Annotated in this window: 17 protein-coding genes; 12 read left to right on the top strand and 5 right to left on the bottom strand. The window is 68.3% G+C overall.

The window, feature by feature from the left end; translation table 11 throughout:
- Positions 1-127 precede the first annotated feature (127 nt).
- The 9 genes from NP3_RS31605 to NP3_RS31565 are packed head-to-tail and all read left to right on the top strand — an operon-like array spanning position 128 to position 28,679.
- The gene (locus NP3_RS31605) at positions 128-406 is read left to right on the top strand and encodes an acyl carrier protein (RefSeq protein WP_157124687.1); all 279 of its coding nucleotides are present in this window, start codon (positions 128-130) and stop codon (positions 404-406) included.
- Positions 403-1,500, top strand: a complete 1,098-nt coding sequence (locus NP3_RS31600) for an acyl-CoA dehydrogenase family protein (protein ID WP_063045328.1) — start codon at positions 403-405, stop codon at positions 1,498-1,500. The genes NP3_RS31605 and NP3_RS31600 overlap by 4 nt, the downstream gene beginning before the upstream one ends.
- Complete coding sequence (locus tag NP3_RS49695) at positions 1,494-2,477, top strand: beta-ketoacyl-[acyl-carrier-protein] synthase family protein (protein WP_063045326.1); 984 nt, start codon at positions 1,494-1,496, stop codon at positions 2,475-2,477. The genes NP3_RS31600 and NP3_RS49695 overlap by 7 nt, the downstream gene beginning before the upstream one ends.
- 3 nt (positions 2,478-2,480) lie before the next feature.
- Positions 2,481-3,506, top strand: a complete 1,026-nt coding sequence (locus tag NP3_RS49690; protein WP_063045325.1) for an HAD-IIIC family phosphatase — start codon at positions 2,481-2,483, stop codon at positions 3,504-3,506.
- A complete protein-coding gene (locus tag NP3_RS31585; protein ID WP_063045323.1) occupies positions 3,503-5,359 on the top strand; it encodes a non-ribosomal peptide synthetase in 1,857 nt (618 codons plus the stop codon). Before NP3_RS49690 ends, NP3_RS31585 begins: the two co-directional genes overlap by 4 nt.
- Positions 5,360-5,373: 14 nt before the next feature.
- On the top strand, positions 5,374-9,678 hold the full coding sequence (locus tag NP3_RS31580; protein WP_063045332.1) for a condensation domain-containing protein: 4,305 nt from the start codon (positions 5,374-5,376) through the stop codon (positions 9,676-9,678).
- Positions 9,675-10,520, top strand: coding sequence for a 3-hydroxyacyl-CoA dehydrogenase family protein (locus NP3_RS31575; protein ID WP_063045321.1), 846 nt, complete (start codon positions 9,675-9,677; stop codon positions 10,518-10,520). Before NP3_RS31580 ends, NP3_RS31575 begins: the two co-directional genes overlap by 4 nt.
- Positions 10,507-20,889, top strand: coding sequence for a non-ribosomal peptide synthetase (locus NP3_RS31570; RefSeq protein WP_084509247.1), 10,383 nt, complete (start codon positions 10,507-10,509; stop codon positions 20,887-20,889). Before NP3_RS31575 ends, NP3_RS31570 begins: the two co-directional genes overlap by 14 nt.
- Complete coding sequence (locus NP3_RS31565) at positions 20,886-28,679, top strand: non-ribosomal peptide synthetase (protein ID WP_063045318.1); 7,794 nt, start codon at positions 20,886-20,888, stop codon at positions 28,677-28,679. The genes NP3_RS31570 and NP3_RS31565 overlap by 4 nt, the downstream gene beginning before the upstream one ends.
- Here the strand turns inward: NP3_RS31565 and NP3_RS31560 are convergent.
- Both NP3_RS31560 and NP3_RS31555 read right to left on the bottom strand, forming a co-directional pair.
- Positions 28,645-29,673, bottom strand: a complete 1,029-nt coding sequence (locus NP3_RS31560; RefSeq protein WP_063045317.1) for an alpha/beta fold hydrolase — start codon at positions 29,671-29,673, stop codon at positions 28,645-28,647. The genes NP3_RS31565 and NP3_RS31560 overlap by 35 nt on opposite strands.
- A 26-nt stretch (positions 29,674-29,699) precedes the next feature.
- Positions 29,700-30,200 carry a DinB family protein gene (locus NP3_RS31555; RefSeq protein ID WP_063045316.1) on the bottom strand — a complete coding sequence of 167 codons (501 nt, stop codon included), beginning with the start codon at positions 30,198-30,200 and terminating at the stop codon, positions 29,700-29,702.
- An 87-nt stretch (positions 30,201-30,287) separates the two neighbouring features.
- Between NP3_RS31555 and NP3_RS31550 the strand changes: the two genes are divergently transcribed.
- Positions 30,288-30,893: a helix-turn-helix domain-containing protein gene (locus NP3_RS31550; RefSeq protein WP_063045315.1), complete on the top strand. Its 606-nt coding sequence runs from the start codon at positions 30,288-30,290 to the stop codon at positions 30,891-30,893.
- A gap of 17 nt (positions 30,894-30,910) precedes the next feature.
- Here the strand turns inward: NP3_RS31550 and NP3_RS31545 are convergent, their stop codons facing one another.
- On the bottom strand, positions 30,911-31,576 hold the full coding sequence (locus tag NP3_RS31545) for an SRPBCC family protein (protein WP_084509245.1): 666 nt from the start codon (positions 31,574-31,576) through the stop codon (positions 30,911-30,913).
- A 149-nt stretch (positions 31,577-31,725) separates the two neighbouring features.
- Here NP3_RS31545 and NP3_RS31540 point away from each other — a divergent pair, with 149 nt between their 5' ends.
- On the top strand, positions 31,726-32,373 hold the full coding sequence (locus NP3_RS31540) for a TetR/AcrR family transcriptional regulator (protein WP_063045314.1): 648 nt from the start codon (positions 31,726-31,728) through the stop codon (positions 32,371-32,373).
- Between the two features lie 18 nt (positions 32,374-32,391).
- On the opposite strand, the gene NP3_RS31535 is transcribed toward NP3_RS31540, so the two are convergent.
- On the bottom strand, positions 32,392-48,813 hold the full coding sequence (locus NP3_RS31535; RefSeq protein WP_063045312.1) for a non-ribosomal peptide synthetase: 16,422 nt from the start codon (positions 48,811-48,813) through the stop codon (positions 32,392-32,394).
- Positions 48,814-49,090: 277 nt separating this feature from the next.
- Positions 49,091-49,501: a hypothetical protein gene (locus NP3_RS31530; protein WP_063045310.1), complete on the bottom strand. Its 411-nt coding sequence runs from the start codon at positions 49,499-49,501 to the stop codon at positions 49,091-49,093.
- Positions 49,502-49,725: 224 nt separating this feature from the next.
- Here NP3_RS31530 and NP3_RS31525 point away from each other — a divergent pair.
- Positions 49,726-50,930 (top strand): acyltransferase family protein (locus NP3_RS31525; RefSeq protein WP_157124686.1); only part of this gene is annotated, 1,205 nt, incomplete at its 3' end.

Below are 50,930 nucleotides of genomic sequence, written 5' to 3'. Positions count from 1 at the left end.
CCGCCGCCCCCCTTGATGTGGCCGGTGGAAACCGGGGCTTGTCGGGTGATCACGGCCCATGTTGTCGTGGTCTGCGAGGGCGCACGGCCGTTCGCCAGCGGGATGACGTCGAGAGGTGAGGGTGCGCGTGGAACAGGTGGAGCCGGTCGTGGCACGCCACGCGGAGTTGGCGGAGGAGTTGCGGGCGTATTTCGGCTCGATCGCCGCCGCCGAATTGGGCAGTGACGACGACATTTTCGCGCTGGGACTGGTCAACTCCCTGCGGGCACTCGAGATCGTCGTGCACGTGGAGCAGACCTACGGGATCTCGGTCGAGGTCGAGGACCTCGATCTGGACAACTTCCGCACCGCGGCCCGCGCGGCCGCGTACGTCGAGCGCAAGCGGTCTGGAAAGGGGCCGTCGTGATCGATGTCGAGAAGGTGGTGACGGCCGCGGAATCCGATGCGGCACAGTGGGATCGCGCGGGCTTGCCCGACGAGATGATCACGCTCGCGGCCCGCACCGGGCTGCTGGGTGCCGATCGGCCGGTGCCATTCGGTGGTGCCGGTCTGGATGCGCGTGAACTCGGCCGAATCGCCGCGACGCTCGGGGAATACTGCACGAGTCTGCGATCGCTGGTCACGGTGCACGGCATGGTCACCGCCGCACTGGATCGGTGGGGCACCGCCGAACAGCGCCGGGACTGGCTGCCCGGCCTCACCGCGGGCGAGGTCGTTGCCGCGCTGGCGGCGACCGAGGCCGGGGCGGGGACCGATTTGGCCGGTGTCACAACGACTTTCGAGGCAGACGGTGCGGACCGCATCGTGTCCGGGCACAAGCTGTGGGTGACGTTCGGTCAGGTCGCCGACGTCTTCCTGGTACTCGGCACGGCGGCCGGTGGGCTGTGCGCGGCACTCGTCGAGCGCGACCGTCCCGGCGTTTCCGTGCAGCCGGTCGAGGATCAGCTCGGCATGCGTGGCGCCAGGGTGGCGCACATTCGGTTCGACCGCGTGCGCATACCCGCCGCGCAACTGATCGCACCGCCGGGATTCGGCCTGTCCCATGTCGTCGGCACGGCCCTGGACCACGGGCGGTTCACCGTCGCGTGGGGGTGTGTCGGGATCGCGCGAGCCTGTCTCGCCGAGGCCGCCGCGCACGCCGCCTCCCGCGTCCAGGGCGGTACCGCGCTGGCCGAGCACCAGGTGATCCGTGCGGCACTCGGCCGCTGCTGGGTGGATGTCGAAGGCGCACAAGCGATCTGCGAACGGGCGAGCGACAACCGGATCGCCGGATCTCCGCACGCCCTCGTCGCGACGATCGCCGCGAAGTACGCGGCGTCTCACGCCGCGGCCGCGGTGAGTGAACAGGCGGTGCAGGTACTCGGCGCGGCCGGGTGCGCTCCGGACAGCCGCGTCGGCAGGTTCTACCGCGACGCGAAGGTCATGCAGATCATCGAGGGAGCACAGGAGGTCGCCGAGGTGACCATCGGTGAGCACGTACTGCGAGGTGCGCGATGGTGAACGGGCCGGTGCGGCTCGGGCCGGTGGCGACGTGGTTCCCCGCCACCTCCGCGCGGGTGGTCACCCTGGGTGAACTGGATGAACTTCCGGCGCACCGACGAGAACACGCGCTGGCACTCGGCATCGAATCGGTTTGCACCGCAGGCGAGCTGACCGAGGTGGACCTGGCCGCCTCGGCGGCGACGGCGGCACTGGCCGAGGCGGGGCTCGAAGCCACCGACATCGACGCGCTGCTGCTCGTCACCGGACGCGCGCCGCAGTACCTGCTCGCATCGGAAACGACACGGCTGCAACACCGGATCGGCGCCACGCGCGCCTTCACGGCGGGCGTGGGCGACCTCGGCTGCGTATCGGTCTCCGCCGCGCTGACCCTCGCCGCGGCGCTGCTTCGCGCCGAGGCCGGGTACCGCACGGCGCTCGTCGTCGCCGCGGCCAAGACCCCGACCCGCAACCGCTACCGCCCGCCCATGACACTGCTCGGCGACGGCGCGGCCGCGCTGCTCGTCACCGCCTCCGGCGACGGGCGCTGGGAGTTCGTCGACCAGATCCTGCGCAGCGACGGCAAGTACGCGGACCTGTTTCGAATCGACTATCGCGACATCCCGTCGGCGGCATGGACCGAGGAATGCGCCGACGAATCCACCTACTCGTTCCGGCTCGCGGTCGAGAGCAAGAAGCGGTTCGACGTCATCATTCCGGAGTTGCTGCAACGCAATGGCATCCGGCTCGGCTCGGTCGGGCCGATCCTCATGCAGAACCTGTCGGGCGGTGCCTTCGCCTTCTGGGAGGAGGCCCTCGACACCACGATCGACGAGGCGTGCCGGGGCAATCTGGCGGCATACGGCCATCTGGGGCCGGTGGACATGCTGGTCAACCTGGAGTCCGCGGCGGCCACCCGCACCTGCGGTGAGTATGCGCTGTTGTTGAACAGCAGCCCGGTGGCCGCGTGGAGCGCGGCCCTGATGCGGAGGGTGTGAGCGATGGCGGCAACGGTGAAGTGCCTGGTCTGGGATCTCGACGACACTGTCTGGCCCGGCGTCGTGCTCGAATCCGACGGCGGGACTCCGAAACCCGAAGTGCTGCGGGCGATCCGGACCCTCGACGAACGTGGAATCCTGCACGCCGTCGCGAGCCGTGGCGAATTATCCGCCGCCACAGCACATTTGCGTCGGCATGGTATCGAGGACATGTTCTCGGCGGTCGAGATCGGCTGGGGCCCGAAGTCGGCGGCGATCCGCCGGATCGCCGAATCGCTGAATATCGGGCGCGAGACCGTGGCATTCGTCGACAACGATCCGGTCGAACTGGCCGAGGTGGCGAACTCGTGCCCGGAGGTCCGGTGCTATCCGGCCGATCGCATACCCGACCTGCCGAACCTTCCTGAATTCACGCCCGAGATGGTGACATCCGAAGCGCGGCACCGCCGGTCGTACTACCGCGCGGAGCGGGCCCGCCGCGTCGGCGAGGCCGAATTCGCCGGATCGGATGCGGACTTCCTTACCTCGCTGGGCCTGGTCATGACCGTGCGCGCGGCATCGGATGCGGATCTCGCCCGGGCCAACGAGCTGACCATCCGCACACACCAGCTCAATACCACCGGGGTCACCTTCGACATCGACGAACTGCGGGAACTGTGCGCGTCACCGCACCACGAGGTGCTCGTGGCATCCCTGCGCGACCGATTCGGCGGCTACGGCACCATCGGGCTCGCGGTCTCGGAGATCCGCGGCTCCGACTCGGTGCTACTCCTGCTGCTCATGTCCTGCCGGGTCATGTCACGCGGAGTCGGCACGGCGCTGATCCGGGAAATCGTCCGGCGTGCACGCGCGGCCGGGCGGCGGCCGACCGCGGAATTCGTTGCGACCCCGGTCAATCGGGTGATGCTCGTGACCCTGCGGTTCGCCGGATTCGAGGTGCTCGAATCTGACGGCGACCGTGTCCTGCTCGGCTGCACGGTGTCACCGGAGGACATCAGCGGAACCGGCCATGTCGAGGTGATCGGATGACGACGCCGTCGCACAGCGATTCGGACCTGCTGCGGGGAATCGTCCAGCAGGCCCGGCGGGCACCCGACCGCACCGCGCTCGTGGTGGGGGACCGGTCGCTCACCTACCGCGAACTCGACACCGCCACCGCCCATCTCGCACGCAGGCTGGTCGCCGCAGGCGTTCGGCCCGGACAGACGGTCATGGTGTACCAACGGCAGAGCCTGGACACCGTGATCGGCATGATCGCGGCTCTGCGCGCGGCCGCGGCGTGGTGCGTGGTCGAACCGGGCCGTGCCGTGTCGGCGGTGCGTTCGGTGGTGGCGGTCGCGACCTGCACCGCGCTGATCGTCGATGGGCGCGATGAGGCCACTCCGCGCGACGAGGTGGCCGCTCTGGCGACGAGCTCGGCGGCAGCGGTGCTCGATATCAGCGAGGACACCGAGCCACCCGCGGTGGCACTGCCGGACCAGCCGCCCCTGCGTGCGCCCGCGTACGTCATCACCACCTCCGGCTCGACGGGTGAGCCGAAGGCGGTCGTCGTGTCCCGGGCCAACCTCGCCACCCTGATCGGCTCACGGACCTATCCGTACACCGACGGCGAACTCGTGACATTCTCGGCGATGCGCCTGATCTGGGACGGTTGTCTCTCGGCACTGGCCTGGGCGCTCACCGTCGGCGGTACCAGCGTGCTCCCGGACGCCCGGATGCTGCCCGACGTCGACGCGGTCGCCGAACTCGCTGTCCGCCACGGCGTATCGCATTTCGTCGCGACGCCCTCGTTCTACCGGCTGCTGCTGCCGCGACTGGGTGAGCTGAAGCCGACGCTGCGGATCGTCACCCTCTGCGGCGAGCCGGTACCGGTTCGCCTCGTCGAGCAGCACCGCGAGGCCTTGCCCGCGACCAGCCTGCACAACGAATACGGCCCGACCGAGGCGACCGTCACCTGCATCTGCCACGTCGTACCGGAGGCGCCGCAACCCGTCGTGCCGATCGGTACACCGACCGACGGCACGACGGCGCACATCCTCGACCGCTCGCTGCGGCCGGTCCGCTGGGGTACACGAGGCGACCTGTACCTCGGAGGTGGACAGGTCGCTGACGGTTACGCGGCACGGCCTGGACTGACGGCGGCCCGATTCGTGGCCGACCCGTTTTCGACCGCGCCGGGCGGGCGCATGTACCGCACCGGAGACCTCGCGCGGCTCGACGGAAGCGGCCACATCGAATTCCACGGGCGGGCCGACAGCCAGGTGAAGGTCCGGGGGGTGCGGGTCGAACGCGCCGCGGTCGAGGCGGTGCTGCAGGGACATCCCGCCGTGCACGAGGCGGTCGTGCTCGATGCGACGCACTCCGACGATGCCGTGTACCTGGCCGCCTTCTGGGTGCCCGCGCCCGGCGTCGCGCCGACGCCCACCGCTCCTGCGCTGACCCGATACTGCGCGGAACGTCTTGCACCCGAATCGGTTCCGGAACGGTTCGTGGCGGTCGACACGCTGCCGATCGCACCGGGAAGCAGCAAGCTCGACGAAGCCGCGCTGCGCGCGCTGCTGCGCTCCCGTCCCGAACGGCGCACGGCCCCGTCACGACATGGCTGGACCGAGCACGAACGGGCTATCGGCGAGATCTGGTCCCAGGTGCTCCTGCACGACGAATTCGACCGTGCGGACCGGTTTTTCGACGTAGGCGGCAACTCCCATCGGGTGGTCGCACTCCATCTGCGCCTCGAGGCCGGATGGCCGGGTGCGATATCGGTGGGGATGCTGTTCGACCTCGACACCGTGGCCACACAGGCGGCCGCGCTGTCGCCGGATCCGGCGACCCGAATCGAGTCCGAACCGGCGGACAGCACGCCATTGGCTTTCGAGGTGTGAAGGACACCGTAACCGTGAATACAGCAAGCAACGACGACATCGCGATCGTCGGCATCGGAGTGCGCTTCCCCGACGCCTCGAACCTCGGTGAATTCCGCGCGAATCTCGCCGACGGCCGGGACTCGATCGGGCCGATGCCGGACGCGCGCATGGCGGCGACCGCATTGGACCGCACCGTCGGCTACCTTCCCATGGGTCATCTGACCGACATCCACACCTTCGACTACGCCTTCTTCGAGCTGTCCAAACGCGAAGCGTCGCTGATGGATCCGCAACAGCGCATCGCGCTCGAACTGGCACACCGGGCGATCGAGGACGCCGGATACGCGCCCGCCACCCTGCGCGAGGCCACCACCGCGGTGGTGTTCAGCGCACCGATGCCCACCTACCACGCCATGGCGGTCGATCCAGGCCCGCTCAGCATGCTCGGCAACCTGCCCTTCGGCGTCACGGCCCGCATCGCGCACCTGCTCGGACTGACCGGTCCGTGCTACGCGATCGACAGCGGCTGCAATGCCTCGCTCATCGCCGTCCACCACGCCTGCCGCGAGTTGCGTTGTGGCGACGCGGATTACGCGCTTGCGGGCGGGGTCAGCGTGCGCGCGGGCGGATCTCCGGAGTGGACCGCGCAGACGATGACGGAGATCGCCTCGCCCAGCGGACAGTGCCGGGCCTTCGATGCCGACGCCGACGGCACGGTGCCCGGCGAGGGCGGCGCCGCCCTGTTGCTGACCACGCTCGGCCGTGCCCGCGCCGATCGCGCGCCCATCTACGCCGTCATCCGAGGCAGTGCGGTGCTGCACAACGGGCACGCCTCCGCGACGATCAGTACTCCCAGCGCCGCCGCCCAGGCGCGAGTGATCGCGAAAGCATGGGCGAATGCCGGTGCCGATCCGCGCGATGCCGGATACCTCGAGGCACATGGGTCCGCCACCCGGCTGGGCGACGTGGTCGAGCTCGAGGGCCTGCGTACCGTCTTCGCCGGACGGTCGCGGCCCCTGCCGATCGGATCGGTCAAGACCAATATCGGGCATCTCGATCACGCCGCAGGAGTCGCCGGGCTGGTCAAGGCCGCGCTGACGGTCGCTGAAGGCCGCCTGTATCCGTCGCTGCATTTCCGCCGTCCCACCGGCGATTTCGATCTGGCCGCGGCCGGGGTCGAGGTGCTCACCCGGGCGCGGCCTTGGTCCGCCGAGAACGGGCCGCGTCTGGCCGGAGTCAGCTCGTACAGCCTCGGCGGTGCGAACGCGCACTGTGTCGTGCAACAGGCGCCCGACGATCGGGTGGTCGAACGACCGCGAGAGCCGGGGCACCGGCTGGTCGGGATCTCGGCGCGGACCCCGGCGGCGCTCGCCGAGCTGTGCGGCGAGCTGGCGACCGAGTTGCGCGGCGGCGCAGTCGATCTCGCCGACGTCGCGTTCACGCTCGGTCGCGGCCGCTCGCATTACGGCTATCGCGTGGCGGTATACGCCACGGGCACCGGCGATTTCATCGATGAGCTCGTGCGGCGCGGTGCCGAAATCGATCCGGACGGCGGGCAGCCGGTTCCGCCGCGGGTGGCGCTGCTTCTCTCGCCCGGTGCGGCGGCCGTCGGGGTCGAGCCCGCCCGGTTGCCCGATCAGCTGCCCGCGACGGGAGTCGTCGCCGATGTGCTCGCGGGCCAGATCGCGATACATGATCGGTTGCGCGCCTGCGGGATCGGTTTCGCCGCGATTCTGAGCGGGGGCGCGTCGAAGTTCGCGGCCCGGTACCTGCTCGGATCGTCGGCGCCCATCGATCCCGACGAACTGGCCACCGCCGCGGCGGCGCCCGTCGTGGACCGGTCTCGACTGCTCGCCGCGGCGGACACGCTGTTGCGGGATGGGCCGGTCGTATTCGTGGATCCCTGCCCGGACGGCATGCTGGGCCGGTTGCTCGCCGAAGACCTGACGGGCCGTCCCGAAGCGGAGATCCTCTTCGGCACAGCCGATTCGGGCGGTCCGGTCGGTATCCTCGGCCGCCTCTACGAACGCGGGGTGAACCTCGACTGGTCGCGGGTAAATGCCGATGACGGCCGCAGGGTGCGGCTACCGGGACATCCGCTGCACGGCTCCCGATGCTGGGTCGAGCTGCCCACGGCGGCGGCGCCCGCTGGCGTCCCCGCTGCTGCGCGGTCCACTGCGGGACGACCGGAGAATGCGACGGAATGGCTGCGTGTGATGCTGCGCGAACTCCTGCACTCGGAGACCGAAATCGGGCCTGACGACGACTATTTCGATCTCGGCGGTAATTCGATCATCGCTGTGCAACTCGTCGAGCGCGTCGCCGAGACCTACGGATTCCGGCCGAAACTGCTCGATGTCTACGAGCGGCCCAAGGTCGCCGACTTCGCCGAGTTGCTGCGTGCGGAGGCCGTCTCGGCGGTGGTGCGGCCGGGCCCGTCGCCGATCACGCGGACCGACGAGCTGGTCATGTCGGCCGGGCAGGAGCGAATGTGGTTCCACCACCAGCTCGTTCCGGATACCACCCTCTACAACTACCCGGTGGTCAATGTGCTGCGGGGTGCGATCGATATCGCGGCCGTCAAGGGGACCTTCGAGGATTTCGCCGAGCGGCACGAACCGCTGCGCTACAACCTCGTCGAGATCGACGGACGGCCCGCGGTCCGGGTACGTCCGTCGCTCGGCGAATTCTTCCGTGTCGCCGATGTTTCCGACGCGGTCGACCCCGTCGCCGCCGCGCGCGAGTTGATTCGCCAGGCCGCCCTGACACCGTTCGACCTGGCCCGGGACCCGCTGGTCCGGGTGCTGCTGGTGACGCTGTCACCGGACGCGCATCTGCTGCAGGTGACCTGCCACCACTGCGTCACCGACGGCGCCACCCCTGGCATCCTCGCCCGCGAGATCCCCGAGCTGTATGCCGCCCGGCAGGAGGGCAGGGCCGCCGCGCTCGAACCGCTGCCGATCCGCTACCGCGACTACGCGCGCTGGCATCGCGACCTGCTCGAATCGGGCGCCATCGAGCACGAGCTCGAGTACTGGGTGCACCTGCTGCGCGATGCGCCGAAACTGCAGTTGCCCACCGATTTTCCACGCCCGCAGCGCAAGACGTTCGTCGGCGATCTGGAACCGTTCACGGTTTCGGCCGAGCTGCTGGAGCGCTCGCGCGCGGTGGCGAAGCGGGCGTCGGTATCGCTGTTCGTGGTCCTGCTGACCGGCCTGTACGTCCTGCTCGCGCGCCGCAGCGGGCAACGCGACATCGCGATCGGCACGCCGACCACCGGCCGCACCCGGCGCGAGCTAGAGGGGCTGATCGGCTTCTTCAACAGCACGGTCGCCCTGCGCGCCAACCTGTCCGGCCCCGCGACGGTGGCCGATCTGCTCGAACGGGTGCGCGCAATCGTGCTGGGAGCGCTCGAGAATCAGGAGATCCCCTTCGAACGGGTCGTCAACGCACTCGACGACCAACGCGATCTGTCCCGCACCCCGATCTTCGACGTCCTCTACGTCCATCAGGAACTTCCCGGTACGGGCAATCCCCTCGGCGACGGCCAGACGGAATTCTTCGACTTGGAGCATTCGATACACAACGCGTTCGGCGGATTGCCCGCGGGCACGGCGAAATTCGACCTCAGTCTGATCACCTACGATCGCAGCGACGGCCAGGACATGCTGGCCTGTTTCGAGTACAGCACCGAGCTGTTCACCCAGCGCACCGCCGCGGGTTTCGCCGCGGCCTATCTCGAAGTCCTCGCGGAGCTGGTGGGATCAGCCCCTGACCGTCCGATCGAGGAGCTCGTGACCACCGCGACGGCGCCGGAACCGGCGGCGGCACTGGAGATCCCGACGGACCGACCGCGCACCGCCGCGATGCGGTACACCACCGCGGCGGTTCGTGAGCGGCTGGACATCGTGCCCGGCGATGTGGAGCTGCTCGGCGCGTGGATTGCGCTGCTGGCGTGGTATTCGGGTTCCGACGAGGTCGAGGTGGGACTCGCGACCGGGGCGGTCCGCATCGACCTCGCCGACGAACCGACCGGGGCCGAACTGCTCGCGCGGGTCGCGGCGGCATTGGCAACACCGACGGCGACTACCGGCGATGGGGCGATCCGTTACCGCGCCGCCCGCCCGGATACGGCGGAGCTCACACTCGACCTGGTGCGGACCGAAGACCGAAACCGCATCGAATTGACCTATGCCACAGAACTATTCGACGAATCCACGGCGCGAGACATGCTCGGAGATCTCGTCCGGCTGCTGCGCGCCCTACCGGAGACGCCGCACGATCCGGTGCCGGATATCACGCTGCGGAGTATCACGGGAACGGAGGTAGCCCGATGAACGGCGTTGTCGCGGTGATCGGGGCGGGCACCATGGGTAGCGGTATCGCGCAGTGCCTCGCGCAGGCGGGATATCAGGTCGAGGTCGTCGAACCCGGTCGGAGCGTCACCGAGCGGGCGCGACGCGGCCTCGACGAAGCGGTGCGTTTGGCGCTGCTGCTGGGGCGCGGTGATCGCCGGACCGCGCCCGGCATCGGCCAGCGCGTGCGGTGGGTGGAGCGGATCGGCGAGCTGAGCGCCGTCGGCTTCGTCATCGAGTGCGCGACCGAGCGGATCACGCTGAAAGAGCGGCTGTTCGGCGAACTGGACCGGCACTGTCCCGCAGACGCCGTGCTCGCGTCGTGTACCTCCGCCGTCCCGATCGCCCGGTTGGCAGCCGCGACGCAACGACCGGATCGGGTGCTGGGCCTGCACTTCATGAACCCGGCGCCGTTGACCACCGCGGTCGAGGTCGTGCGTGGCGCACAGACCGCACCGCGCACTCTGGCGCGGGCCACCGACCTGATCGCCGCGTTGGGCAAGGAGGCGATCGTCGTCGGTGACCGTCCCGGTTTCGTACTGAACCGCGTACTCATGCTGAGCATCGCGGAGGCCGCGGCAACGCTGGATACGGGAACGGATGCCGCGACGGTGGACGCCCTGTTCGAGCAGTGCCTCGGGCATCGGATGGGACCGCTGCGCACCGCCGACCTGATCGGGCTGGACAACGTGGCCGACACCATCGAGGTGCTGCGACGTGAGACCGGCGAGTCCCACTACCGCGTGCCGCCCGCACTCGCGGCACTCCTCGACGCCGGACACTTCGGGCGCAAGACCGGACGGGGGTTCCATGACTATCGCTGAGACGATGCACACGTGGGCACCGAGCGACGCGCAGCGCGCGGTGCTCGCGGCCGGTGATCGCTGTGTCGACCTGTATCTCGAGCTGAGCGGCCCGGTGGACACGCAGGCATTGCGAGTGGCCGTCGATACCGTCGTCGGGGAATGCCACCTGCTGCACAGCGTGTTTCGCGGCGACGATACCGGCGCCGTGCGGGTCGATGAGACCATACCGGTACCGACCGAGGTGATCGATGCCGTCGGCGGGGATCCGGACCGGTTCGTGTCGTCCTGGCTCGCCGAAGAACGGTCGCGCGCACTGGATATCGCCCAGGGACCGCTGTACCGGCAGGTGCTCTTCCGGCTCGCGGACGACCGGCTCGGCTGGTTCCAGCGTTACCACCGCCTGATCAACGACGAACCGGGAATGCTCGCGATCGTCGCCAGGGTGCGCGAGGTTCTGGACGGGGTGCGTTCGGATCCGCCAGCGAGCGCACCATTCGGCCTCGTCGCGGACCGGCTCGAGAACGAGCGCCATTATCGCGAGTCGGGCGCATGGGCCCCCGATCGCGCCTACTGGGAGCGGTCGCTGTCCGCTGCGGACCGGCCCGAACCGATCCCGGCTGGCAGCGTGCAGACTCCGGTGACCGTGGGACTTTGGACCGAGCTGACGGCATCGACCGAGCTCACCAGGATCGCGCGGGCCTGCGGCGGTGGCGCTGCCGCCGTCGTGCTGGCCGCACTGGCCGTTTACGCATCCCGGCTGGCCGTGACAAGCGAGTACGTGGTCGCGGTCGCCCAAGGCGAAAATATTGTGCCGCTGCGGATTTCGGTACCGCGGCACGCGAGCTTCGACACGATCGTCAAACAGGTGGGGCTGGAACTGCGCCGGTCGCGGCGACACCGGTACATCCCCGACATCGATGAGCCCTGGTCCGAATCGCCGGTGCACGGGCAATGGCCGCTCTCGGTGCGCATGCTTACCGGCGCGGCACTGGACCGGCTGGGCGGATCCGCGGTGACCGCGTCCTTCGGGCCGGGGGTCGGGCTCACAGTTTGCGTCGACGACCGTGCCGCGGGAGGCTGGCGCATTGCCGTTGCGGCACAGGAGCATCGGGTGCACCGGGACCGGATCGTCCGGTTGCTGGATCGGCTCGCCCACGCACCGGGCATGCCGATCGGCCGCATCGGCCTCGCCGGGCCCGATGACATCGAATACCTCGCGGGTCCCGCTGCGGAAGTCCCGCCGGTGACACTGGCAGCCCTGCTCGCGGCCCAGGCTGCCCGCTCGCCGGATGCCGTCGCGCTCGTCACCATCGGACGCCGCATGTCCTACACGGAGCTGCACGATGCGTCGAATCGATTGACGCGCAGGCTGATTCGCCTCGGGGTGGGACCGGAGCAGTTGGTGGGAGTGGCGATCGGTCCCTCGACAGAGCAGATCGTGGCGGTACACGCGGTACTGGCGACCGGTGGCGCCTACCTGCCGCTGGACCCCGACCACCCGCGCGATCGGCACACCTACCTACTCGATATCACACAGCCGGTGTGCGTGCTGACGACCCGGCGCGACGGATTCGACGCGCCCCCGGGCACCCGGGTGCTGCACCTCGACGAACTCGACCTGTCCGGCGAATCGCCCGCCACGGTGACCGACGCCGACCGGATCGCCCCGATCCGCCCGGAAAACCTTGCGTACGTGCTGTTCACATCGGGGTCGACCGGACGGCCGAAAGGCGTCGGCGTCACGCACGCCGCCCTCTGCACGCACCTGGGCTGGATGCAGCACACGCACAGACTCGACGACACCGATGTCGTGCTGCGCAAGACCGCGCTGTCGTTCGACGTATCGGCATGGGAGGTGCTGTGGCCCTTCACCGTCGGCGCGCGAGTCGTCGTCGACGACTCCGGCGCGTACCGGGATCCGGTCGAGCTCGTGCGTCTGATCGCCGAGAATGCTGTCAGCACAGTACAATTCACGCCGTCTACGCTCGCGGCACACCGGCGGGCGGTAGTCGAACCGCTAGCGGCGAGTGTGCGCCGCGTACTCGTCGCGGGTGAGGCGATGACGCCCGGCCTCGCCGCGCACCTGCCCGCCGTCGCGCCGGGCGCCCGATACGACAACCTCTACGGTCCGACCGAGGCGACCGTCGCAGTCACTCGGCACGAGGTCGGCGCCCACGACATCGACGCGGTCCCGATCGGCGCGCCGTCCTGGGATACGCGTGCGTATGTACTGGACGCCTGTCTGCGGCCGGTCCCGGAAGGCGCACCCGGCGAGCTCTATCTCGGCGGTGCCGCGCTCGCTCGCGGCTACATCGCACGTGCTGGGCACACCGCAACGCGGTTCGTCGCCGACCCGTTCGGTAGTCCGGGGCGGCGGCTGTACCGCACCGGCGATATCGTGCGCGCCACCGGGTCAGGGGAGCTGGAGTTCCTGGGCCGCCGTGATTTCCAGGTGAAGTTGGGCGGTATCCGGATCGAACTCGGCGAGATCGAGGCGGTCCTCGCCGGGCAGGATTCCGTCGCGCAGGCGGTCGCGGCCGTCCACCACGGGGCGGTGGGCGATCGGCTGGTCGCCTACGTCACGGCCGCGGCCGGTCACCATATCGACCCGGCGGCAGTGCAGCAGCGGCTGAGCGAGGTGCTGCCGCGTCACCTGGTGCCGTCGTCGATCGACGTGCTGACTGAGCTACCCATGAACCGCTCCGGCAAGGTAGATCGAAAAGCGTTGCCTGCGCCCGTATTCGAGCCGACGCCGTTTCGTGCGCCGGGCACCGATGCGGAACGCGAACTCGCCGCGGTGTTCGCCGAGGTGCTGGGGCGCGACAGCATCGGCGTCGACGAGTCCTTCTTCGCGCTCGGGGGTGACAGCATCATGTCGATCCTGCTGGTGTCCCGCGCACGGGCGCGTGGCGTCGCGGTAACGGCGCAGCAGGTGTACGAGCACCGCACCGTCGCACGCCTGGCGGCCATCGCCGAGGCCGCCGACGCGGGCGAAACACCGCGGCTCGACGAGCTGCCGGGCGGTAGCGTCGGGGAGCTGCCTCTCACGCCGGTGATTCGCTTTCTGGTCGAGCGCGGCGGCAACTTCGACCGCTTCTGCCAGTCGATCACGGTTGATCTGCCCGACGGAATCGAGCGCGGCGCATTGGTTTCCACCATTTCCGCCGTCGTCGATCACCACGACATGCTGCGGTCGAGGCTCTACCGCGATGCCACGGGCGAGTGGCATCTGACTGTCGCACCACCCGGCAGCGTGGACGTCGACTCGTTGATCGACCATGTCGTGCACGACGCGGATCTCGACGGCGCCGAGCTCGCGGCGCTGGCCACCGCCGAGTTGAATGCCGCGGTCGACCGGATCGACCCGGCGACCGGCGCGGTCCTGCGGTTCGTCTGGCTCACCCCGGAGCCGCGCAGATCACCCGGCCTGCTGATCATCGCCGCGCACCACATTGCCGTCGACGGCGTCTCGTGGCGAATCCTGCTGCCCGACTTCGTCTCCGCGTGGGCGGCCGTCTCGGCCGGAAACACACCCGCGCTGCCCGGCGTCGGAACATCCATGCGGGCGTGGGCGCACGCGCTGGTCGACGCCGCGCGACACCAGGACCGGGTCGCGGAGCTGCCGGTCTGGCGCGAGATCGTCGATGGGCCGGATCCCTCGTTCGGTGACCGGCCGTTCGACCCGCACCGGGATTTCGCCGCGGACGTGGCGCACACCCCGATCGAACTCGACGAGCGTGACACCGCCGCGCTCATCACCGCGATACCCGGCCGCTACCGCGCTCGGGTGGCGGATGCGCTGTTGACGGCGCTCGCGCTCGCGGTCATCCGATGGCGGTCGCTACGCGGCGAAAGCGAGCGGTCGGTGCTGCTGCGGCTCGAAGGCCACGGACGCGAGCAGGGCGCGGTGGCGGGGGCGGACCTGTCCCGCACCACCGGCTGGTTCACTTCGATCGTCCCGGCGCGACTCGATCTGACCGGGGTGGATATCGACGACGCGTTCGCGGGCGGCCCCGCCATGGGCGCCGCCATCAAAGCCGTCAAGGAGCAGCTGCGGTCCGCCCCGCACAATGGCTTCGGGTACGGCCTGCTCAGATATCTGAACGAGGAGACGGCGGCGGCGCTGCCGCGCAAGGAGCCGGGGGAGATCTCGTTCAACTACTTCGGACACATCACCGGTATCGACCTCCCGGCGGAACTGTCCGGAATCGGCTGGCTGCCCGCACCCGAGTACGCCATGCTGCCGATCCGGCCCGACGCGCGGCGCGGCGCGCTCGGCGCCATCGAAGTGGATTCCATCGTCCTCGGCAACCGGCTCAGGACCAGCATCGGCTACGCGCGCACACTGTTCACCGACGCGGCGGGCGGGGAGCTGATTCGACTGTGGCGTGACGCGCTGGCCGCGGTCGCCCGGCACGCGCGGGATCCACGCGCGCGCGGCGGGTACACCCCGTCCGACTTCCCACTGGTCCCCCTCGCCCAGAGTGATATCGAGACGTGGGAGCGGCGATATCCCGCGCTGACCGAGGTGTGGCCGGTGTCGCCGCTGCAGGCCGGAATGATGTTCCATGCCATGTTCGATCCCGGCGCGGTGGACGTCTACACGGTGCAGCTGGTGCTGACCCTGGACGGCACGGTCGATGCGGTCCGGCTGCGGTCGGCCGCGGCGGCCGTGCTGGAGCGGCACCCGAACCTGCGCGCCGCCTTCGTCGTCGACCGGGACGGGACTCCCGTCCAGCTCGTCACCGGAGAGGCGGCACTGCCGTGGCGCGAAGTCGACCTGGCCGAGGCATCGGCCGGGACTGTCGATCGCGTACTCGACACCGAACGCGCGACGCCGTTCGATCTCGAACGGCCGCCGCTGCTGCGGTTCCTGCTGGCCCGCGTCGGCGCGGGCCGTACCCAGCTGGTCGTCACTTATCACCACCTGCTGCTCGACGGCTGGTCCATACCGCTGCTGCTGGGCGAGATCGTCGCGGGATATGCCGGGGTCACCGGCGAACCGCCGCGGCCCTATCGCCGGTACGTGGAATGGCTTGCCCGACAGGACAAGTCGGTATCTCGGCAGGTATGGGCGCAGGCGCTGTCCGATGTGCCGGAGCCGACGTTGCTGGCGGGCGAAGCGCCCGTGCGCGCACCTGCGACATTGCCCCTGGAGCACGAGATCACGCTGGACGAGACACGGACACAACGGCTTTCCCGCCTCGCGACCGAGCTCGAGGTGACTGTGAACACCGTCGTGCAGGCCGCGTGGGCAATCTTGCTGGCGCGCATGACCGATCAGGCGGACGTGGTTTTCGGCACCACCGTATCGGGTCGCCCCGCCGACCTGGCGGGCGTCGAATCCATGGTCGGGTTGTTCATCAATACCGTGCCGGTCCGGGTTCGGCTGGCTCCGGACGAAACCGTGGGATCGCTGCTGCGCCGGGTGCAGCGCGAACAGTTCGAGCTGGCGGCGCATCACCACGTGGGGCTTGCCGACATCGTTTCGCAGGGCGACGTCGGTGAGCGCGGCCTGTTCGACACGCTATTGGTGGTCGAGTCGTATCCGTTCGATGCGGCGCGGCTGCGCGCGGACGCCGCCACGAGCGCCGACATGACCATCACCGGATTGCGGTCCCGGGAGGCAACTCATTACGCGCTGACGCTGACCGTGCGGCAGCGCGACCGACTGCACATCCTGGCGGGCTGGCGGCCGGACCTGCTCGAGGAGGCAACCGTGGCCCGGCTGGGTGAGCGCCTGGTGCGGGTGCTGCTGGCGATCGCCGAGAATCCGGATATCTCGGTGGCCGGTATCGACCCGCTCGGTGCGGCGGAACGAAATCTGGTGCTGGAGCGCTGGCAGCGGCCCGGAGAGGTGCCCGACGCCACTCTCGTCGACCTCTTCTGGGCGCAGGCGGCCGCTCGACCGGATGGCGTCGCCGTGCGGCACGGGGCCCGCGCACTGACCTACCGTGAGCTCGACCATGCCTCCGCCGAGCTGTCGCGTGCCCTCGCGGCCCGTGGGGTCGGGCCCGAATCGCTGGTTGCCGTGGCCGTTTCGCGTTCGGTCGAGTTGATCGTGGCGATGCTCGGTGTGTTGCGGTCCGGGGCTGGCTATATTCCGCTCGACCTCGATAATCCCGTCCGGCGCCTGGAATTCGTGCTCGCCGAGACCGATCCGGACTGCGTAGTCACGACAGCGGCCGAGCGCGCAGCGCTGCCCACGAATGACCTGCCATGCCTTGTCCTCGATGGTGCGGATGGTCTGGTGCCGCCCGATATCGCGCCCGCGGCGCCGAACCCGGACGACGTCGCCTATGTGCTGTACACCTCCGGTTCGACGGGGTGGCCGAAGGGCGTGTGCGTGACGCACCGCAATGTCGTCGCGATGCTCGCCGCCACCCGCTCGCTACTGGACGTCGACCAGAACGACGTATGGACGATGTTCCACTCCCACGCCTTCGACTTCTCGGTATGGGAGATGTGGGGTGCGCTCGCGACCGGCGGCACGCTCGTCATCGTGGACTCCGCCATGACGCGCTCGCCCGCGGAGTTCGGTGAACTGCTTGCGCGAGAACGGATTACGGTGCTCAGTCAGACACCATCGGCGTTCTACACGCTGCTCGACAACGACAGCGCCGCTACCGGACCCGCGCTGCGGCACATCGTGCTCGGCGGCGAGGCCCTCGATCTGCGCAGGCTGCGTGCGTGGTACGACGCCCGCCCGGCCACGGGGACGCGGATCTCGAATCTGTACGGCATCACCGAGGCGACGGTGCATGCCACACACCTGGCGCTGGATCACGAACGCGTCGGGTCGGCGCGGGCCAGTGTCATCGGTCGCGGCCTACCGGGAACGACCGTCCGCGTGTTGGATTCGCGGCTGCGCCCGGCACCGGTCGGCGCGGCGGGCGAGCTCTACCTCGCCGGGCACCAGATCGCCCGCGGCTATCACGCGCGCCCGGCGACGACCGCGGACCGCTATGTGGCCGACCCGTTCGCAGCGCCCGGCACCCGCATGTATCGCACCGGCGACCTGGCGCGCTGGAACGCCGACGGGCACCTCGAATACCTCGGGCGCGGCGACGAACAGGTGAAGATCCGCGGCTACCGGGTCGAACCGGCCGAGATCGAGGCCGCACTGCTCGAACACGAATCGGTGGCGCAGGCCGCCGTCGTGGCCCGCGCCGATGGGAGGCAGCTGGTCGCGTACGCGGTTCCCGCGGCGGATGCGATACTCGACTCTGCGGCGCTGGAAACGCATGTCGCGCAGCGGGTTCCGATGTATATGCGACCCGCCGCCATCGTCGCGATCGATACGTTGCCGCTGACCTCCAACGGCAAACTGGACCGTGCGGCGCTGCCCGATCCGGTCTTCCGGCCGCGCTCGTCGCAGGCGCCACGCACCGTCGCCGAACGGGCGATAGCCGAGGTGTTCGCCGAGGTGCTCGGCGTCGACCAGGCGGGTGTGGACGACTCTTTCTTCGCCCTCGGCGGAGACAGCATCACCTCGATTCAGCTCGCCTCCCGGGCGCGGGCCAAGGGCCTGCACGTCACGCCGAGGGACGTCTTCGAGCACCGTACGGTGGCCGGAATCGCCATAGCGGCACGGACCGTGGATTCCGGCGCGGAGGTGCCGCGTCTGCCGGAACTGCCCGGCGGCGGTGTCGGCGAACTGCCGCTCACCCCCGTCGTGCGCTGGTTGACCGAACGTGGCGGCACCTTCCGTCGCGTCAACCAGACCCTCATCCTCGAGTTGCCCCTCGGGATCGACCGCGACGCCGTGACATCCGCCGTCGTGGCGGTCGTCGACCGGCACGACATGCTGCGCAGCAGGCTGTTCCGCGACGGTGCGGGCGAGTGGCGGCTGGAGACATCGCCGCCGGGTGCCGTCGATCCGGCGGAGTTGTTGCGCCGGTGCGATATCGATGACGTGGACACCCTGCAGGCGGTCGCCGCCGTGGAGGTCGACGCCGCACTGGACCGCCTCGACCCGGCGACCGGCGTCGTGGTGCAGTTCGTCTGGCTCGAGCCGGTGCGCACGGGCGTGCCCGGCCGACTGATCATGTGCGCACACCACATCGCCGTGGATGGTGTGTCATGGCGAATCCTCATTCCCGACCTGCTCGCGGCCATGCAGCCGAGCGCGAAAGGGTTACCGCCGCAACTGGATCCGCCCGGCACCTCCATGCGCCGGTGGTCGCAGGCCCTGGTCGACGCGGCACGTGATCCGAGCCGGATCGCCGAACTCGGTATGTGGCGGCGCATCTGCGCGACGCCGGATCCGCTGCTCGGGTCCCGGCCGCTGGACCCCGGTATCGATATCGCATCGCGCATCGCGACGGTGGATGTCACCGTGGACGAGACGGTCACCGAGGCGCTCGTGCGGACCGTACCCGGCCTGTTCCACGCTGGAGTCGACGAAATCCTGATATCCGCGCTGGCCGTCGCGCTCACGGTATGGCGGGCACGGCGCGGCGAGAACGTACCGGTGTCGCTGCTGCGGCTGGAGGGCCACGGCCGCGAAGAACAGATCGCGCCCGGCGCGGACCTGTCCCGCACAGTGGGGTGGTGCACATCGCTCTACCCGGTCCGGCTGGACCTCACCGATATCGACACCGCGGAAGCACTGGCCGGTACCGACGCGGCCGGGGCGGTGATCAAGGCGGTCAAGGAACAGTTGCGCGCCATCCCCGATCGCGGGATCGGCTACGGACTGCTGCGCTACTCGAACCCCGACACCGCGGAACTGCTGCCGGGACCGATGCCCGGACAGATCGGCTTCAACTACCTCGGACGCGTCGACGACCGCGGTGCCGGAGTCCGCACGACGCGGGCCGATCCGGACCCCGACCTGCCCGCGCCCGCCGCGATCGATATCGACGCGATCGTGACCGGCTCCGGCCTCCGTGCCGGATTCGCCTATCCCGAAACACTTCTCGAAGCCGCCGAGGTGTCGGAGCTGGCCGATCTGTGGGTGAACGCGCTCGTCGCGATCACCGCCCACGCCCGGACCGCGCATGCGGGCGGGCACACTCCATCGGACTTCCCACTGGTCCGGGTGAGCGGGGCCGACATCGCCCGGTGGGAGCGCGCCTACGGACGGCTCACCGATGTGTGGCCCCTCGCGCCGCTGCAACCGGGGCTGTATCTGCACGCCATGCTCGCCGAGCCGCTACCGTCCGGTCGCACCGCGGTCGACGTCTACAACGTGCAGGCGGTACTCCGTATCGACGGAGCGGTCGACGGCTATCGGCTGCACCGGGCCGCGCGGGAAATACTGCGGCGGTATCCGAATCTGCGCGCGGCATTCGTGGCCGACAGCACCGGCACATCCCGGCAGGTGGTGCCGGAGACCGTCGAATTACCGTGGCGCGAGGTGGATCTGCGCGCCGATGGCGAACTGTCCGAACTCCTCGCCCGAGACCGCGCCCACTGGTTCGACCCGGCCGGACCGCCGCTGATGAAATTCACTCTGGCCCGCGTCGGGGTCTCGGCCTACGTATTGATCGCGACATACCACCACATTCTGCTCGACGGCTGGTCGGTGCCCCTGGTGCTGCGAGATCTCATGGCGCTCTATGCCTCCGACGATCCGCTGCCGCTGCCTGGAGGATCGTTCCGCGCCTATCTCGCGTGGAACCACGACCGCGACGCGACCGCGTCCGCGGCGGCATGGCGGCGGGCGCTGGACGGTGTGCCCGCGCCGACACTGGTCGCCCCGGCCACCCGCAACCGGGAAATCACCGCCGCCACAGCGGAATACCGCTGGGCGCTCGACCCGGATGCCACCGCTGCACTCGGTGTGACCGCGATGGAACTCGGGATCACGGTCAATACGGTGCTCCAGGTCGCCTGGGCAATCCTGCTGGGGCGCAGGCTCGGCCGCGCGGATGTGGTGTTCGGCGCGATCGTTTCGGGCCGTCCGGCCGCACTGCCCGGCGTCGAATCGATTGTCGGACTGTGTATCAACACCGTGCCGGTGCGGGTGCGCATCGCCGCGGACATGCCCGCGGCGGTGCTCATGGGTGCCGTACAGGCCGAGCAGGCGGAACTGATCGAGCACCACCACCTCGGCCTGACCGAGATCCACGCCGCCGCCGGACTGCGGGACACACTGTTCGACACGGCTCTGGCGTACGAGTCCTATCCGGTCGATACCGAGCAGCTCGCCGCGGTGGCCGCCGCGGTCGGCGGCGTCACCGGCACCGGCGTCGAACTGCACGACGCGACGCACTATCCGCTGACGCTCACCATCGATCCGGGCACCTCGCTGACCATCCGATTCGGTTACCTGCGTGACCTTTTCGACGAAACACAGGTGGCCGCGCTCGGCATCGAACTGCGGCACCTGCTCACCGCGTTCGTGCGAGACCCGTATGCCGCCATCGAGGAGTTGCGATGACGTCGAGCCTGCCGCTGACGAGAGCTCAGCACCATGTATGGGTCGCCCAGCAATTCGACGACACCGGGCGACGGTTCGTGATCGGCGGGTACGTGCACATCCACGGCACGGTCGACGAGGTGGCGTTCGAGCGGGCGCTGCGCATCGTCGTCGCCGGAGCCGAGACGATGCGGGTGCGGTTCGGCACCGATGCCGAGGGCGAGGTCGTCCAGATCCTCGCTGACGTGGCCGACTGGCCCCTGCACCGCAATAGTTTTCGCGACGCGGCCGACCCGCACGGTGAGGCGGTGCGTTACATGTACGCGGCGCTCGACCGGCCCTTCGACCTGTCCCGTGCCCCGCTGTTCGAACACCATTTGATCGATCTCGGCGCCGAAGGCACCGCGTGGTTCGTCAAATCGCATCACGCGGTTCTCGACGGCGCCGCCTCGGCCGCCATGGTCAAGCGGGTCGCCGACGCCTACACCGCGCTCGTCGCCGGTCGGACGGTGCCGGAATCGGTGTTCGATCGAGTGGAGGCCCTCGTGGCCGAGGATCTTCGCTACCGCGCCTCCGCGCGGTTCGCCGACGATCGGCGGTTCTGGGCGCAACGGCTCGCGATCCCGGGACCCGACGATGCGCCGCTGTTCGCCGGGATCCCGGCGGCGACCGACGGGCCCCGGTACATCAGGCACGTCGGGGCCCTCGACGCACCGGCGTGGCATGCTCTCCGGGCCCGTGCGGATACGTCGGGAACCGCGTGGCCCGCTTGGGTGTTCGCCGCGATCGCCATACTGCTGCATGCGGATTCGGGTGCGCACATGGTCACGCTCGGCCTCGCCGTGCCCGCGAAACGCTCCCGCACCGCGCTCGGGGTCACCGCGAATATCGTCCCGCTGCGCATACCGGTCGACCCGTCCGCATCCGTCGGCGAACTCGTCGCAGCGGTGCGTGCCGAATCCCTGATCATCCTGCGCCACCAGCGCTACCAGCAGGCCGACATGCTCGCCGACCTCAGGGCGGGCGGTGTCGGGGGCGGTGTCGTCGGCCCCACGATCAATGTGTTGCCCATGCAGAAGGACCTGCGCTTCGGCACCGAAACCGCTACCCTGCGCCATCTATCGGCCGGGCGCTCCGACGACCTGACGATCGGTGTATACGACAACGGCGATCCGGTCCTGCCCCTCGTACTGGAATCCAGCACGCTCAGGTATTCCGAGCACGACCTGGCCGCGCACCACCGACGGCTAACCGAGACGATCGCCGCCATAGCCGCAGCCCCGGAGGATCTCCCGGTCGGCCGCCTGCGCACACCGGCGGACCAGGCCTTGGTAGTCCTGCTGCGCCCAGTTCCGCGAACGCTGCCGGATTCGGCATCGCGAATACTGCTGGACTCGGCGCCGCGAACGCTGCCGGATTCGGCGCCGCGAATACTGCTGGACTCGGCGCCGCGAACGCTGCTGGACTCGGCATCGCGAATACTGCTGGACTCGGCGCCGCGAACGCTGCTGGACTCGGCGCCGCGAACGCTGCTGGACTCGGCATCGCGAACGCTGCCGGATGCGGCGTTTCGTACACCGCCGGAGCCGGAACTCCGATCCTTCCCAGAAGATCCAGCGCGACCCGCCCCTGCCGCGGAACTGCCGGAGACGCTTGTCGATTGGTTCGAGCAGACCGTCACCGCACGCGGCGACGCCACCGCCGTCGTCTGCGGCGGCGAGTCGCTCACCTATGCCGAATTGGACGGGCGCAGCCGGAAATTGGCCGAGCTCGTTGCCGGATACGGTGTGGGTGCAGGGGAATTCGTGGCTCTCGCGCTGCCCCGATCCGTGGACCTCATTGTCGCCATGCTCGCCGTGCTGCGGGCAGGCGCCGCCTACGTTCCTTTGGATCCCGACTATCCGGAGCAGCGGCTGCGCGCCGTGGTCGCCGACGCGACCCCCGCGCTGATCGTCACCGGTGGGGGAGTCGCCCTGCCGGATTCGGTCGCGACGGTACCCGTCCTGCGAATCGGGGACCGGCCACCGGCCGAGCCCGCGGCCCGTCCGACCGCCCTGCACCCTGCCTACATCATCCACACCTCGGGCACGACCGATCGCCCCAAGGGTGTGGTGGTCACGCACGCGAACGTGGTACGACTGCTCGCCTCGGCACAATCGTGGTTCGGGTTCGGCGCGGACGACGTGTGGACTCTGTTCCACGCCACCGCATTCGACTTCTCGGTGTGGGAAATCTGGGGTGCCCTGTGCCACGGCGGCAAGCTCGTCGTCGTCGACGCCGAGGTGGCGCGCTCGCCGGGCGATTTCCTGGATCTACTGGTGGCGCAACGGGTTACCGTGCTGAATCAGACGCCGTCCGCATTCGGGATGCTGGTCGACGCCCTGACCGGCAGGCCCGCCGCGAGCGAGGAGCTGTCGCTGCGCTGCGTGATCTTCGGCGGCGAACCGGTGGAGCCGTGGCGGCTGGCCGCCTGGTGGTCGCGACGCGATCGGGAGCGGACGCGTCTGGTCAATATGTACGGAATCACCGAGACGACGGTGTTCAGTACCGGCACGTCCTTGCCGCCCAACCCGTCGGCGGGCGACATCGGCACACCGCTACCGGACCAGTCCGTGTACGTGCTCGACGCCATGCTGTGCCCGTGTCCGCCGGGCATCCCGGGCGAGCTCTACGTCGCAGGACCTGGCGTTGCCGCGGGATATCTGCGCCAGCCCGGCCGCACGGCGGCACGTTTCACCGCCGACCCGTACGGCCCACCCGGCACCGTCATGTATCGCAGCGGCGATATGGCGCGCTGGACCGGCACCGGCACACTCGAATATCTCGGCCGGGCCGACCGGCAGGTGAAGGTGCGTGGCTTCCGGATCGAGCCCGGTGAGGTCGAGGCCGCCCTGTGCGAACACCCGGCCGTGCGTGCGGCGGCGGTCTTGACCGTCGAGTACCGACCCGGTGACCGCAGGCTCGTCGCCTTCGTCACGGGGGACGAGGTCGACGTCGACATCGCTCGCACCGGAGTCGCCAAGTTGCTTCCCGCGCACGCGATTCCATCCGCGATCATTGCCGTCGACACCATCCCGATGACACCCAACGGCAAGATCGACCAACGGCGGCTGCGTGCCATCACCACGAACGGCGCCGCACGCGCCGCCGGTGCACCACCGCGCACCGACATCGAGGCGCGGCTGCACGCGCTGTTCGTCGACGTGCTCGGCCATGACGGCATCGGCATCGACGACGGCTTCTTCGCTTCCGGTGGGGACAGCATTCTGGCCGTCCGGCTGGCGGATCGCGCGCGGACGGCCGGGCTGGCCATGTCCCCGCGAGACGTATTCGAACACCAGACTGTGCGCGCGCTCGCGCGCACAGTCGGCACTGCCCGTCCTGTCGCCGCGCCTGCGGTCGCGAGCATCCAGGCCACAACCAGCGATGGCCGTCGATTCCTGCCCGCGACACCATTGCAGTCCGGCCTGCTGTTCCACTCCCTGTACGAAATCGAGGACCCCTATCTCGTCCAGTGTGCACTCGAGCTGGACGGCGCGGTCGACGCGGATCGGCTGCGCACCGCCCTGAAATCCGTGCTCTCGCGGCACCCGGAGCTGATGGGATCCTTCGTCGCCGACGACAGTGCGCAGCTGCGGTACGAGATTCGCGACGACATCGGATTACCTTGGCGGGTAGTTGATCTCGTCGCGTCGACGGCCGACGAGCGAAAGCACGCCGTCGACCGGGTGTGCGCAGAGGACACCATGATCGATCCGCTCGCGGCGCCGCTGCTCACGCTCACCCTGATCCGCACTGAGGTGCGACGCTCCACTCTGGTGCTCACCCACCATCACGCGCTGCTCGACGGCTGGTCACTGGGAATCCTGTTGCGCGAGTTGCTGATCGGCTACCGCGGCATCGAGCTCCCGCCAGCGACACCGTTGCGCCGGTTTCTGGAATGGTCCGCCGCGCAGGACCGCGACAGCGCCCGCCGGGCCTGGGGCGAGGCGCTCGGCGGAGCCGAACCGAGCAAGGTGGCGCGAGCCGATCGGCAGCCGTGGCAGCGGCCAGAAGACCACACGTTCCGAATGCCGGACGCCATGGTCACCGCGCTGCGCGAGCGGGCCGCCGAACGCGGGTTGACGCTCAACTCGCTGATGCAGGCCATGTGGGCGATGGTGCTGTCGAACCTGACCGGCGGCGATGACGTCGTCTTCGGTATCACCGTATCCGGCCGTGCGGGCGCCGAGATGGAAGACGTCGTCGGGCTGCTCATGAACACCGTGCCCCTGCGAGTGCGTTTGGCTCCGGGGGAGTCTCCGCTCGACCTGGCCGCTCGGATCCAGACCGGGCGCGCGGAACTGATGGAGCACGACCATCTCGGCCTGCCCGAGATCGCGTCCGCAGCGGGGGAGACCGACCTTTTCGACACCTCGCTCGTCTTCGAGAACTTCCCCGTCGACACCGATCTGCTCGACGACCCGGACGCGGGTTTCTCGGTCGAGTCCGTCGAAGTCCGTGGGGGAACACACTTTCCGCTGACGGTGGTCGTCGTCCCCAGCGGCAGCGAGTTGACCTTCCGGATCGGCGTGCAGCTCGCCCGCATCGACTGCCTCGCCGACGCGGACGACTTGTGGTCGCGGATCCTGGCCGCCTGCGAGGCGCTCGCCGAACGACAGCAGTCGCTGGTCGGGCGCGTCGCCCTGTTCGAGCCCGCGCGCCGGATCGAGCTGCTGGCCGCCGGACGCGGGACGCGCACCGATATCGAAAACGCCAGCATCGCCGACTGTTTCGAGGCGGTCGTGCGACAGTGCCCGCAGCATATCGCGATCTGGTCCGGCGGCGTGGAGATCACCTACGCGGAATTGAACGCCCGTGCCAATCGTGTCGCCCGGTGGCTGCAAGGCCGCGGCGCCGGACCGGGGGTTCCGATCGGCATCGCGCTGCCGCGCTCGGTCGAGCTCGTGGTCGCCTTTCTCGCCGTTTACAAACTGGGGTCGGTGTGCGTACCGCTCAGCGACCGCTATCCGCCCGCACACGTGCGGCGGCTGCTGCGTTTTACCCGAACCGATTTGGTGCTGGACGATCTCGACGGCGCGGCCGCGGCGACCGACGACGACAGTGACCTCGGCATCTCCATCGCCGCCGACGCGGTCGCGACGCTCATGTTCACATCCGGGTCGACCGGGGCGCCGAAGGGCGTCGAGGTGACCCACCGCAATATCGTTGTGCGGGCGCGCGATCGCGTCGGCCACGGCGACGGGCACGAACGGGTGCTGATGCACCTGCCGCACACATGGGACATGGTCGTGTACGAGCTGTGGCTGCCGCTGCTGACCGGTCGCACCGTGGTGCTCGCGCGGCCCGGCGTGCTCGATGTCCACGACTACGCGCAGGTGCTGCGCGCGGGACGTGTCACGTCGATGCTGTTGTCGGCGGGCCTGTTTCACTTGCTGGCCGAGCAGGCTCCGGACGAGCTCGGCCGTCTGTCGGAACTCGCGGTCGCAGGGGACGTGCTGTCGCCGCGGGCCGCCGTGGCCGTGCGCCGGGGCGAGGAACCGCCTCGGGTGCGGAACCTGTACGGGCCGGTCGAGGCGACGAGCTTCGCCGTGACCTTCTCGATCCCCGACGACGCGTCTCCCGAACTGCCGGTCCCGATCGGCCGTCCGGCCGACAACACTCGTGTCACCGTGCTCGATTCGGCGCTGCGGCCGGTACCTCCCGGTGTATCCGGAGAGATCTATCTGTCCGGTACAGGGCTCGCCAACGGCTACCACCGGGCCGCAGCCCGCACCGCGGAGCGGTTCGTGGCGGACCCGTACGGCGCGCCCGGTGCCCGCATGTACCGCACGGGTGACCTCGGCCGTTGGGACGCGGCCGGATTGCTGCATTTCCTCGGCCGCGCCGACCGGCAGTTGAAGATCAATGGATTCCGGGTCGAACCCGGGGAGGTGGAAGCGGCGATTCGACGTGAGCCAGGCATTGCCGCGGCGATAGTCACGCTGCGGCGGGTCGGCAGCGGGCAGTCTCTGGTCGCGCACGTCGTCGGGCGCGACGGCGTCGACACCGTCGCACTGCGGACCCGGCTGGCCGCGAGCTTGCCCTCTTACCTGGTGCCGTCGGTGATTGTGCGGGTCGACGAACTGCCGTTGACCAGCACGGGCAAAGTCGATATCGGCGCGCTCCCGGCGCCGCCCGGCGCTGCTCCCGTTCCCGTCCGGACACCGCGTCAGCAGGTCATCGCGGCAGCCTTCGCGCAGGCGCTCGGCGGCCCGGAGGTCGCAGTCACCGACGACTTCTTCGCACTCGGCGGCAACTCCCTGTCCGCGATTCGCGTTGTCGCCGCTGTCCGGTCCGCACTCGGCGTCGAGGTGTCGCTGCGCGATCTGTTCGAGTCACCGACGATTGCCGCACTGGAGCAGGTGCTCGATCGGCGCGGGCTGGGCACGGAGACTGCCCGGCCGGGCTTCGCGCACGTTCCACGCACCGACCCGGTCCCGCTTTCGCCCGCGCAGTCGCGTCTGTGGACGGTGAACTATCTCGGCGGGCAGCAACCCGACTACCTGATCGCGACCGCGCTCGACATCCATGGACCGCTCGACGCGGCGGCGGTTCAGGCGGCGATCGGCGATCTGGTCGCCCGGCACGAAATCCTGCGCACAGTGCTGCCGTATGCGGTGGACGGCCCGGTGCAGCGGATTCTGCCGGTCGGGTCGGCGCAGCCGGATTTCCGCATCGTCGACGCCGACGGTATCGACAGTGTCGAGCGGGCAATGGAATCCGAGATGCTGCGCGGGTTCGACCTGACGGTGCAGCAGCCGATGCGAACACGCCTGTACCGGTTGGGTCGCGAGCATCACGTCTTGTTCGGGGTGGTCCATCACATTGCTGGCGACGGTGAATCCATGGGCATTCTCCAGCGTGAATTCCTGACCGCCTACCAGGCGCGAGCTGCCGGGCAAGTACCGCAATGGCTTGGTCCGGCAACGCAATTCGCGGACTACGCCATGTGGTTGCGGGGCCTGCTCGGCCCGGATACCCACGTGCTCGAGCAGCAGACGCGGTACTGGCGCACCATGCTCGACGGCGTGCCGGAACATCCGGTGCTCCCCGTCGACCGTCCGCGCGCCGATCGGCGGGCGAATACGGCGGCGGCGGTGCCCATTCTCATCGACGCCGACTCCCATCACAGGCTCGCCCGCACTGCCCTCGACTACCGGGTGAGCACCTACATGCTGGTGCACACCGCGCTCGCGATAGCGCTGAACGCTCACGGCGCCGACACCGATCTGCCCATCGGGTTGGCATTGAGCGGACGCGATTCGGAAGGGCTGCAGGATGTCGTCGGGTGCGTGGTCGACACCGCGGTGGTGCGCCTCGACCTGTCGGGTGCGCCCACTCATCGCGAACTCGTCCATCAGGTCCGCGAGCGCGTTCTCGGCGCGTACGAGAACAAGGAGTTTCCCTTCGATCGTCTTGTCGCGCTGGTGAACCCGCCACGCTCGCGGACCCATCATCCGCTGTTCCAGGTGATGGTGACCTATCTGCGCGGATTCGACATCGGCACGGCCCCGGATGGATTCGCGATCCGGCACCGGCCGGTGCCGGTGCGCCGAACCCCTTTCGAGCTACTGCTGAACCTGCGGGAGGAATACCACCCCGACGGACAATGCGCCGGAATCCGCGGCGAGATGGTCTACGCCACCGAACTTTTCGATCAATCGACGGTCGAGTCCATCGTCGCCGCGATGACCACCGCGCTGGAGGCGATGTGCGCGAGCCCTGATGGCGGGGCTATCCCTCGAGAAAACGCAATAGCTCCGCGGTGACGAATTGCGGATTCTCCTCGACGAGCCAGTGCCCCGCGTGCGGCACGTCGACCGCCTGCACGATGTTCGTCATGCGCGCGGCCACTGTGGCGCGGACCGCATCGAGTTGGCCCTGCGCGGTCATGAGCAGGGTGGCGACTCGCGTCGGTGCTGCTGCCACGGTGTCGTGGACGTCCTTGTCGAGGGCGCGGTAGAGGTCGAAGCCGCCCGACAGGGTCTGGGGGCGGCTGTAAGTGCGTGCGTATTCGTTGATCTCGGCGTCGGTGAACGGGGACCGGTCCGAGGTGCCGCCGAATGCCGTGCCGCCGAACGAGACCTGGGGGTAGAACAGTGCCAGGTAATCGCGGACGTCGTCGCCGACGACCATCTCCGGGATCCGGCGCTGGGAGTGGAAGGCGATGTGCCAGCTCAGTGAGCGGTACGTGGACGCATCCATCGCGGGTCCTGGGAGCGGCAGGTCGAGATAACCGAGGCGTGCGGTGTCGGCGGGGAATCGGCTGGCGTACTGGAATGCTACCGCGGCGCCGAAATCGTGCCCGACGACGCGTGCGTCACGCACTCCGAGCCGGTCCGCGATCAGGGCGTGCACATACCGTGCCAGAGTGGCTTTGTCGTAGCCGGTCGGTGCACCAGTGCTGTCACCCAAGCCGGGAAGGTCGACGGCGTAGACGGTGTGGTGCTCGGCGAGTGCGGGCATGATCGGCCACCAGCCGTACCAGGTCTGCGGCCAGCCGTGGATCAGCACGACCGGCGTGCCGCTGCCGCCGGTCACGTAGTGCATACGGACGCCGTCGATGTCGGCGAACTCGTGTCGAAAGGTGTTCTCGAACTGTGGATTTCCCTGGGTGGCAACGGCGTAGGGGGCAACATTGATGGAGGTCGGCGTGGAGCAGGCTGCGGTGCCGACCGTGATCAGCAGGGTGAGCGCGACGGTAGCGACCGCGCACGCGGTGCGGAGGTAGCGGTGCGTCGGCGGCCGGATTGCGGTGATCATGTGTTCCTGTCCTCTGGGAGAAGAAGTCAGCGTCCGGTTGTGCCGTCGATCAGTTCGCGGAGGATGTCCGCGTGGCCCGCGTGGCGGCCGGTCTCCTCGATCATGTGGGTGAGTGCCCAGCGGAGGCTGGGAGCGGGACGGCCCGGCCGCCGTCGAGGGACCGGTGCGCCGAGATCGGTGCAGCCGTCGAGTATTTCGTTGGCGCGCTCGACCGCATCTCGGTAGCGGGCGACCACATCGGCCACGCTGTCGGCTGGCGCTGCCTGGAACGTCGCCTGCCAGTCGATGATGTTGTCCCCGAGGAACATCGAGCGTTCGACGAAGGTCAGATGCTGGAGCAGCCCGAGCAGGTTCGTGCCCGACGGCACTGCGGCTGTTCGCACCTGTCGTTCGGGGGCGCCCTCGACCTTCGCGGTGATCGCGGCCCGGAGGTAGTCGAGGAATCCGCGCAGGATTTCGGTCTCGCTGCTTCCGGTCGAGGGCGGCGGGGTGTCGCCGCGGCGTTTGCGGCGCGTGGTGGTGCTCATCGAGCCTCCTGTGGTCGGCACGCGCCCAGTCTCGCCACGCTCACTACGATCTGGCACGCGATCTTGCTGTTCCGGCAAGATGGCCTCGTGGATCGCGAAACGGACGACGTGCTCGACGCGGTGGGGCCGCGGCTGCGTGCGCTGCGGCGCGACCGCGGCATCACCCTCGCCGACCTCGCCGCGGCGACCGGCGTATCGGAGAGCACCCTGTCCCGGCTGGAGAGCGGGCAGCGCAGGGCGACCCTCGAGTTGCTGCTGCCGCTCGCCCGCACCTACGACATTCCGCTGGACGACCTCGTCGGCGCCCCGCGCACCGGCGACCCGCGGATACACCTGAAGCCGATCCGGCGGTCCGGGATGATCTTCGTGCCGCTGTCCCGGCGGCCGGGCGGGATACAGGCGTTCAAGATGATCATTCCCGCTCAGCCGGAACCGCTCGAACCGACCCCGCAGACGCACGAAGGCTTCGAATGGCTGTACGTGCTCAACGGTCGCCTGCGGCTGGTGCTCGGCGAGCGCGACATGACCTTACGGCCAGGGGAGGCCGCCGAGTTCGACACGTCCTTGCCGCACTGGCTGGGCAGCGCCGACGGTGGAGTAGTCGAGTTGCTGATCCTGTTCGGCCTGCAAGGAATGCGTGCGCACGTGCGCGCCGACCCGCATCGGTCGTCGCACGGCGGTAGCAGGCGATGAGCTCGGCGAAATAACCGTCAGCGCTGTGTTTCCGCAGCGGTCCGCAGGTCGGCCAGCCAGGCTTCGAGACCGGCACCGAGAAAGTGGGTGGAGGTCGGCACGTCCGCTTCGACCTGTGCTCCGTGCCAGTTCTCCTCGGTGCGCACCAGGACGCCGCCGTCCACCGGGGTGAAGGTCCAGACATGAATTCCGCCGTCGATGCGCATCCCATCACCGATCGCCGGTCCGCTCCAGCGGATGCACCGAGAGGGTTGCAGCTGCTGGACGGTGGAGGTGATTGTCAGGGTGGTCGCGGGGGTCGTGGCGGTGGCGGGGGCAGGAGTGGTCCATCGGAACTGCGAACCAGCTTGCAGCGGCCCCGAATCCAGACGCTCGATGCTGGTGACCGGCTTTTGCCATGAGGACCAGCGTGCTAGATCGGTCTGCAGATTCCAGACCACGTCCAGGGGCGCTTTGATCAGGGCCTCGGTCCGGTAATGAATCGGCGCGGCCGCGTCGATGCCCGCGCCCTCGCAGGTCAGCGGAGCCGACTCGGCCGGGCCGTCGGCATGCGCAGAGGTGACGGTGGCGCTCAGGAATGCGGCGGACAAGGCGATCCCGAGCAGAGCGGCCCGTCCGCGGCGACGGATGGTGCCGGACTCGGCGTGCGCCTTCGGGGCGCTGGACAGGCGAGTGTCGTTCATGGTTGTACTCCTCAGCGACGGGCTCCCATGAATTGGTGAGCATATATTGCAATGGTTAGAGGTTATAACGCCCGCGCGGTGAGAAGCAAGAGCAAAAGTGATACCTTCTAACCAAAGAGTGTGGCGTGTAGCCGGGAAGGGAGCGGTCCATGGCAAACCCAGGTGCGAAGAGCCCGCGGGAGCGCTATCGGATGCAGATGCGGGCGGAGATCAAGCAGTGCGCCTGGCAGCAGATCGCCACGGCGGGCGCGTCCGCGCTGTCGCTCAACGCCATCGCCAAACAGGTGGGCATGAGCGGCCCCGCTCTGTACCGGTACTTCGCCAGCCGCGACGAACTGATCACCGAACTCATTCGCGACGCCTACCGCAGCCTCGCCGACACCTTGCGCACGGCCCGGGACTCCGGCGCCGACCTGGCCGGACTTGCCTACGCGCTACGGGAGTGGGCCTTGGCCGACCCACAGCGATACTTCCTCATCTACGGCACGCCCGTCCCCGGCTACCACGCACCCGACGACACCACCGAGATCTCGAACGAGATCATGACGACGTTGATCGAGGCATTCTCCGCGCTGCCCCCGGACCCACGTACGACACCGTTCGACACCCACCTCGAACACCATCGCCGATGGGCCGCCGACGACTCGGTACCGACCACAACCCTGCGCCGAGCGGTGTCCTTCTGGACCCGGCTGCACGGCGTCCTCTCCCTCGAACTCGCCGGGCATTTCACCGGAATGGAATTCGACCCGGACCTGCTGTTCGCCGACGAACTCGACACTCTCATCACACAGTGACCACGCCGCGGCAGTGTGTCACAACCACTCGTGCAGGACCTCCGCGATACGCCGGAGCGCCGCATCGGTGGTCATCCGCCAGTGTGTGGTGGCCACCGGGTGGTTGTGCACGGTACCGGTCACCGCGGCAGTCCAGGTCGCGGCGCAGACGGAACCCGTCGGATCGTCGTGGGCCGCAGTGAAATAGACGACGTCGCCATCGAAGGACCGCGCACGATATGCCGCGTCGAGAGCCGCCGAGTCGATCGCCGCGGCCACGACCCGTTCGATCCGCGCGGCCCCGAAGGATGCGAACGGCTCGGGGAGCGTGCTCAATCGCTGTGCCAGCTCGGACAATTCCACCGTTTCGTCCAGGCCGAATTCCGCGGCTCGAGGGCCGAGTAGTCCACCGAGCAGTTCTGGCACCGTAACCTTGACCCCCGCGAGTTTGGATCCGGCGCCGATGTCGAGTAGTCGACTGTCCATCATGCCCAGCAGCGCCACCTGCGCGCCTTCGTCTTGGAGTTGGACGGCCATGGCATGCGCGAGCACACCGCCGAGTGACCAGCCGAGCAGGTGATAGGGCCCCTCCGGTTGCACCTCACGCACGTGTTTGACGTAGTGCCGCGCCCAATCCTCGATCGAATCCGGCAGGGCGTCCGCCGAACTCAGCGCGGGTGACTGCAGTCCGTAAATCGGCCGATCCGCATCGAGATGGGCGGCCAGCCCGGCGAACGACCACGCGATGCCCCCGATCGGATGGATGCAGAACAGCGGCTCGGCGGTGCCGGAAACCCGCAGCGGCAACAGCACATCGAATGCCGCGTCGGTACCGGCTCCCGCTGCGCCGCGCGCACGCAACTCCGCGACGATGCCAGCGGGGGTAGGGGCGGTGAACGCCCACATCACCGGAATCGTTTCGGCCATCGCCTCGCTCAACCGAGCTGTCAGCTTGGTCGCGATCAGTGAATTGCCGCCGAGTTCGAAGAAGTTGTCATCCAATCCGATGCGATCCAGACGCAGTACATCCGCGAAAATCTCGCAGACCATGGTCTCGAGCGCTGTCGTCGGTGCGCGGAAGGCGCGGGTCCCGAGTTCCGGTTCGGGCAGCGCCGCGCGATCGAGTTTGCCGACCTGGGTCAACGGGACGTCGTCGAGTACCACGATCGCCGCGGGAACCATATGCGACGGCAGGGTCCATGCGGCCCAGCGGATCAGCCGATCCGGATCGATCACCCGGTCCTCGGCGGTCACCACGTACGACACCAGAGCCGTTGCCCCAGCGGAATTCTCCCTGCCGATCGTGATGGCGAAATCCACTTCCGCGTGGGTGGCCAGTACGGCGTCGATCTCGCCGAGTTCGATGCGGAAGCCACGGATCTTGACCTGGAAATCGGTACGGCCCCGATAGTCGAGCTCGCCCTCGGTATTCCATGCCACCAGATCACCGGTGCGATACATCCGGGCACCCGGCTGGAACGGGTTGGCGACGAAACGATCCGCCGTCAGGTCAGCGCGACCGAAGTAGCCGCGCGCCAACTGTCCTCCGGCCAAGTACAACTCACCGGCGACGCCGACTGGAACCGGGCGCAAGCGCGAATCCAGCACGTACACCTGACTATTCCACGCGGGTCTGCCGATCGGCACGGCTAGCTCATCGAACCTGCCCACCTGATGGCTGGTGATCGATACCGCCGCCTCCGTCGGACCGTAGAGGTTGTAGAGCAGCGCATCCGGCGCCGCCGCAGCGAATCGGCGCGCCAGCGCGGCAGGCAGGGTCTCACCGATCGCCAGCACCTGGCGCAACGAGTCCGGCAGCCGCCCCGTCAGCAATGCGTCCAACATCGACGGCACCGTGTGCAGCGTGGTCACGCCTGCACGGGACATCAGCTCGTTCAGGTATGCCGGGTCGCGGTGGCCGTCCGGCGCGGCGATTACCAGTCGGCCGCCGCACGCCGCGGCCGACCAGAATTCCCACACCGACAAATCGAACGTCGCCGCCGTCTTCAGCAACACCGCGTCATCGGCGGTCAATCCGAATTGCGCCGTCTTCCAGAGCAACTGGTTGACAATTGCACCGTGCGTGACCGCGACCCCCTTCGGGCGACCCGTGGAACCCGATGTGAAGATCACATAGGCCGCGTGCCCGGCGCGCAACGGCGCGATCCGCTCTGGGTCGGTGATCGGGGCCGCGTCCACCGAGGACAGGTCCAGTCGATCCATCAGCACCACCGGCGCAGCGGAGGTTCCGAAATCCGCATCGGCATTCGTCAGCACACATACCGGTGCCGCCGTCTCCAGCATGTAGTCGGTACGCTGCGCGGGTTGGTCCGGATCGACCGGCACGTACACCCCACCGGCCTTGCTCACGGCATACATCGCGACGACCAGATCCACCGAACGCCGAATGGCCAACGCCACCCGCGACTCCGGGCCCACACCCGACGAAATCAAGTACCGCGCAACCTTGTTCACGCGTCCATCGAGCTCACCGTAGGTGATCCGAGTACCGTTGGCGGTGATCAGCGCCGTGGACTCCGGTGTGGCAGCGACAGTCTCGTCGAGCAGCGACGCCAAAGTGGCGGCCGTATTCACCTGGTGCGCCGTGTCGTTCCACGCTCTGAGGATCCGTGTGCTTTCTTCGGTCGCGAGCAGATCGATGGCACCGACCGGAACCTGTGGATCCGCGATCACGGCATCGAGGACCCGCACGAACCGGTCCACGAAACTCCGCACCGTCGACTCGTCGAACAGATCCGCGGCGTAGGTGAAGAAGCCGCCGATACCCGTCGGCACACCGTCCTCGTCATAGCTGTCGGCCATGATCACATGCAGATCGAACTGCGACAGCTGCCGATCCGGTGCCAACGCCGTGACGGTCAAGCCCGGCAACTCCATCCTGGCCGGGGCCAGATTCTGGAACGACAGCCCGACCTGGAACAGCGGATGACGCGCCGTCGAGCGCACCGGATTGAGCACTTCGACCAATTGCTCGAACGGCACATCGGCATGGGCGAAGGCTTGGACGTCGGTATCACGTTGCCGCGCAAGCAACTCCGTGAAACCCGCAGCCGCATCAACCTGGGTACGGAACACCAGGGTGTTGACGAACATGCCGATCAGATCGTCCAGCACCGCCTCGCCCCGGCCCGCTATCGGTGTACCGATCGCGATATCGTCGGCGCCGGACAAGCGAGCCAGCAACACCGCCAGCGCGGTATGCACAACCATGAACAGCGTCGCGCCCTCGGCTCGTGCCAGCCCCGCCAACGCCGCATGCGCACGCGCGTCGATGTGCAACTCCACTCGGCCGCCTGCGAACGACTGCACCGCAGGCCGGGGCCGGTCTGTCGGTAACTCCAGCTGATCCGGCAGGTTGGCGAGGGTTCGCCGCCAGTAGGCGATCTGCTCGGCCGCCATCGACCCCGGCTGGTCCGCACTGCCGAGCAGCGCACGGTGCCACAGCGTGTAATCCGCGTACTGCACGGCCAGCGGCGACCAATCCGGGGCCTGGCCCAGCGCACGAGCCGCGTATGCCGACGCCAGATCACGAGTGAGCGGGCCACCGGAGTAGCCGTCACCCGCGATGTGGTCGACGACCATGGCCAGCACGAATTCGGCGTCCGCGACCCGGAACAGCACGGCGCGGACGGGCACCTCGGCGGTCACGTCGAAGGTCGTTGTCGAAACCAGTTCCAGCACAGCTGATTCCACCTCGGCGGCATCGACGGTCCGGACTTCCAGCTGCGGTACTTCCGAGTGACCGGGAGGCAGGATGACCTGCACCGGATCCGCCGCATCCGCTGGCTGCGGATATATGGTTCGCAGGATCTCGTGGCGCACAACGACATCGGTGAAGGCCTGCCCCAGCGCGGCGACATCCAGATCGCCGGTCAGGCGGATCGCGACAGGAATGTTGTATGCGGTCGACTCGGTATCGAACCTGTTGAGAAACCACATCCGTTGCTGTGCGGGCGAGAGCGGAATTCGTTCCGGCCGTTGGCCCGCTACCGGGGCGCGGCGACTCCCGGTACCGGTGAGCTCAGCCACCTCTCGCGCACAACCCGCGACGGTGGGCGCGGCGAACAGCACACGCACCGGAACCCGTGCATCCAGGGTCATGCCGAGGCGAGCGGTCACCCGCGTGGCGAGCAGCGAATTGCCGCCCAGCTCGAAGAAATTGTCGTCTGCGCCGACCCGCTCGATGCCGAGTACCTCGGCGAAGATACCGGCCACGGCCTGTTCCGCCACCGTCGACGGTTCCCGGTAGGTGCGCGCCGCGAACTGCGGTTCGGGGAGGGCACTTCGGTCGAGTTTGCCGACCGCGGTCAATGGGATCTCGTCGAGCACCACGACCGACGCGGGAACCATATGCGACGGCAGGCTTCGCGCTGCCCACCGCGCCAGCTGATCCGGATCCAGCGATCTGCCCATTACATACGACACCAGAATCGTATCCCCGCTGGGGTTTTCGCGCCCGAGGGTCACCGCGTAGTCCACGTCGGGGTGCGCGGCGAGCACCGCGTCGATCTCCCCGAGTTCGATGCGGAAGCCACGGATCTTCACCTGGAAGTCCGTGCGGCCCAGGTACTCCAATTCCCAACCGGTAGCCGTGGCATTCGGTACCTCGACCCAGCGGACCAGATCGCCGGTCCGGTACATCCGGTCGCCAGGCCGACCCCACGGATTCGCGACGAAACGTTCCGAGGTCGAGCCGGACCGCCCGTGATAGCCGCGGGCGAGTGCCGGGCCCGCCAGATACAACTCACCGGTGACACCCGCGGGCACCGGGTGCAACCGCTCATCGAGCACCGCCGCCCACCCGCCGGGTATCGGACGGCCGATCGTCACCCGTTGTCCCGCAAGCAGAGTCGTATAGGTGGCGCCGATCGTCGCCTCGGTCGGACCGTATCCGTTGATGAAGCGGCGACCCGGCTGCCATCTGGCGAGGAGTTCGGGAGTGGTGGCCTCGCCTCCTGCGGACACCACCGCCAGGTCGTCCAGGTCGGCGGGATCAACAGTGCCGAGCAGCGCCGGGGTGATGATCGTATGCGTCACCCGTTCGCCACGCAGCAGGTCACGAAGTTCGGTGCCGCCGACGATATCCGGTGCGGCGATCACCAGGGTGGCACCGCTGTAGAACGCACTGGACCACTCCTCGACCGATTGGTCGAAACTCGGCGAACACACGTGCAGCATCCGATGTCGCGGCTCGAGTCCGAGCATGTCGACCGTGTGGCCGACGAGTCCACCGAGCCCGGCGTGGGTGACGGCGACCCCCTTGGGCAATCCCGTTGAACCCGACGTGTAGATCACATAGGCCGGATGCGACATCCGCAGCGGGGCACAACGGTCCGCGTCGGTCACCGCGGCCGCCGAGTGGGCGGCGCAGCGTGCGAGCACCGCGGGATCGTCGAACACCAGCCAGTCCACCGTGTCGGGTAGATCCGCGTGCTCAGCGACCGTAATGCCCACCACCGCACCGGAATCGGCCACCATGTGCCGCACCCGGTCCACCGGATAGCTCGGATCGACCGGCAGATAAGCGCCACCCGCCTTGGCGACCGCCCATACCGCGGCGATCATCTCGTACGAACGTCGCATTACCAGCGCCACCACCGTCTCCGGCGCGACACCTCGATCGATCAGTACGCGCGCCAGACGCGACGACAGTTCGTCGATTTCACCGTAGGTGTATGCCCGCCCCGCGTCGCGCACCGCGACCCGATCGCGCCCGAAACCGACTCCCCGGGTCAGCAGATCCGGCAGCATCCCGACGGTAGCCGGGGCGCCGCCGCCCATCCGGGTCAGCCACTCGTACTCGTCGCCGACCAACAGCGGCAGATCGCGCACCCGCGTCGCGGGCTCGTCCACGACCGCCGCCAGCACCCGAAGGAAGCGCCGGGCGAACATCTCCGCCGTACCGTCGTCGAAAAGATCACGCGCGAAAGACATCTCGCCGCGCATCCGGTCCGAATCGCCATTCGGGGGCGAGATCGCCAGTGCCAGATCCCCGACCGCATCCGGCGGATGCTGGAACGATAGAGCCACCTGGAACAGGGGATGGCGATCCGGCGACCACCGCGCTCCCAACAGATCGACCAATTCGTCGACCGGAATACCCGCGTGCGTGAACGCATGCAGTTCACGCTGGTGTACCTGCGGTAGGAGGTCGGCGAAGCGCGCGGCTCGATCCACGCGGGTGCGCAGCACCAACTCGGCACGGCGGTCGCCTGGCGTCGGGGTGCCGATCGCGATGTCGTCGGAGCCCGATAGTCGCGCGAGCACTACCGCCAATGCCGTGTGCACCACCGCGGTCCATGTCACGCCCGCCGTGCGCGCGAGCTGCCGGAGTCCCAGGTGCACCTCGTCGGGTACCGAGAACTCCACCCGCCCACGGACATCGGACCGCAGCGCCGTGCGTGGTCGGTCCGTCGGCAGCTCCAGCCGATCGGGCAGGCCCGCCAATGCGGTGCGCCAGTAGCGAGACCTGGTGATCGGGTCGTCCGATACGGTGTCGCACAGCAGCGCGATATCGGCCGCGGTACGGCCCGGTGTCGCGGGCAGATCACCGAGCACGCGGCGCAGCCGATCGGCCACGGCCTGTGCCGTCTCGTCGGCGACGACATCGCGCCGGTACTTCACCTGCACCAGCGTCCGGGTATCCAGGAAGACCACAACGGTGATCGGATAGTGCGTGAAGTCGGCCCCGCGCATCTGCTCGATCCGCAATCCGTCGATGGCGCCGCCCGCCTGCTGCAGCCCCTCGGCGTCGACCGGGTAGGACTCGAAGACCAGCATCGTGTCGAACAGTTCGTCATGCGGGACGCCAGCCGATGGAGCTTGCGAAGTCGGCGCGGCGGGTGAGTTCAGCCCGGCGACGCGTTGGATCGCGCCGAGTCCGAGGTGGTGATGGTCCAACAGCGACGCTTGCTCGCCCTGCAAACCCGCCAGCAGGGCCCGCACTGTCGTGTCTCGATCGAACCGGATCCGTACCGGGATGGCATCCACGAACAGTCCGATCATGTCGCCGATACCGTCGAGTTGCGGCGGTCTGCCCGAGACGGTCGCGCCGAAGACCACATCGTCGCGTCCGGTGCTACCGGCGATGACCAGACCCCACGCCGCCTGTATCACCGTATTGGCGGTGACCTCGGCCGTAGCCGCGTACGCCGTGAGCGCCGCGGTCTGTGCGGTCGACAGATCGAATTCACAGACGCCGAACCCGTCGCCGGTCGCCGCGGGCCACGCCAGTTCAGGGGCGAGCATGGTCGCGGTGGCGCCGGTCAACACGTCCGACCAGGCGCGTACCGCGGCCTCCCGGTCTTGCTGCGCGAGCCACCGCAGGTAGTCGCGGTAGGGCCGGATCGGTGCGAGCGGTGACGGGTCGCCGCCGGTCGCGTACAGGACAAGCAGCTCCTTCATCAACAGCGGCATCGACCAGCCGTCGAGCAGGATGTGGTGTCCGGTCAATACGAGATGGCTGTGTTCATGGTGCCCGGAGTCGTTGGTGTACACCGTGAATCGCAGCAGCGGCGCCACCGCCGGATCGAATCCGCGTCGCCGCTCGGCGACCAGCAGTTCCGGCAGCTCGGCCTCGGATACGCCGTCGACAACCTGCCACGGCATCTCGACCCCGTCCATGACCAGCTGCACCGACGTCCCGTCGGCCGTGGGTACGAAGGCCGATCGCAGGTTCGCGTGCCGGTCCAGAATGGTCTGCGCGGCTCGGCGCAATCGGACCATGTCCAGCTCGCCCGTCAGCGTCGCCGCCAGCTGGATTATGTAGGCGTCGACCGAACCGTCCAGTAGCTCGATGAGCACCCGCAGCGAATTCTGCAGCGGTGACAGTGGCAGCACATCCGACAGTCCGGGATGGTTCCGCCGCCACTGGTCCAGCTCGACCTGAGAGACCCGCACCAGCGGCACATCCGACGGAGTCAGACCACCGGCGGCCGGATCCTTCGTGTGGTCGGCAATCGCGGTGAGCGCGGCCAGCCAGTCTTCGGCCAGCTCCCGCACCGCCGCCTCGTCGATGATCGCGGCGGCGAAGGCGAACGACGCCACCATCCGCGGGCCATCCGCGGTATCGCTGACGATCGTGTTGATGTCGATCACCGCGGACAGCGGCAGGTCCGGATTCGGCTCTGCGGCAATGGTTCCCAGCTCTCCGGTCGGAAGCCAGTCCGAGCGGCCGTCGGGCACCGCACCCGCGGAGACACGGCCGAGGTAGTTGAAACCGATCTGCCCCAGATCACCGGCCAGCGCGTCGGCGGTGTCCGGATTCAGATGCCGAAGCAGGCCGAAACCGATGCCTCGACCCGGCACCGAAAGCAGTTGCTCCTTCACCGATTTCAGCACCGCGGCGGTCACCTCGCCACCGGCGAGGGCCGCTTCGGTGTCGATTCCGGACAGGTCGATGGCCACCGGACTGATGCTGGTGAACCAACCCACGGTGCGAGTCAGGTCAGCGCCGGGCACCGCGTCTTCCTCGCGACCGTGCCCCTCGAGCCGCAGCCGAGTGACCGGACTATCGATGCCGCGCCGCGCCCGCCAGGAACGCACCGCCATGGCGAGCGCGGCGAGCAGACTGTCGTTGGCGCCACCCTGGTACAGCGCGGGAACCTTGGTGAGCACAGCGTCGGCTACCTCGACCGGAACCCGGATATCGAACACACCCCGGGTTTGGAAAGTATCGGCGACCGGGTCCAGCGCACGCGTGCCGAACAGTGGATCAGGCGTGGCCAGCACCCGCTGCCAATAGCCGAGTTCCTCGGCACGCTCCGGTGTGGCGGCCGCTTCCACCAAGGCGTGCGCCCATCGCCGTAAGGAGGTGCCGACGGCGGGCAAAGCCACCGGCTGCCCGGCGCTGCGCTGTGCCCACGCGAGCACCAGATCCGGAATGAGAATGCGCCACGACACACCATCGATCGCGTAGTGATGGACCGCGACGGCGACAACATCGCGCGCATCGGGTCTGCGCAGCCACGTGCACGCGATCATCCGGCCCGCAGCGGGATCCAGCGTCGCCAACGCGGAATCCATGGCCGCGTTAGCGATTCGATTCAGCTCGGCCTCGTCGACCCCCGCGGGCACCTCGACCTCGGCGACCAGCGCGTCGGCCTCGATGGTGTTACGCGCCAACACCTCGAACCGCCACGAGCCGTCCGCCTGCCACACGCGCGAGCGCAGCACATCATGATGATCGAGCACCGCGCCGACAGTGGCCACCACACCCGCGCGATCGATCGCCTCCGGCAATCCGAGCACCATGCTCTGCGCGAATCGGCCGAACGAACCGTTGGCGAGGAACCAGGCAAGTACCGGAGTCAACGGAACCGCGCCGACACCGCCGCCGGGCAACTCCGCGAGAACCGCCGCCGACTCCGCACCGACCACGGCAACCCGAGCCAACCTCGCGACTGTCTTCTGCTCGAACACATCCCGCGCGGTGAACAGCATCCCCGCCGCCTTGGCCCGCGACACCAACTGGATCGACATGATGCTGTCACCGCCGACCGCGAAGAACGAATCGTCCACCCCGACCCGCTCCATACCCAGCACCTGAGCGAAGAGTTCGGCGAGCCGCGACTCCACCGCGCCGACCGGAGCCCGCGACACCGCCGTCGGGAACACCGGCTCCGGCAACGCTTTACGGTCCAGCTTTCCGTTCGAAGTCAACGGAACCCGGTCCACGACCACAATCGCCGCAGGCACCATATGCGACGGCAGGATCCCGGCCGCATACTCCCGCAGCCCGGCCGGATCCACCACCCGGCCCTGCGCCGCCTGCACATATGACACCAATGCCGTTGCACCACCGGGCATCTCGCGACCAAGCGTGACAACGAAATCGATATCGGCATGTCGGCCGAGCACGGCATCGATCTCGCCTAGCTCGATTCGGAAACCACGGACCTTCACCTGGAAGTCAGCGCGACCGACATAGTCGAGCTGCCAATCCGCCGACGCGACGGCGAGATTCCCCGCTCGCTGCTCCGGTGCCGCGTACCAGCGCACGAGGTCGCCCGTGCGATACATCCGCGAACCCGGCCCACCCCAGGGATTGGCGACAAACCGCTGCGCGGACAACCCGGCGCGGTTCCAGTAGCCACGAGCCAACGCGGTGCCCGCCAGATACAACTCACCCGTAACCCCGGGCGGTACCGGATTCAACCGCGAATCCAGCACGTACGCCGAACTACCCAGAACCGGCTTACCGATCGTGATGTGCTGCCCCGCAACCAGTTCCACATTCGACGACATCACGGTCGCCTCGGTCGGACCGTACGCGTTGAACAACCGGCGGCCCGGCTGCCACTTGGCCAACAGCTCCGGGGTCAGCACATCCCCACCCACGAACAGCACTTCCATCCGGTCGACACCGACCGGATCGACCGTGCCGAGCACCGCCGGGGTGATGATCGTGTGCGTCACCTCCTCGGTCCGCAGCAACTCGCCGAGTTCCGGTCCACCCATGACATCCGACGGCACGACCACCAACGTCGCCCCCACCGAGAACGCGCACATCCATTCCATCACCGACGGATCGAAACTCGGCGAACAGATATGCAGGTACCGGTGGTGCGGCTCGAGACAGTACTGGCCGACCGAGTGATCGACCAGATCGCTCAACCCGTCATGGGTTACGGCGACCCCCTTGGGCAGGCCCGTCGAGCCCGAGGTATAGATCACGTATGCCGGATGTTGTGTCCGTAACGGCGCGATCCGCTCGGCATCGGTGATCGTGTCGGCGGACTTGCTTGCGCACAACACCGCCGTCGCCGGTGCATCCAGCACCAGCCAATCCACCGCATCGGGTAGCCGATCGACCTGGTCGGACGCGGTAATGCCCAGGGCCGCACCGGAATCGGTCAACATGTGCCGCATCCGATGCGCGGGGTGAGCCGGGTCGACCGGCAGGTGCGCACCACCGGCCTTGGCGATCGCGACGGCGGCCAGCACCATCTCGTAGGAACGGGGCAGTGACACCGCGACCGGCAGTTCGGGACCGACACCTCGATCGATCAGGACTCGCGCCAATCGAGACGATTGGTCGTCGAGTTCGCCGTAACTGATCGATCGACCCTGGTATCGCACCGCAATCCGGTCCCGGCCCAACGCGACGCCACGAGTCAGCAGATCAGGCAGCAACCGGGGCGCCCGCCCGCCGACGTGGACCCGGGTCAGCAGGGCCAGTTCGTCGTCGCCGAGGAACGGCAGGTCACCGATCGGGTCCCCAGGGCGGTGCACCGCGGCGGCCAGCAGCCGGAGGAATCGCGCGGCGAAGATCTCCACGGTGCGCCGGTCGAACAGATCGGGCGCGAAGGACAGGTTCGCGACGATGCGGGCGCTATCTCGGTTCTCCCGAACGTGTAGGGACAGATCGAACGGGCCGCGTGCGATGGGAGTCCGATCACCCGCGGACAACATCACCTGTACCAGGGGGTGACGTGCGTGCGACCGAACCGGATCCAGCAGTGCCACCAACTCGTCGAAGGGCAGATCTGCTCGTGTGAATGCCTGTAGGGCAATGTCTTTCGCCTGCGCGAGCAGATCGTCGAAGGGCATTTCCCCCGGCACCCTGGTGCGCAGGACGACCGTGTTGACCGATCCGCCGGTTTCGGCGGGGGTGCCGATCGCGATGTCATCGGTCCCCGATAGTCGCGCAAGCAGTACCGCGAAGGTCGCGTGCAGGACGGTGAACACCGTGGTGTCGTGCGCGACTCGAGATAGCCGGTGGTACAGATCCGCACCGATCTCGAACTCGACGCACGAGTCCGCGAGGGAGGGGATCGCGGGACGTGGGCGATCCGCGGGCAGGTTCAGCTCATCGGGCAGGCCCTGGAGCGCGGTGCGCCAGTAGCGCGTCTGCGAGATCAGATCGCCGCGATCATCGAAGAACCGATTGATTTCCGCCGCCGTGCGCTCGGGCGTCGCAACGAATTCACCGATCAGCACCCGCAACCGATCGGCGATCGCCTGCGCGGCGGCGGTGGTGATCATGTCGCGCCGGTACTGCACCTGTACATGCAGCTGAGCCCCCAACTCGACCACGACAGCCACCGGATAATGCGTGAAGTTGCGACCTTGGAGATCGACGACTTCCAGTCCGTCGATCGTCGCGTGGGCCTGGCGCAAACCATCGGTGTCGACCGGATACGACTCGAAGGCCACGAGAGAATCGAACAACTCACCCGCACCAGCTGCGCGCTGAATATCGGCCAGCCCGATGTGATGAGAGTCGAGCAACGAAACCTGTTCGGACTGCAGCCGAATCAGCAGTTGCCGCACCGGCGCATCGGAGTCGAACCGAACCCGAACCGGGACGGTATTGGCGAACAGGCCGACCATTTCGTCGACCCCGTCGACCTGCGGCGGCCGCCCGGAAACCACCGCGCCGAACACGACATCATCGCCTCCGGCACACGCCGCGAGCACCAGACCCCACGCCGCCTGGACCACCGTATTGACGGTGACCTCGGTTGCGGCGGCGAACCTCAGCAGCTCGGCTGTCTCGACAGGGGACAGGTCGGCGGCGCAAACTCCGTGGCCGTCGGCGGACGTCGTCGGCGGCGGCAGGGACGCGGCCAACCGAGTCGGCGTCGGATCTGCCAGCGCCGCGCGCCACGTCCGCAGGGTGGTGTCCCGGTCGTAGCGCGCCAACCAGGCGAGATAGTCCCGATACGGCCGGACTCGCGGCAGCGGCGTCGAATCACCGTCGGCCGCATAGGAAACCAGTAGTTCCTTCATCAGCAACGGCATCGACCAGCCATCCAAAAGGATGTGATGTGCGGTCAACACCAGATGTACGCGTCCGGAGTTCGTGCGATACACCGTGAATCGCAGCAGCGGCGCCACCGTCGGATCGAACCCGAGGCGTGCCTCGGCCGCCAGGAGCGACGCCGGATCGGTGTCCGAGGTGTCGACGATCCGCCACGGGACCTCGAGACCCTCCGCGACGATCTGGACCGGGGCGCCCTCGACCGAAGTTCTGAACGCGGCCCGCAGGATCGCATGCCGATCCAACATCGCTTGCGCCGCCCGTCGAAGGCGATCCAGATCGATCACGCCGGACAACTCCACCGCCAACTGCAGCAGATAGGGATCCGCCGCATCGTCGGAAAGCTGTGTCAGGAAAAGCAATCCGAGCTGCAGGGGCGACAGCGGCAGGACATCGACCAGACCGGGGTGCTCCCGCTGCCAGATATCGAGTTCACCCTGGGTGGTCCGCACCAGCGGGACATCCGCCGGAGTCAGGCCACCGGCCGCCGGATCGTGTACATGTCCGGCAAGCATGGTCAGTGCGGCCACCCAGTACTCGGCCAGCTCCCGCACGGAGGCCTCGTCGAGGATCTCGGACGCGTACGCGAACGACGCACTCATCTGCGCGCCCACGTCGGTGTCGGTGACGATCGCGTTGATATCCACCACGGCGGCCGCGGGCATCGCCCGATCCTGCTCGGCTTCCGGGGCGCCCCAGTCGGCGGTCGGCAGCCAACTGTGATCCGTCAGCCCCTCCGGCACGTCGCCTGCGGAAATCCGACCGAGATAGTTGAAACCGATCTGGCCGAGCGCACCGTCGAGCTCGCCTGCGGTATCGGTGTTCAGCTGACGCAGCACGCCGAAACCGATGCCCTTGTCCGGCACCGCGAGCAGCTGCTCCTTCACCGTCTTGAGCATCGCCGCGGTCGCGTCGGCGGTGTTCCATGCGGCATCGGCGTCGATGCCGGACAGATCGAGCGCCACCGGATACATGCTGGTGAACCAGCCGACAGTGCGGTTCAGGTCGGCACCGGCGACGGCGGTTTCCTCACGACCGTGTCCCTCGAGCCGGATTCGCGTGGCCGCGGCATCGACCCCTCTTTTCGCCCGCCACGAGCGCACCGCGAGCGCCAATGCCGCGAGCAGACCGTCGTTGACTCCGCTCCGATACAGCCTCGGCAACTCGGTCAACACCGCATGGGTGAACTCGGAAGGCACCGTGACGGTGAAATGCCGCACCGTGGCCGCTGTATCGACGACCGGGTCGAGTGCCCGCGCGCCCAACAGGGGATCAGCGACGGTCAGAACCTGCCGCCAGTACGGCAATTCGCTGGTGCGGTCCGCGGCGGTCGCCGCCTCGACCAGACCGTGCGCCCACCGCCGGAACGACGTGCCGACACCAGGCAGGTCGATCCGGCGCCCCCCGTCGCGTTGCGCCCACGCGGTCACCAAGTCCGAGATCAGAATTCGCCACGACACGCCGTCGATCACATAGTGATGCGCGGCGATGATCAGCGCGTCCCGGCCGTCCGGTCGAGACAGCCAGGTGCAGGCGATCATCCGGGCCGACGCCGGGTCGAGCGTGTCGAGGGCGGAATCCATTGCCGCACTGGCGGTTCCGCACAACTCATCGATGTCCAGTCCGGCGGGCACGTCGATACGAGTGAGCAGCGCGTCCGGGTCCACCGCACCCGGCGGCAGAGTGTGCAGCTGCCATTGCCCGTCGGCAGACCACAGCCGTGCGCGCAGCATGTCGTGGTGGTCCAGCACCGCGGCAAGCGCATCGACCAAACCCGCCCGGTCGATGTGCTCGGGTAGGGCAAGCACCATGTGCTGGGTGAACCGGCCGAACGACCGCCCCCCGACGAGGTGGGCGGCCAGCACCGGTGTCAGCGGAATCTCCCCGATACCGCCGCCGGGCAACTCCGCGAGCCTCGGTGTGGGTTCGGCACCGACAACCGCGATCCGCGCCAACCCCGCCACGGTGCGCTGCTCGAACACATCTTGGGGGGTGAAAACTATCCCTGCCGCGCGGGCCCGGGAGACCAACTGGATCGATAGGATGCTGTCTCCACCGGCAGCGAAGAACGAATCCTCCGCCCCGACCCGCACGCCGAGCACTTGGGCATACAACTCGGCGAGCCGAGATTCGACGGCGCCCACCGGGGCCCGCGACACCGCCGCCTCGAACACCGGCTCGGGCAAGGCCTGCCGATCGAGCTTTCCGTTGGCGGACAAGGGGATCGCATCGAGCGCGACGATCGCGGACGGCACCATATGGCCGGGCAATGCGGTTCCGGCGAAGCGCAGGAGTTCTCCGGCATCGAGGGAAATGCCGTTGCGCGCCAGCACATAGGAGACCAGAACCGTCGCACCGGAGGGCGCGAGCTTGCCGAGCGTCGCGGCGTATTCGATATCTGGGTGACCGGTCAGTGCGGCGTCGATCTCACCTGGCTCGATACGGAGGCCGCGGATCTTGACCTGGAAATCCGAGCGTCCCAGATATTCGACCGCGCCATCGGCCACGCGGCGCCGCACCAGATCGCCGGTGCGATACATCCGCGCGCCGGGGTTGCCACCTTCCCCGCCGAACGGATTCGCCACGAATCGTTCCGCAGTGAGCGCCGCCCGTCCCAGGTAGCCCTGCGCGAGCGCGGGACCGGAAAGGTAGAGTTCGCCGATCACTTCGGCGGGTACCGGCCGCAACCGCGAATCGAGCACCACCGCACCGACACCCGGCAGGGCGGTACCGATGGTGATCGGCTGACCGGGCACCAACTCCGCGCTACCGGTGGCGAGAATGGTGGCCTCGGTGGGCCCGTAAGCGTTGTAGAAAGACCGTCCGGCGACCGCCCACCGCTCGACCAGCCGTGGGCCGAACGCATCACCCGCGACGACCACGACCCGCAGCGTGTCGAGTCCGGCCGGATCGACCGATTCCAGCGCCGCGGGCGTGATCAGCATGTGCGTGACACGCTCACGACATAGCAGGTCGGCCAACTCGGCGCCGCCGAACACCGTCGGCGGGGCTACCACGAGCGTCGCGCCGGAACTGAAGGCCAGCAGCAGCTCGAGGACCGATACGTCGAAGTTCGGCGAACAGACGTGCAGCACCCGCGAATCGCCATCGATCGCGTAGCGCTCCCGCTGAGCGTTCACCAGCATCGCAATACCTGCGTGAGTCACCACAACGCCCTTCGGGCGACCGGTGGAGCCGGAGGTGTAGATGACATAGGCCGGATGCTGTTCGGTCGGCGTGCCGACCCGGTCGACATAGGAGATCGGATGTGCGGGTCGTGCCGCGATCCGCTCCCGGTGCAGCGGATCATCGATGTCGAGCCAGTAGATCTCGGTGCCGAACCGCGACCGATGCGTCGAATCGGTGAGCCCCAGCACGGCCCGAGAGTCGGCGACGATGTATTCGCTGCGCTCCGGCGGAAGGGTGGGGTCCACCGGCACATATGCCGCACCGGTCTTGGCGATGGCCCATACGGCCAGTACGGATTCGATCGAGCGAGTGAAGCCGACGGCAACGACGTCACCGGGGCCCACGCCCCGCTCGATCAGTTCCCGTGCCAATCGCGATGACGACTCGTCGAGCTCCGTGTAGGTGAGTTCGCGCTGATCAGCGGATTCGCCGGTCGGGTTGTAGCGGATCGCGATCGAGTCGGCCGCGGATTCGACTACGGCCCCCAATAACTGCGTGAAGAGCGGACTACTCGATCTGCGGCGAATTCGACCCCGAACAGTGCGACGAACCCTATCCATTCGAGTACTACAGTCCTCTCGCGTCGAGCCCACAGGTCTTGCCGAAACCCACGAACCCGGCCGGATCCCGGCACACCGTTGGCGGACCAGTGTCGAACAAAGCGAGAAGGTATCGATTTTGGAGTATTTGTGCCCTATCAAATCACAGGCACTGGGGTCGCGACGCCACACGGGTCACATCCGGTGGAGGGCGCTCACCGTTTGCTCAGAGCGCTGCGAGAGCCAGTGCGGCGACCCACAGCTCTCGATCGATCGGATCGTCCGGCACACCGTGATCGGCCGACCGGAATGTTTCCACGACATCGGCGCCGGGGCGCTCCCGCGCTGCCGACCAGAGATTCCCCCGTGCGTCGGCGGTCCGCATCAGGGTCGCTTCCGCGTGGAATCCGAACCCCCACAGCGTCTTACGGGGCGCCCGTGAGAAGACCAGCGTCGCCAGATCCTGGAACGGCGGATCAGCCGATGTCGGTAGCGTGAGAACACCGATCTGATCCGGACCCGCCAGGGTGAGGCCGAAAAACAGGGGTGTCGAGTCCGACTGCTCGTTGGCTCCGAGCAAGGTAGCGGTCACGGTGCGGATCAACTCGTCGGATGGGTAGAGAATCGTTCGCGACACAGCTGCCGTCCGCCTTCCCTGGATGGACCGCGCTTCCCCGCGCGGTAGTCGGCCATGATTGTGGGCTGGACCACAGTAGCGTCGAAGGCGACCGTGTGCTCGGCGCACAGTGAAATTCCGATGCCGAACTCGATCTGCCTGTGGTGCCGCAAGATGGAGGTCGGACGCCCGGCGCGCGGTGAGTTGCCGTGACTTAGCCAGCGATACCGATAACAATGCCGCGCATGACGGTGGCGGCGAGCGGCGGATTGATAAATCGGCGGATTGATCAGGCGCCCGATGCGACACCGCGCGGGAGATTTCGGCCCGACATCGAGGGGTTACGAGCAGTCGCCGTACTCGCCGTTGTGCTTTTTCATGCGAACACGCCCGGGCTCGGGGGCGGATTCATCGGTGTCGACGTCTTTTTCGTCATTTCCGGATTCCTCGTCACCGGAATCCTTTGGCGGGAAGCGGCTTCCGCCGATACCATCGGGTTGCTCCGATTTTACGGCGCGCGGGCCCGCCGCCTGCTGCCCGCTGCCGGTGTCGTGGTGGTTGCCACGGCGATCGGCGCGGCGATACTGCTGCCGCCGCTGCAGGCTCGCCAGGTCCTGGGCGATGGGATCGCCAGCGCCCTGTACACGGGGAACTATCGGCTCGCGCTGCACGGCACCGACTACCTTGCCGCCGACACGCTTCCGTCGCCGTTTCAGCACTTCTGGTCGCTCGGTGTGGAGGAGCAGTTCTATCTGTTGTGGCCCGCACTGATCGCCGGTACGGCGTGGTTCGCGCGGCGGCGCGGAATCGGATCGGGCGCTGTGCTCCCGTACCTGGTCGTACTTGCGATCGTCGCCACGCTCTCCTTCGCGATCTCGCTGACCTGGACCCACACGCTGCCGCCGTGGGCGTTCTTCTCGCTGCCGACGCGGGCCTGGGAGCTGGGCGCAGGCGGCATGATCGCGCTGACGGCCGGTGCGTGGTCCCGGTTGCCGAAATCGGTCGCCGCCCCAGCCGGATGGATCGGTCTGACCCTGATCGCTGGTGCGTGTACCCAGCTGAACGCGAAGACGCCGTATCCGGGCACCGCGGCCCTGCTGCCCGTTCTCGGTACCGCCCTGGTGATCGTATCGGGCTGTGCGGAAACACGATTCGGGGTCGGCCGCGGACTGGCGGTGCCGGTAATGCGGGCGATCGGCCGCGTGTCGTACTCCTGGTATCTGTGGCACTGGCCGGTTCTGCTGCTGGCGCCGTACGTGCTCGGCCACCAACTCGGACGGGGTGGCTCGATGGGCACGGTCATGATGGCAGGCGGACTCGCCATGCTCACGTTGTGGCTGGTCGAGAATCCGGTTCGCTTCGCCGCCCCGTTGCGCGGGTCGGCGGCACGCAGCCTCGCCTGTGGCGGCGCGATCACCGCGGTCGCGGGCGTTGTCGCACTGATGCTGCT

This window comes from Nocardia pseudovaccinii NBRC 100343 (assembly GCF_001613225.1).
In the GTDB taxonomy this organism is placed as follows: Bacteria; Actinomycetota; Actinomycetes; order Mycobacteriales; family Mycobacteriaceae; genus Nocardia; species Nocardia pseudovaccinii.
The sequence above is the reverse complement of the archived record's forward strand: the minus strand, read 5'-3'. Positions and strand labels throughout refer to the sequence as shown.

Excerpts from the sequence above, each read along its gene's own strand:
- NP3_RS31540 (WP_063045314.1), top strand. The coding sequence starts at position 31,726 with ATGGCAAACCCAGGTGCGAAGAGCCCGCGGGAGCGCTATCGGATGCAG.
- NP3_RS49690 (WP_063045325.1), top strand. The coding sequence starts at position 2,481 with ATGGCGGCAACGGTGAAGTGCCTGGTCTGGGATCTCGACGACACTGTC.
- NP3_RS31585 (WP_063045323.1), top strand. The coding sequence starts at position 3,503 with ATGACGACGCCGTCGCACAGCGATTCGGACCTGCTGCGGGGAATCGTC.
- NP3_RS49695 (WP_063045326.1), top strand. The coding sequence starts at position 1,494 with ATGGTGAACGGGCCGGTGCGGCTCGGGCCGGTGGCGACGTGGTTCCCC.
- NP3_RS31570 (WP_084509247.1), top strand. The coding sequence starts at position 10,507 with ATGACTATCGCTGAGACGATGCACACGTGGGCACCGAGCGACGCGCAG.
- NP3_RS31545 (WP_084509245.1), bottom strand. The coding sequence starts at position 31,576 with ATGAACGACACTCGCCTGTCCAGCGCCCCGAAGGCGCACGCCGAGTCC.
- NP3_RS31560 (WP_063045317.1), bottom strand. The coding sequence starts at position 29,673 with ATGATCACCGCAATCCGGCCGCCGACGCACCGCTACCTCCGCACCGCG.
- NP3_RS31565 (WP_063045318.1), top strand. The coding sequence starts at position 20,886 with ATGACGTCGAGCCTGCCGCTGACGAGAGCTCAGCACCATGTATGGGTC.
- NP3_RS31575 (WP_063045321.1), top strand. The coding sequence starts at position 9,675 with ATGAACGGCGTTGTCGCGGTGATCGGGGCGGGCACCATGGGTAGCGGT.
- NP3_RS31555 (WP_063045316.1), bottom strand. The coding sequence starts at position 30,200 with ATGAGCACCACCACGCGCCGCAAACGCCGCGGCGACACCCCGCCGCCC.